General features: G+C 63.7%; 49 protein-coding genes and 1 pseudogene (2 of these 50 running past the window's edge). 30 read left to right on the top strand and 20 right to left on the bottom strand.

Annotated features, from left to right (window positions below):
• The 10 genes from EGJ27_RS03270 to EGJ27_RS03225 all read left to right on the top strand — a co-directional run.
• A protein-coding gene (locus tag EGJ27_RS03270) for an NADP(H)-dependent aldo-keto reductase (protein WP_125829268.1) crosses the window boundary here: on the top strand, nucleotides 1-545 show its 3' portion. It extends 508 nt beyond the left edge of the window; the window shows 545 of its 1,053 coding nt (coding positions 509-1,053); the start codon falls outside the window, past its left edge; the stop codon is at nucleotides 543-545.
• 27 nt (nucleotides 546-572) lie between these two features.
• Entirely contained in the window at nucleotides 573-1,472 is a 900-nt protein-coding gene (locus tag EGJ27_RS03265) for an ABC transporter permease (RefSeq protein WP_125829267.1), read from the top strand.
• Nucleotides 1,469-3,133 carry an ABC transporter ATP-binding protein gene (locus EGJ27_RS03260; protein WP_125829266.1) on the top strand — a complete coding sequence of 555 codons (1,665 nt, stop codon included), beginning with the start codon at nucleotides 1,469-1,471 and terminating at the stop codon, nucleotides 3,131-3,133. Before EGJ27_RS03265 ends, EGJ27_RS03260 begins: the two co-directional genes overlap by 4 nt.
• Before the next feature lie 74 nt (nucleotides 3,134-3,207).
• A complete protein-coding gene (locus EGJ27_RS03255; protein ID WP_125829265.1) occupies nucleotides 3,208-5,040 on the top strand; it encodes an ABC transporter ATP-binding protein in 1,833 nt (610 codons plus the stop codon).
• 174 nt (nucleotides 5,041-5,214) lie between these two features.
• Entirely contained in the window at nucleotides 5,215-6,891 is a 1,677-nt protein-coding gene (locus EGJ27_RS03250; RefSeq protein WP_125829264.1) for an ABC transporter substrate-binding protein, read from the top strand.
• Nucleotides 6,888-7,880: an ABC transporter permease gene (locus EGJ27_RS03245; RefSeq protein WP_125829263.1), complete on the top strand. Its 993-nt coding sequence runs from the start codon at nucleotides 6,888-6,890 to the stop codon at nucleotides 7,878-7,880. Before EGJ27_RS03250 ends, EGJ27_RS03245 begins: the two co-directional genes overlap by 4 nt.
• Nucleotides 7,877-8,740 (top strand): ABC transporter permease, encoded by an 864-nt coding sequence (locus EGJ27_RS03240; protein WP_125829262.1) that lies wholly within the window; start codon nucleotides 7,877-7,879, stop codon nucleotides 8,738-8,740. Before EGJ27_RS03245 ends, EGJ27_RS03240 begins: the two co-directional genes overlap by 4 nt.
• Complete coding sequence (locus tag EGJ27_RS03235; protein ID WP_125829261.1) at nucleotides 8,737-10,449, top strand: ABC transporter ATP-binding protein; 1,713 nt, start codon at nucleotides 8,737-8,739, stop codon at nucleotides 10,447-10,449. Before EGJ27_RS03240 ends, EGJ27_RS03235 begins: the two co-directional genes overlap by 4 nt.
• A 22-nt stretch (nucleotides 10,450-10,471) precedes the next feature.
• Nucleotides 10,472-11,692 carry an acyl-CoA dehydrogenase family protein gene (locus tag EGJ27_RS03230; protein ID WP_125829260.1) on the top strand — a complete coding sequence of 407 codons (1,221 nt, stop codon included), beginning with the start codon at nucleotides 10,472-10,474 and terminating at the stop codon, nucleotides 11,690-11,692.
• Nucleotides 11,693-11,697: 5 nt separating this feature from the next.
• Nucleotides 11,698-12,057 (top strand): hypothetical protein, encoded by a 360-nt coding sequence (locus EGJ27_RS03225; protein WP_125829259.1) that lies wholly within the window; start codon nucleotides 11,698-11,700, stop codon nucleotides 12,055-12,057.
• Here the strand turns inward: EGJ27_RS03225 and EGJ27_RS03220 are convergent.
• The 3 genes from EGJ27_RS03220 to ftrA form a co-directional block, all read right to left on the bottom strand.
• Nucleotides 12,054-13,154 carry a sigma-54-dependent Fis family transcriptional regulator gene (locus EGJ27_RS03220; RefSeq protein WP_177522915.1) on the bottom strand — a complete coding sequence of 367 codons (1,101 nt, stop codon included), beginning with the start codon at nucleotides 13,152-13,154 and terminating at the stop codon, nucleotides 12,054-12,056. The genes EGJ27_RS03225 and EGJ27_RS03220 overlap by 4 nt on opposite strands.
• Nucleotides 13,155-13,164: 10 nt before the next feature.
• A complete protein-coding gene (locus EGJ27_RS03215) occupies nucleotides 13,165-14,352 on the bottom strand; it encodes an acyl-CoA dehydrogenase family protein (RefSeq protein ID WP_125829257.1) in 1,188 nt (395 codons plus the stop codon).
• A gap of 333 nt (nucleotides 14,353-14,685) precedes the next feature.
• The gene (gene ftrA / locus EGJ27_RS03210) at nucleotides 14,686-15,639 is read right to left on the bottom strand and encodes a transcriptional regulator FtrA (protein ID WP_125829256.1); all 954 of its coding nucleotides are present in this window, start codon (nucleotides 15,637-15,639) and stop codon (nucleotides 14,686-14,688) included.
• 131 nt (nucleotides 15,640-15,770) lie between these two features.
• On the opposite strand from ftrA, the gene EGJ27_RS03205 reads away from it, so the two are divergent.
• From EGJ27_RS03205 to treS, 4 genes are all read left to right on the top strand, one after another.
• A complete protein-coding gene (locus EGJ27_RS03205; RefSeq protein WP_125829255.1) occupies nucleotides 15,771-16,376 on the top strand; it encodes a DJ-1/PfpI family protein in 606 nt (201 codons plus the stop codon).
• Between the two features lie 260 nt (nucleotides 16,377-16,636).
• Nucleotides 16,637-16,936 carry a LysR family transcriptional regulator gene (locus EGJ27_RS03200; protein ID WP_125829254.1) on the top strand — a complete coding sequence of 100 codons (300 nt, stop codon included), beginning with the start codon at nucleotides 16,637-16,639 and terminating at the stop codon, nucleotides 16,934-16,936.
• Nucleotides 16,933-17,502 (top strand): LysR substrate-binding domain-containing protein, encoded by a 570-nt coding sequence (locus EGJ27_RS03195; RefSeq protein WP_256672649.1) that lies wholly within the window; start codon nucleotides 16,933-16,935, stop codon nucleotides 17,500-17,502. The genes EGJ27_RS03200 and EGJ27_RS03195 overlap by 4 nt, the downstream gene beginning before the upstream one ends.
• 143 nt (nucleotides 17,503-17,645) lie before the next feature.
• Nucleotides 17,646-19,706 (top strand): maltose alpha-D-glucosyltransferase, encoded by a 2,061-nt coding sequence (treS, locus tag EGJ27_RS03190; RefSeq protein WP_125829252.1) that lies wholly within the window; start codon nucleotides 17,646-17,648, stop codon nucleotides 19,704-19,706.
• A gap of 51 nt (nucleotides 19,707-19,757) precedes the next feature.
• On the opposite strand, the gene EGJ27_RS03185 is transcribed toward treS, so the two are convergent.
• A complete protein-coding gene (locus tag EGJ27_RS03185; protein ID WP_125829251.1) occupies nucleotides 19,758-20,591 on the bottom strand; it encodes a DUF1206 domain-containing protein in 834 nt (277 codons plus the stop codon).
• A gap of 209 nt (nucleotides 20,592-20,800) precedes the next feature.
• Between EGJ27_RS03185 and EGJ27_RS03180 the strand changes: the two genes are divergently transcribed.
• Complete coding sequence (locus tag EGJ27_RS03180) at nucleotides 20,801-22,747, top strand: bifunctional diguanylate cyclase/phosphodiesterase (protein ID WP_125829250.1); 1,947 nt, start codon at nucleotides 20,801-20,803, stop codon at nucleotides 22,745-22,747.
• A 101-nt stretch (nucleotides 22,748-22,848) separates the two neighbouring features.
• Here the strand turns inward: EGJ27_RS03180 and EGJ27_RS03175 are convergent, their stop codons facing one another.
• The 4 genes from EGJ27_RS03175 to EGJ27_RS03160 form a co-directional block, all read right to left on the bottom strand.
• Nucleotides 22,849-23,868, bottom strand: a complete 1,020-nt coding sequence (locus tag EGJ27_RS03175; RefSeq protein WP_125829249.1) for a transketolase family protein — start codon at nucleotides 23,866-23,868, stop codon at nucleotides 22,849-22,851.
• Nucleotides 23,865-24,713 (bottom strand): transketolase, encoded by an 849-nt coding sequence (locus EGJ27_RS03170; RefSeq protein WP_125829248.1) that lies wholly within the window; start codon nucleotides 24,711-24,713, stop codon nucleotides 23,865-23,867. The genes EGJ27_RS03175 and EGJ27_RS03170 overlap by 4 nt, the downstream gene beginning before the upstream one ends.
• A 17-nt stretch (nucleotides 24,714-24,730) precedes the next feature.
• A complete protein-coding gene (locus tag EGJ27_RS03165; protein WP_125829247.1) occupies nucleotides 24,731-26,029 on the bottom strand; it encodes an MFS transporter in 1,299 nt (432 codons plus the stop codon).
• A gap of 99 nt (nucleotides 26,030-26,128) precedes the next feature.
• A complete protein-coding gene (locus EGJ27_RS03160; protein ID WP_125829447.1) occupies nucleotides 26,129-26,878 on the bottom strand; it encodes an SDR family NAD(P)-dependent oxidoreductase in 750 nt (249 codons plus the stop codon).
• Nucleotides 26,879-27,101: 223 nt separating this feature from the next.
• Here EGJ27_RS03160 and EGJ27_RS03155 point away from each other — a divergent pair, with 223 nt between their 5' ends.
• Complete coding sequence (locus EGJ27_RS03155; protein ID WP_125829246.1) at nucleotides 27,102-28,016, top strand: LysR substrate-binding domain-containing protein; 915 nt, start codon at nucleotides 27,102-27,104, stop codon at nucleotides 28,014-28,016.
• On the opposite strand, the gene EGJ27_RS03150 is transcribed toward EGJ27_RS03155, so the two are convergent.
• Entirely contained in the window at nucleotides 28,006-28,605 is a 600-nt protein-coding gene (locus tag EGJ27_RS03150) for a LysE family translocator (RefSeq protein ID WP_125829245.1), read from the bottom strand. The two genes, EGJ27_RS03155 and EGJ27_RS03150, sit on opposite strands and share 11 nt — an antisense overlap.
• A 48-nt stretch (nucleotides 28,606-28,653) precedes the next feature.
• Entirely contained in the window at nucleotides 28,654-29,490 is an 837-nt protein-coding gene (locus EGJ27_RS03145; protein ID WP_125829244.1) for an AraC family transcriptional regulator, read from the bottom strand.
• A gap of 172 nt (nucleotides 29,491-29,662) precedes the next feature.
• Here EGJ27_RS03145 and EGJ27_RS03140 point away from each other — a divergent pair, with 172 nt between their 5' ends.
• The gene (locus EGJ27_RS03140) at nucleotides 29,663-30,127 is read left to right on the top strand and encodes a hypothetical protein (RefSeq protein ID WP_125829243.1); all 465 of its coding nucleotides are present in this window, start codon (nucleotides 29,663-29,665) and stop codon (nucleotides 30,125-30,127) included.
• A gap of 6 nt (nucleotides 30,128-30,133) precedes the next feature.
• On the opposite strand, the gene EGJ27_RS03135 is transcribed toward EGJ27_RS03140, so the two are convergent.
• Nucleotides 30,134-31,039: a polyprenyl synthetase family protein gene (locus EGJ27_RS03135; protein ID WP_125829242.1), complete on the bottom strand. Its 906-nt coding sequence runs from the start codon at nucleotides 31,037-31,039 to the stop codon at nucleotides 30,134-30,136.
• A 219-nt stretch (nucleotides 31,040-31,258) separates the two neighbouring features.
• Here EGJ27_RS03135 and fni point away from each other — a divergent pair, with 219 nt between their 5' ends.
• From fni to EGJ27_RS03110, 5 genes and pseudogenes are all read left to right on the top strand, one after another.
• On the top strand, nucleotides 31,259-32,308 hold the full coding sequence (gene fni / locus EGJ27_RS03130) for a type 2 isopentenyl-diphosphate Delta-isomerase (RefSeq protein ID WP_125829241.1): 1,050 nt from the start codon (nucleotides 31,259-31,261) through the stop codon (nucleotides 32,306-32,308).
• Nucleotides 32,305-33,594 carry a glycosyltransferase gene (locus tag EGJ27_RS03125; RefSeq protein ID WP_125829240.1) on the top strand — a complete coding sequence of 430 codons (1,290 nt, stop codon included), beginning with the start codon at nucleotides 32,305-32,307 and terminating at the stop codon, nucleotides 33,592-33,594. Before fni ends, EGJ27_RS03125 begins: the two co-directional genes overlap by 4 nt.
• Nucleotides 33,591-34,763, top strand: coding sequence for a lycopene beta-cyclase CrtY (crtY, locus tag EGJ27_RS03120; protein WP_125829239.1), 1,173 nt, complete (start codon nucleotides 33,591-33,593; stop codon nucleotides 34,761-34,763). The genes EGJ27_RS03125 and crtY overlap by 4 nt, the downstream gene beginning before the upstream one ends.
• The gene (locus EGJ27_RS03115) at nucleotides 34,760-36,250 is read left to right on the top strand and encodes a phytoene desaturase (RefSeq protein WP_125829238.1); all 1,491 of its coding nucleotides are present in this window, start codon (nucleotides 34,760-34,762) and stop codon (nucleotides 36,248-36,250) included. Before crtY ends, EGJ27_RS03115 begins: the two co-directional genes overlap by 4 nt.
• 26 nt (nucleotides 36,251-36,276) lie before the next feature.
• Nucleotides 36,277-37,182: pseudogene (locus EGJ27_RS03110) on the top strand (phytoene/squalene synthase family protein); the annotation flags it as partial.
• On the opposite strand, the gene EGJ27_RS03105 reads toward EGJ27_RS03110, so the two are convergent.
• A complete protein-coding gene (locus tag EGJ27_RS03105) occupies nucleotides 37,106-37,663 on the bottom strand; it encodes a sterol desaturase family protein (RefSeq protein ID WP_125829237.1) in 558 nt (185 codons plus the stop codon). The pseudogene EGJ27_RS03110 and the gene EGJ27_RS03105 sit on opposite strands and share 77 nt — an antisense overlap.
• Before the next feature lie 1,858 nt (nucleotides 37,664-39,521).
• Here EGJ27_RS03105 and EGJ27_RS03100 point away from each other — a divergent pair.
• Nucleotides 39,522-40,070: a cupin domain-containing protein gene (locus EGJ27_RS03100; protein ID WP_125829236.1), complete on the top strand. Its 549-nt coding sequence runs from the start codon at nucleotides 39,522-39,524 to the stop codon at nucleotides 40,068-40,070.
• Between the two features lie 115 nt (nucleotides 40,071-40,185).
• On the opposite strand, the gene EGJ27_RS03095 is transcribed toward EGJ27_RS03100, so the two are convergent.
• Complete coding sequence (locus tag EGJ27_RS03095) at nucleotides 40,186-42,303, bottom strand: TonB-dependent receptor domain-containing protein (RefSeq protein ID WP_125829446.1); 2,118 nt, start codon at nucleotides 42,301-42,303, stop codon at nucleotides 40,186-40,188.
• Between the two features lie 315 nt (nucleotides 42,304-42,618).
• Here EGJ27_RS03095 and EGJ27_RS03090 point away from each other — a divergent pair, with 315 nt between their 5' ends.
• From EGJ27_RS03090 to EGJ27_RS03080, 3 genes are all read left to right on the top strand, one after another.
• Nucleotides 42,619-42,867 (top strand): metallothionein, encoded by a 249-nt coding sequence (locus tag EGJ27_RS03090; RefSeq protein WP_125829235.1) that lies wholly within the window; start codon nucleotides 42,619-42,621, stop codon nucleotides 42,865-42,867.
• 88 nt (nucleotides 42,868-42,955) lie between these two features.
• Nucleotides 42,956-43,774: an OBAP family protein gene (locus EGJ27_RS03085; RefSeq protein WP_125829234.1), complete on the top strand. Its 819-nt coding sequence runs from the start codon at nucleotides 42,956-42,958 to the stop codon at nucleotides 43,772-43,774.
• A gap of 35 nt (nucleotides 43,775-43,809) precedes the next feature.
• Complete coding sequence (locus EGJ27_RS03080) at nucleotides 43,810-44,361, top strand: cupin domain-containing protein (RefSeq protein WP_125829233.1); 552 nt, start codon at nucleotides 43,810-43,812, stop codon at nucleotides 44,359-44,361.
• 15 nt (nucleotides 44,362-44,376) lie between these two features.
• On the opposite strand, the gene EGJ27_RS03075 is transcribed toward EGJ27_RS03080, so the two are convergent.
• The 4 genes from EGJ27_RS03075 to galE all read right to left on the bottom strand — a co-directional run bounded on the left by EGJ27_RS03075 (nucleotide 44,377) and on the right by galE (nucleotide 48,151).
• Nucleotides 44,377-45,546 (bottom strand): zinc-dependent alcohol dehydrogenase, encoded by a 1,170-nt coding sequence (locus tag EGJ27_RS03075; RefSeq protein ID WP_125829232.1) that lies wholly within the window; start codon nucleotides 45,544-45,546, stop codon nucleotides 44,377-44,379.
• Nucleotides 45,546-46,409 carry an SRPBCC family protein gene (locus tag EGJ27_RS03070; RefSeq protein WP_125829231.1) on the bottom strand — a complete coding sequence of 288 codons (864 nt, stop codon included), beginning with the start codon at nucleotides 46,407-46,409 and terminating at the stop codon, nucleotides 45,546-45,548. The genes EGJ27_RS03075 and EGJ27_RS03070 overlap by 1 nt, the downstream gene beginning before the upstream one ends.
• A gap of 102 nt (nucleotides 46,410-46,511) precedes the next feature.
• Nucleotides 46,512-47,021, bottom strand: a complete 510-nt coding sequence (locus EGJ27_RS03065) for a ferritin-like domain-containing protein (RefSeq protein WP_125829230.1) — start codon at nucleotides 47,019-47,021, stop codon at nucleotides 46,512-46,514.
• A gap of 101 nt (nucleotides 47,022-47,122) precedes the next feature.
• Nucleotides 47,123-48,151, bottom strand: a complete 1,029-nt coding sequence (gene galE, locus EGJ27_RS03060; protein WP_125829229.1) for a UDP-glucose 4-epimerase GalE — start codon at nucleotides 48,149-48,151, stop codon at nucleotides 47,123-47,125.
• 454 nt (nucleotides 48,152-48,605) lie between these two features.
• On the opposite strand from galE, the gene EGJ27_RS03055 reads away from it, so the two are divergent.
• Genes EGJ27_RS03055 through EGJ27_RS03040 form a run of 4 tightly spaced genes read left to right on the top strand, consistent with a single transcriptional unit; the run spans nucleotide 48,606 to nucleotide 53,838 of the window.
• Nucleotides 48,606-49,763: a glycosyltransferase family 1 protein gene (locus tag EGJ27_RS03055; RefSeq protein ID WP_125829228.1), complete on the top strand. Its 1,158-nt coding sequence runs from the start codon at nucleotides 48,606-48,608 to the stop codon at nucleotides 49,761-49,763.
• Nucleotides 49,751-50,932, top strand: coding sequence for a UDP-galactopyranose mutase (gene glf, locus EGJ27_RS03050; RefSeq protein ID WP_125829227.1), 1,182 nt, complete (start codon nucleotides 49,751-49,753; stop codon nucleotides 50,930-50,932). The genes EGJ27_RS03055 and glf overlap by 13 nt, the downstream gene beginning before the upstream one ends.
• Nucleotides 50,933-50,934: 2 nt before the next feature.
• On the top strand, nucleotides 50,935-52,080 hold the full coding sequence (locus EGJ27_RS03045) for a family 1 glycosylhydrolase (protein ID WP_125829226.1): 1,146 nt from the start codon (nucleotides 50,935-50,937) through the stop codon (nucleotides 52,078-52,080).
• Between the two features lie 3 nt (nucleotides 52,081-52,083).
• Nucleotides 52,084-53,838, top strand: coding sequence for an ABC transporter ATP-binding protein (locus EGJ27_RS03040; RefSeq protein ID WP_125829225.1), 1,755 nt, complete (start codon nucleotides 52,084-52,086; stop codon nucleotides 53,836-53,838).
• Between the two features lie 26 nt (nucleotides 53,839-53,864).
• Here EGJ27_RS03040 and aldA read toward each other — a convergent pair whose 3' ends face one another.
• The 3 genes in view from aldA to EGJ27_RS03025 are tightly spaced (at most 21 nt apart) and all read right to left on the bottom strand, a layout consistent with a single transcriptional unit that may run on beyond the window.
• Nucleotides 53,865-55,298, bottom strand: coding sequence for an aldehyde dehydrogenase (aldA, locus tag EGJ27_RS03035; RefSeq protein ID WP_125829224.1), 1,434 nt, complete (start codon nucleotides 55,296-55,298; stop codon nucleotides 53,865-53,867).
• 21 nt (nucleotides 55,299-55,319) lie between these two features.
• A complete protein-coding gene (locus EGJ27_RS03030) occupies nucleotides 55,320-56,120 on the bottom strand; it encodes an aldolase/citrate lyase family protein (RefSeq protein ID WP_125829223.1) in 801 nt (266 codons plus the stop codon).
• Nucleotides 56,117-56,938, bottom strand: partial view of an MFS transporter gene (locus EGJ27_RS03025; RefSeq protein WP_125829222.1) — the 3' portion only. The gene runs 570 nt beyond the window's last position; the window shows 822 of its 1,392 coding nt (coding positions 571-1,392); its start codon lies beyond the right edge, outside the window — the gene reads right to left on this strand; the stop codon is at nucleotides 56,117-56,119. Before EGJ27_RS03025 ends, EGJ27_RS03030 begins: the two co-directional genes overlap by 4 nt.

Below are 56,938 nucleotides of genomic sequence, written 5' to 3'. Positions count from 1 at the left end.
TGCAACGGGCCGGCAAGATTCGCCATATCGGCGTGTCCAACGAAACCCCGTGGGGCGTGGCGCAGTTTCTGCAAAAAGCCGAGCAACACGGGTTGCCGCGCATCGCCACGATCCAGAACCCCTACAGCCTGCTCAATCGCCTGTATGAAGGTGGGCTTTCCGAATTCAGCCACCGCGAAGGCGTGGGTCTGCTGGCCTATTCGCCGCTGGCGTTCGGTGCCCTGACCGGCAAATACCTCAACGGTGCGCGGCCCGAAGGTTCGCGGCTGTCGTCGGTGTACCGCACCTTCAATCGCTACGACAGCGAACCGGCCAGCCGCGCCATTGCCGCTTACGTGCAACTGGCCCTGGACTACGGCTACACCCCGGCGCAACTGGCCCTGGGTTTCGTCGCCCGCCAGCCGTTCGTCAGCAGCGTGCTCACCGGGCAAACCAGCGAGGCGCAGTTGCTGGAAAACCTGGGCGCGCTGGACATCGAGTTCACCCCGACCCTGCTGGAACAGATCGCTCATATCCACGCCCTGATTCCCAACCCGGCGCCTTGACCGGACCGGTCTGGCGGAGGACTGCCCATGACAACCGTATCCCAACCCAACGTGCTCGGCCCGGTTCCGGGGCTGACGGTCAGCGATGGCACAGCCGCTGCGCGCCGTACCCGCCGTCGCGTGCCGCTTCGGCCCGGCCTGGTGCTGGCCGGGCTGTTCGTGGTGTGGCTGGTGATCGCCGCGCTGGTGCCGGGTCTGTTGACCTCGGTCGACCCGCTGGAAGCCACGGCACGCCACGCTTATCGCGCGCCGGATGCCCTGCACTGGCTGGGCACCGACGAAAACGGTCGCGACGTGCTGGCCCGGCTGATCCACGGCGTGCGGCCGTCGCTGCTGATGGGCCTGGCGGCCACCGCCATGGGCCTGGTGCTCGGTACCGTGCTTGGCTTGCTGGCCGGGCTCGGCCCGCGCTGGCTCGATAGCGCAGTCATGCGTCTGGTGGATGTGTTGCTGGCGTTTCCGGATCTGCTGCTGGCGCTGGTCATCATCACTTTCTTCGGCCAGGGCACGCTGAACCTGGTCATTGCCGTGGGCATCGCCAGCGTGCCGCGCTACGCCCGGTTGGTGCGGGCGCAAACCCAGGTGGTGCGCGGCGCCGCTTATGTAGAGGCCGCGACCACGCTGGGCCTGGGCCGAGCGGCAGTGATCTGGCGGCACGTGCTGCCCAACGCCATCAAGCCGATCCTGATCCTGGCCACCATCGGCATCGGCGGCAATATCACTGCCGGCGCGGCCCTGAGTTTCCTGGGGTTCGGCGCGCCGCCACCGGCGCCGGAGTGGGGCACCATGCTGGCTGTGGGCCGCAACTTCCTGGCCAACGCCTGGTGGCTGGTGGCCTGGCCGGCGCTGGCGATCACTTTCACGGTCATTTCGATCACCGCCATCGGCCGCGAACTGCTGCGCCGCAGCGAAGGAAAACGTTTATGAACGCACAGGTATCGCCGCGGGTTGCCGCGCAACCGTTGCTCGATGTTCAGGATCTGCACGTCCATTTCCACGGCCAGCCCGTCATTCGCGGCATCAGTTTTCAGTTGCACGCGGGGGAGTGTCTGGCGCTGGTGGGCGAGTCCGGTTCGGGCAAGAGCGTCACCTCTCGCACCCTGGCCGGGCTGACCGGTGCGCACGCGCAGATCCAGGCTCGGCGCCTGGCGTTCGAAGGCCGTGACTTGCAGCACTTCAGCAAACGCGACTGGCTGCAGATGCGCGGCGCGCAACTGGGTTTCGTCATGCAGGACGCCCTGGGTTCCCTGGATCCGCTGCGCAGGGTCGGTCAGGAAATCGACGAACCGCTGCGCCTGCACACCGAGCTGGACCGGGCCGAGCGCCAGACCAAAGTCATCGACTTGCTGCGTTCGGTAGGCGTTCCTGAACCCGAATTGCGCGCCCGCCAGCACCCGTTTCAGTTATCCGGCGGCTTGCGCCAACGGGCGCTGATCGCCTCGGCCATCGCTTGCAACCCGCGTTTGCTGATTGCCGACGAACCCACCACCGCGCTGGATGCCACGGTGCAGGCCCAGGTGATGGCGCTGCTCGAATCCCTGCGCAACGAAGACACCGCGATGCTGATCGTCAGCCATGACCTGGCCGTCGTCGCGCGTCTCGCGACGCGGATTGCGGTGATGCACAAGGGCGTGATCGTCGAGCACGGCAGCGTCGACCGGATTCTGCGTGACCCACAACATCCGTATACCCAAAGCCTGTTGACTGCTGGTGTGGCGGTGCATTTTCGCCGGCCGACCAGCGCGCCGTTGGCTGACCAGGCGTGCTTTGCCGTCGGTGGCGAAGTCCTGCTGGAAGTGGACCGGCTCAACAAATCCTTTACCGGCCCCGACGGTCGGGCGCGCAAAGTGGTGTCCGATGTGTCGTTGCATCTGGAGCGCGGCCGGACCCTGGGCATCGTCGGTGAATCCGGCTCGGGCAAGACCACATTAACGCGGATGATTCTGGGGCTGGAGCAGCCGGACAGCGGCCAGGTGCGGCTCAAGGGGCGGCTGTGGTCGGCGCTGGACAAGGCGGAAATCCGTCAGGCCCGGCGCAGCATTCAGGTGGTGTTTCAGGACCCGCTCAGCTCTTTCGACCCACGCTACACCGTGCAACGGGTGTTGTTCGAAGCGCTGAAGGTGGCCGGGCATGCTTCTGCGACCTTGACCGAAAGAGCCGCTGCATTGCTGGAACTGGTCAAACTTGACGTCAGCCTGCTGGAGCGGCGCCCCATCGAACTGTCCGGCGGCCAGCGCCAGCGGGTGGCGATTGCCCGGGCGCTGGCGGCCGATCCGGAAATCCTGGTCTGCGATGAACCGGTGTCGGCGCTGGACGTGTCGGTGCAGGCGCAGATCCTCGAACTGCTGGACGACCTGAAACGTCGCCTGGGGCTGGCCTGCCTGTTTATCTCCCATGATCTGGGGGTGATCAACCATGTCAGCGATCAGGTGCTGGTCATGAAAGACGGCGTGGTCGTCGAGGCCGGGCCTGTGCGGCGGGTCTTCGATCAACCACGCCACCCGTACACCCTGGCGCTGCTGGACGCAGTGCCCAAATTACAGACCGGCCGCCAGCGTTCCCTGGCTTTTCTGCGATTGGCGATTTGATCGTCGGTGCGCTCCCCACAAGGTCCGCACCCAACATCTGCGTTGTATCAAATTCAATGGAGTAACCCAGGCCCATGAGCCGTTCGAAAACCTCGTACAAGGATCGTCAGCAGGCCCTGCGCAGCTGGAACATTCAGTCGCTTCCCGACACGCCGTTTGCCTTTGCACGCTTTTTTGTCGGCCACTTCCGCGGCTGGTACCTGTCGATTCTGTGCCTGCAAATCGTTGCCGTGATCTGCACGGTGCTGGTGCCCTGGGTGCTTGGGCAGATCACCCGGCTGGTGAGCAACTCAACCCAGCAGGAGCTGAACTGGCCACTGCTGCAACAACCGCTGGCCTTGTTTGTCGGCCTGCTGGCCCTGGAAGTGATTTGCACCCGTGGCGCCACCAGCGTGCATATCCGGGTGCTGCCGATGCAGCGCCGCACCGTCACTCACGCGGTCTATGCCTACCTGCAAAAGCATTCTCACCGCTTTGTCAGCAGCGAATTCGCCGGTGCCCTGGCGCACAAGATTTCCGAAGTCTCCATGGGCGTCGGCCAGGCCCTGGCGCTGCTGTTGTTCGACCTGATTCCGCTGTTGGTGACCCTGACCCTGGCGGTGGTGGTGCTGGCTACCGCCTCCATGTGGCTGGCACTGTTCATGCTCGGCTGGGCGCTGGCGTTCATTGCCGTGTGCTATGTGTTCGCCAGGCGCAGTCATCCGCTGTCCCAGCAATACTCGGCGGCGCGCAGCACCAGTAACGGCAAGGTGGTGGACGCGGTGTCGAACCTGACCAACATTCGTCTGTTCGCCCGGCATTCCTTCGAACACAGCTACCTGGGCGATTATCTGGACCGGGAGTTGAACGCCGCCGGCCGTTCGTTCGGCTACATGGAGAAAATCCGCCGTTTCCAGTCGGTCTGCGGAATGACGCTGAAAATCGGCATGCTGCTGATCGCGCTGTACCTGTGGCGTGTCGGGCAGATCGACATCGCCACTTTCGTAATGGCCACCAGCCTGTCGTTGCTGATCATCACCGACGTCGCCAACCTGTCCCGGCGCTTCCTGGATTTCTTCGAGGCCACCGGCAATATCGCCAATGGCGTGCGCACCCTGATCAAACCCCACGAAGTGGTGGACCGGCCGGATGCCAAGCCTTTGAAGGCGGTGCGCGGCGCCATCGAGTTTCGCAACGTGAGCTTCGGCTATTCCCCGGACAAACGAGTCTTCGACAATCTGCAGCTGGTGATTCCGGCCGGGCAGCGGGTCGGCCTGGTCGGCACCTCCGGTTCCGGCAAGTCCTCGTTGCTCAACCTGCTGCTGCGGCTGTACGACGTCAACCAGGGCCAAGTGTTGATCGATGGTCAGGACGTGCGCGACGTGACCCAGCATTCGCTGCACGGCCAGATCGGCGTGATTCCTCAGGAACCGGGGCTGTTCCATCGCAGCATCGCCGAAAACATTCATTACGGTCGGCTGGACGCCACGCCTGAAGATCTTGCCCAGGCGATTCACCGCGCCGGAGCCAGCGGCTTCATCGACAGCATGGATCAGGGCGCCGATTCGCTGGTGGGCGAGCGGGGCGTCAAACTGTCCGGCGGCCAGCGGCAGCGCATCGCCATTGCCCGGGTACTGCTCAAGAATGCGCCGATCCTGGTGATGGACGAAGCGACGTCGGCACTGGACTCCATCACCGAACGCTTCATACAGGAGAAGCTCGACGAGATCATGCAGGACAAGACCGTGATCGTGGTCGCGCACCGGCTGTCCACCGTGGCCCACCTGGATCGCATCGTGGTGTTCGAAGACGGCCGGATCATCGAGGACGGCCCCCACGACGAACTGCTCGCACGCCGCGGTCAGTACTATCGTCTGTGGAGTCGTCAGTCGCACGGGATGTTCGACGAGCAAGCTGCTTCAGCCTGAACAGGCTCTTTTGCCTGCGCAACTGTTGCTCTACCGACAGTCACTCAACAATCTGCCTTTTCGCTCCACTGCTCGTCGCGCTCAACCCCTTGTTTTACGGGGATTTGAGCCCGGCACGGGTTGTGCAATCACCCTTGTGAGATCCCGCAACGGACACAAGGTGCACCCGTACCCATGCCAGACATCGATCAGCGTTTCCTCACCCATTCACCCTGGCCGCGTTGCTTGCCGGGCCTCGTTGGCCTGGCGCTCGTGGGGCTGTTGAGCAGCGGTTGCGACAGCCGCACGCAAACCACGACGCGCAGCGATGTGCCGGTCAGCGGCGGCACTCTGGTGTATGCCACTGACCGCGAGCCTACCTGCCTGGACCCACACGTGGCCGGCGACATGCCTCAGGTGTTTCTCGCCCAGCAGGTGCTCGACTCGCTGGTGTCCATGGACGCCGAAGGCAAGATCGGCCCCTGGCTGGCCGAGCGCTGGGAGGTGTCCGCTGACGGTCTGTTCTACACCTTTCATTTGCGCAAGGACGTGCGCTTCACCGACGGCACGCCCTTCAACGCCGCCGCAGTGAAAGCCAACCTCGACCACATGGCCAACCCCAAGACCCAGTCCAGCACCGCAGGCGGCTACATTCGCCAGTACCGCGGCACGGAAATCGTCGATCCGTACACAGCGCGGGTCGAATTGAGTACGCCCTATGCGGCGTTTCTTGAAGTGCTGGCCCAGGGCTTTCTGGGTATCGAATCGCCGGACGCGCTCAAGCGCCCGCGTGACGTCAACTGCGAAAGCCCGGTCGGCACCGGCCCGTTCAAGGTTGCCCGCTGGGATCGCCAGAGCCATGTGGAGCTGGTGCGTAATCCCGATTACAACTCGGCGCCGCCGACCGCCAGGCATCAAGGCCCGGCGTATCTGGACCGCATCATCTGGAAGTTCATCCAGGAACCGTCGGTACGCTTTGCCTCGCTGCAGGCCGGCGAAGTGGACGTGATCGAAGCGCTGCCGCCCGAGTCCCACGAAGCTGCGCGGCGCAACCCGGATCTGCAACTGATCATCGCCCAGCGTCCCGGCAACCCCACCAACGGCACGCTGAACATCCGCCGTGCGCCGTTCAGCGACATCAAGGTGCGCGAGGCCTTCGTGCGCAGCGCCGATATCGAAGGCGCACTCAAGAGCGTTTACTTCAGCGAATTCCCTCGGGCCGGCGGGCCGTTGAGCAAGGCCACGCGCTTCTACAGCCCGGACTTCGAACACGCTCAGGACTACGACCCCAAACGCGCCGCGCAGCTGCTGGATGAAGCAGGCTGGAGCGCGCGTGACGCCGAAGGCTATCGCCTCAAGGACGGCAAGCGCCTTCAGGTCACGGTGGTGCTGGGCAATCGCACACCGCCGTCGGAATTCACCCTGTGGGAACAGGTGCAGGCCACCACGCGCCAGGCCGGGTTCGAACTGATCATGGATCAGATGAGCGACGTGCAGGCTACCAAGCGTCAGGCGGACTGGGACTACGACATCCGCGTCGGCTACTGGAACACCAACACCGCCGACGTGCTGCGGATCATCTTCAGCAGCGCATTCATCCAGCCGGCAGGCGTGGGCGGTTACCACCAGAACACCGCAGGCTTCAGTGACCCGCAATTCGACGCGCTGTTGCAGGACGCCCTGGCCACCCAGGACCCGGCCGAGCGCCAGCGCATCTACCGCGAGGTCCAGGCCATCGCGTCCGGCCAGTACCTGCAATTGACCACCTACCCGCAAAGCACGCGGCTGGGCATCTACAAGACCACCCAGGGCGTGCGGCTGGAAACTTCCCTGGCAGTGACTTATCTCTACGACGCATGGGTGAACAAATGAGCACGACGACCCTGGCTTCCACAGCGCCCGACCCACGACGCCAACGCCTTGCCCGACTGGGTCGCCGCGCGGCGATACGCCTGGCCGGCGGCATCCTGGTGTTGTGGGCGGTGGCGACCCTGACGTTTTTCGCGTTGCGCCTGATGCCGGGCGACCCGGTGCAGGCGATTCTCGGCGGCCCCAGCGGCAATCCGACCCCGGAAACCGTGGCCGAGGTCACCCGGGAATACGGCCTCGACAAACCGCTGGTGGTTCAGTACGGGCTGTACCTGGGCCGGCTGGTGCAAGGCGATCTGGGGGTTTCCTACTCTCAGCACATGGCGGTCACCCGAGTGCTGGCCGAGCAGACCTGGCCGACCCTGGAACTGACCTTTTCCTCGCTGGTGCTGGCCTGGCTGCTGGTGCTGGCCCTGACGGTGTTCACCGCAGGCCGCCGCAGCTGGGTCGGGCGGCTGGCTTCGACCCTGGAAACCCTGGCGGCGGCGCTGCCGCATTTCTGGCTGGGGATTGTGTTGCTGGCGGTATTCGCTTTCGGCCTGCGGCTGTTTCCCCCGGCAGGCAGTGACGGCTGGCGCACCCTGGTGTTGCCGACCATTGCCCTGGCAGTGCCCTTGGCCGGATTCATCGGCCAGGTGACCCGGGAATCTCTGGAGCTGACCCTGGATCAGCCGTTCGTGCTCACTGCCCGCACTCGCGGCCTGAGCGACGTGGCCGTGCGTTTCAAGCACGCCTTGCGCCATGCAGTGCTGCCCGGCGTGTCGTTGTCCGGCTGGGCCATCGGCGCGCTGATCAGCGGCGCCGTGGTGATAGAAGTGATCTTCTCCCGCAAGGGCTTGGGCCGGCAGCTGTTCCAGGCGGTGCAGGTGCAGGACTTGCCGCTGACCATCGGCATCAGCCTGGTGGTGGCGGCCGGTTACGTGCTGGCCAACATTCTGGTCGATCTGGTTTACCAGTGGATCGACCCTCGTCAGCAGGAGCCTCTGGCATGAGCGATCTGATTCTTGAAGCCCCGGCGCTGCCGGTGAAGACCCAACGCCAGCCACGCAGGATTCGGCTGGGGGCGAGCCTGGCGATCGGCTTTCTGGCCTTGATCGTGATTGCCGCCATCGCGCCGCAGTTGTTCGCCCATAGCGATCCGCTGGCCATCGTGCCGCGCAATGCCTTTCATCCGCCCAGTTGGGAGCACTGGTTCGGCACCGACCAGTCCGGACGCGATATCTATTCCCGGGTGATTCACGGTGCCCGGCTGTCGCTGTTCGTGGGGTTGGCGGCAACAGCGCTGGCGATGAGCATCGCCGTCGTCCTGGGCCTGCTCGGCGGGCTGGGCGGAGCGCGTACCGACCGCAGCGTCGGCTGGGTGCTGGAAGTGCTGTTTGCTTTTCCGAGCCTGATCCTGGCGCTGTTGTTCGTGGCGATTTTCGGCAGCGGCATCGGCACCCTGATCGTCGCCACCGGCCTTGGCGGAGCGCCGGGTTATGCGCGCATGGTGCGCGGCCAGGTGCTGGCGGTGCGCAATGCCGGTTACATCGAAGCGGCCCGCGCCTTGGGCCACGGGCCGGGGCGCATCATCTGGCGCCAGCTTTTGCCCAATGCCATGCGGCCGCTGATCGTCACCCTGACCATGGGCGTCGGCCAGGCGATTGTCTGGGCGTCAGCCTTGAGTTTTCTCGGGCTGGGCGCGCGTCCGCCGGCGCCGGAGTGGGGAACCATGCTGTCCATGGGCCGCGACTTCATCGCCAATGCCTGGTGGCTGACTTTCTTTCCGGGCCTGTTCATCGTGCTCACCACCCTGTCGACCACCGTCGCCGGTCGCTATCTGCAACAACGCCTGGAGGGCCGCCTGACATGAGCCGCAAATCATTAGTGGTGGAAGGCCTGAACATCGAATTTGCCGGGCACAGCGTGGTGCGCAATCTGTCATTCACCCTGGAACCGGGCAAGAGCCTGGCGCTGGTGGGTGAATCGGGTTCCGGCAAAAGCGTCACGGCGCGCAGCTTGATTGGGTTGGCGGGCGAGGGCGCTGTGGTGCGCGCCCGGCGTCTGGAATACGGCGGCACCGATCTGCTGGCCCTCAGTGACCGGCAATGGCGCCGTTTGCGAGGCAAGGAAATCGGCTTTGTGCTGCAGGACGCGCTGGTGTCTCTGGACCCGCTGCGCCCGGTGGGCAAGGAAATCCTCGAAGTGCTGCAAACCCACGACTGGGGCGACCGGCAAACCCGGCCCGCACGGGTCGTGGAGTTGCTGGAAAAGGTCGGCGTCCCCGAGCCTGCGTTGCGCGCCCGGCAGCGTTCCGGCGAATTGTCCGGCGGCTTGCGTCAGCGGGCGCTGATTGCCAGTGCCCTGGCGCTGGATCCAGGGCTGGTGATCGCCGACGAACCGACCACCGCGCTGGATGCCACAGTGCAGGCGCAGATACTCGGTGTGCTGGGCGCGATCAAGGCCCGGGGCAGTTCGCTGCTGATCATCAGCCACGATCTGGCGGTGGTCGCGCAGCTGGCTGATGAGGTGCTGGTGCTGCGCCATGGCGAAGTGGTGGAGCAAGGGCCGATGGCCCAGGTGCTCAGCGCACCTCGCCATCCGTACACCCGCGCCTTGCTCGACGCGGTGCCTGCCGAACACGCTCGCGGCACGCGATTGTCGCCGGGCCGTGAAAGTGTGCCGTCGAAGACGGCCATTCACGCGTCCGGCGCGGTGGTGCTGCGGGCCGAGGGCCTGGGCAAACGTTATGTGGGGCCGGATCACACATCGAGGCAGGTGGTAAGCGGCGTCAGTTTCGAGCTGCGTGCCGGGCGCACGCTGGGCATCGTCGGCGAATCCGGTTCGGGCAAGACCACCGTGGCGCGCATCGCCCTGGGCCTGCTGGAAGCCGACGAAGGCCGAGTGGAGTTTCTTGGCCGGGCCTGGAACGGCGCGGCCGATGCGCGGGTTGCCGAGCGCGAGCGCCGTCCGTTGAGCGGCGATATCAGCGTGATCTACCAAGACCCGCTCAGCTCCTTCGACCCGCGCTGGCACGTCGGCCAGATCCTGGCCGACGCGCTGGACGTGGCGGGCGTGGCCGTCGCCGACCAGCCACAGCGCGTACAACGACTGCTTGAACAGGTGCGTTTGGCGGCGGATATCGCCACCCGCAGGCCGTTGCAACTGTCCGGTGGCCAGCGCCAGCGGGTGGCGATTGCCAGGGCCATCGCCAGCAACCCGAAAGTCATCGTTTGCGACGAGCCGGTTTCCGCGCTGGACGTATCGGTGCAGGCCCAGGTGCTGGATCTGCTGGCCGACCTGCAAAGCGAACTGGGCCTGGCGTACCTGTTCATCTCCCACGACCTGGGAGTGATTCGCCATGTCAGCGATGACGTGCTGGTCATGCGCCACGGCCAGGTGGTGGAGCACGCACCGGTCGAGCAACTGTTCGACGCCCCGCAGCACGCCTACACCCAGCGCCTGCTGGGCGCGGTGCCACGTCTGCCGGGCGCCGGCGTGGCCTTGCAGGTGCCACCGCTGGAACCGGAGAACGCCGCCTGGCTGTTCGACGAATCGCGGCTGTGGAAGATCGCCATCTAATCAATCGAATCAAGGAATTGCCATGACCCAATCTGCCGCTGCACCTTCGTCCTCCCAAGCGCCGTTTGCCTTGAGCGTGGAGCAACTGCTGGCCCGTGCTGATGAACTGCTGCCCGCCATCGGCGCCGGTTCGGCGACCCGCGAGCGGGATCGTCAGCTACCGTTCGACGCCGTGCGCCAGATCGCCGAGGCGCTGTTGTACACCGTGCGCATTCCCACCCGGTACGGCGGCCCGGGCGGTTCGGTGCGGGATGTGATCGGCTTGTTGATCCGCATTGCATCGGTGGATTCCAACGTGGCCCAGGCGCTGCGTCCAGGCTTCGCATTCGTCGAAGGCTTGCTGGTTTCCACCGCCGAAGGCGCCGAGCAGGAACGTCACCGCTGGTTCGAGCGCTATCTGCAAGGTGCCGTGCTGGGCAATGCGGGCTGGGAAGTGGGCGGCGCCAACGGCGCGATCAGCGCCCGCATCGAGCCCGACGGCGAGCACTGGCGCGCCAACGGCAGCAAGTATTACAGCACCGGTTCGCTGTACGCCGACTGGATCAGCGCCGTGGCGCTGGACAAGGACGACCAGCCGGTGTCGTTCATCGTGCCCCGTGGCCGCGAAGGCCTGGTGCTGCTGGATGACTTCGACGCCATGGGCCAGCGCCTGACCGCCAGCGGCACCACGCGGCTGGACAACGTCAAAGTCTATGCCAACGAAATCCGCACCCGGACCGTGGAGGAGGGCAAGCGCACCATCGTCACGCCGTTCCTGCAATTGTTCCTCGCCGCGGTGCAGGCCGGTATTGCCCACAATGCACTGCACGATGCGGTGCACTTCGCGCGCGAACATGCCCGGCCGATCAAGCACAGCACAGCGCAGAAGTCGGTCGACGACCCTTATGTGGAACTCAGCGTGGGGGAAATCTCTGCCCGGGCCTACACCGCCAAGGCAGTGGTGCTGAACGCGGCGGACGCCGTCGACCGGGCCTGGGCGTCCGGGCTGGACCCGGCCTTGGTGGATCAGGCAGCGATTGAAGTCGCGCAGGCGCAGTACATCGCCGCCGAGTCGGCGCTGAAAGCCTCCGAGCGCATATTCGATGTGGGCGGCGCCTCTACTACCGGCCGCAGCCACAACCTGGACCGCCACTGGCGCAATGCGCGCACCGTCGCCAACCATAATCCCCGCGACTGGAAGGCCGCTGCGGTGGGTGCCTGGCAACTCAAAGGCACGCCGCCGCCGACGTCGGGCCTGTTTTGAAGCCTATGGCCGGCTACGCTGCGAACGCAACGCCGGTTGACGGCGTGGCAGCGCTCAGCCAGCGGCGGGTACCGATGATCATTGGCTGCGCGTTATTCATGGAACTGGTGGACGCCACGGCGGTGCTGACCGCCTTGCCGCAGATGGCCAGTGATTTCGGCGAGTCCAGCTTGACCACGAGCGTGTCGGTGGCACTGTCTGCCGCCGCGCGGGGCTTGTTGATGGCCTGGCGCGGTCACCCGGCAGCCACGGCGGGTGACATCGGCCTGGTCATTCTCATGGGGGCGGTGTTGTGCGCCGCCTCCGGCCTGGTGTTCATGCGGCTGTCAGCGACAGCTGGCAGTTCGGTCTATCAATCGCGTTAGATCGACAGCTTGAGCACGCGCTCATCCTGCACGCTGTCGTTGCCGCGGCGCTTGTTCACCGCCAGCTCGCCCATCTTGATCAGGCGTGCGCGGGTTACGTTGCGGCTCAGGCCCAGCAGGTTGGCAGTGTGCACCTGGTTGTAGTGGCTGAAACGATAGGCCGATCGCAGCAACAAGTCCTGAACGGTGTCGTGCAGCGCACCGGCCTGTTCCTCGAACAGCTTTTGGAACAGTCGGTCCAAGGTCGCTTCCGCCGATTCGTCAGCCTGGCTGGAATCGTCCGGGCGTTCGATACGCATGTTCGACAGGCGCAGGTCGTCGCGCTGGATCACCCCGTCGCGGCAGATCAGCAGGGTGTGATGGATCACGTTCTCCAGTTCGCGGATATTGCCCGGCCAGCTGTAGTGCCGCAGTTTGTGCTCGGCCTCGGCCGACAGCGCGATGCTGCCGTAGCCCAGGCGCCTGGAGTAGACGTCGATGAAGTGCCGGGTCAGCGGCAGGATGTCGCCGGGTCGGTCGCGCAGCGGCGACAGTTCCAGGCTGACCACGTCGAGGCGGTAATACAGGTCTTCACGGAAGTGGCCGGCATTGATGGCTTTTTCCATTTGCACGTTGGTCGCCGCCAGCACCCGCACGTCGATGGGAACGCTCTTGCGCGAACCCAGGCGTACCACTTCGCGCTCCTGAAGCACCCGCAGCAGCTTGACCTGAATCGGCATCGGCAAGTCACCGATCTCGTCGAGGAACAGCGTGCCGCCGTTGGCTTCCTCGAACCAGCCGGCCTTGGCGCTCAGGGCGCCGGTGAACGCGCCTTTCTCGTGGCCGAACAGTTCGGCTTCCACCAGTGACTCGGAAAACGCACCGCAGTTGACCGCCACGAACGGCTTGTTGCGTCGCGCGCTGAGGTTGTGGATGTGACGGGCCACCAGCTCCTTGCCGGTACCGGTTTCACCGATGATCAACACGCTGGCCTCGCTGGGCGCGACCTGTTGCAAATGGGCCAGCAAGGCTTTGGATTTGGGGTCTTCGAACACCTGCGCGGTGGCGCGAATGGACGTGGCGAGCGCTGGAGACGGGGGTAAGGTCAGCAACTGCATGGCGATGCCCTCAAGAATAGAAAGTGGGAACAGGATGGGAATGGTTCAGCGCCCACTCGCCCAACTCATGGAGCTTGTAGTCCAGTGGGTCGTGCAGGCTTTGGGTGCGCAGATTGCGCCAGTGCCGGTCCAGGCCCACCGAACTCTGGGTGGCGCGGGCACCGGTCACTTCGAATACCTTGCTGCACAGCGCCAGACCGTTGCGACTGGCCGCGACCTTGGCGGTGGCAATGGCTACGGCGGTTTCGCCCCGTTCGTCTTTGGTGAGTCGGGTGCCTTTGTTCCAGGCTTCGTCCAGCTTGTGTGCGGCGTGTTCCAGCAACAGGCGACTGCTTTGCAGATCGACCCAGAATTCGCCGTAGTGGTGCAGGATGTACGGGTCTTGATGACTGTTCTGGGCGTCGGACAGAAACCACGGGCGACGTTCGTTCAGCGTGTACTGCCGCGCTTCGTCGAACGCGCCTTCGGCAATACCCAGGAACATATTGGCGAAATGCAACTGGGCGATCAGCGGACGCAGACAGGCGAACGGCGTACTGAGCGGGCCAGGGTCGAGCAGCAGGTCGCTTTCCTCGACCCGGACGCGTTCGAAGGTCGCGCTGCCGCTGTCGGTCTGGCGCTGGCCCATGTTGTCCCAGTCGTTGTGCAGGGTAATGCCGGTGCGGGCGCTGGGAATGGCAGCAATCAGCAGCTTGCCGCCGGCCTCTTCATCGACCGCCGAGGCGATCAGCATTTCCGAGTCGGTAGCACCGGAGCAGAAGCTTTTCTTGCCGGAGAACTCGCGCCAGCCGTCGTGGTTCTTGACCACGGTCCGAGTGTCCAGCGGGTTCAGGGCGTTGCCCCAGAACCAGTTCTTGCGGGCGGTCAGTTCGAACCAGGGCTGCCACTGCTCGGCACTGGCGAACAGGCGCACGGTGGCGAGCATCAAGTGGTGAAAACCAAACACATGGGCAATCGAACTGTCGACCCTGGCCAATTCCCGCACCACGGCGAAGGTGTCTGTCCAACTGGCACCCTGGCCGCCGAACTGTTCAGGAATGGTCAGTGACAACAAACCACTGGCGCGCAAGGCATCGCGCTCGGCTTTCGGCGTACCACCCCGTCGGTCACGTTCGACCGCAGTCAGGGCGAACGTGGCAGCCAGGTCCTTGGCAATGTGTAACGGCGACGGCGCAAAAGGCGACGAATGTTCAGGCACGCGGTTTCCCTCGATCAAAGCGAAAAGTGAACGGCGCTGGATCAGGTACGCGTGGGCCTGAAATTCCTGGGTGCCAGTCGGACAGTTACGGGGCAGTGGAGAGTTGTTGGACAGCGAACAGTTGTTGCAGCAACAGTGGTGGTGGGACTGATACTAAATGAACTAAAAAACGATAGTTAAATACCGAAAAGGTATTAGCTTATGTCCGGCCCTGGGCATTTGAAGCGCACTGTTCCAAAGGCAGGTCGGGAAGCGCCGTTTCGCCAGCGAGCGGGCGCCCAGGATCTGCCGGCCGAAACCGTTACAGGCTCTCGGGACGCCGTGGGAAGAAGTTCAGGTTCTGGCGAACTGCTTGCGGTAGCTGCTGGGGCTGATGCCGACGGTGTTGCGAAAATGCCGGCGGAAGGATTCTTCGGAGCCGAACCCTGCGCGGTCGACCACTTCGTTGAGGCGCAGCCGGGAGGACTCCAGCAATTCCTTGGCGTAGGCCACTCGCTCGCCGAGCAGCCATTCGTAAGGCGTAAGGCCAGTGGTGTCCATGAAGCTGCGGTGCAGGGTGCGGGTGCTGACGGCCGCGCGGGACGCCATTTCCTTGATGGTGTGCGGGCGTTGCAGGTCGCTGCGAATCCAGTCCATCAGGTTGGAGATCGGACCATCGAGCGCCGACACCAGCTGACGGGATGCATACTGCGACTGGCCACCTTCACGATGCGGCGGGATGACCATGCGCTGGGCGACCATGTTGGCCACTTTCGACCCGTGATCGCTGCGCACCAGGTGCAGCATCATGTCCAGCCCGGCGGCCGAACCCGCAGCGGTGATGATAGTGCCCTGGTCCACGTACAGCTCGTTGGGCTGGATGGTCAGGCCCGGATACATGGTCGCCAGCAGGTCGGTATAGCGCCAGTGGGTCGTGACCTTGTGTCCGTCCAGCAACCCGGCGGCCGCCAGCACGAAGGCGCCGGTGCAGATCGAACAGATCCGCGCGCCCCGGGCATGGGCCGCCTGCAGCTGTTCGATCAGGCGCGGCGGCACGGCCGACTCCACCCCGCGCCAGCCCGGCACGATGATGGTATCGGCGTTCTCCAGCAGCACTTCGCCGGGCGTCGGCACGATGGTGATGCCGCCGGCGGCGGTGATCGGACCTTCGTCCACCGGGTAGGTGGCGAACTCGTACCAGGTCACCCCCAGCTCCGGCCTCTTGAGCGCGAACACCTCGACCGTGCAGCCGAATTCGAAGGTGCATAACTGGTTGTAGATCAGGGCGACGACGAGATGATTCTTCATGGCGCGATGTTACCGAATATTGGCATTTCGGACAGTGGTCCGGCCTGATGCTACTGGGTAATCTGCTGCCTGTCATCCAGGTGAAACCTTTATCTGCAAAGGGGTCTGGCAACGGGCCCAGGAGCCATTTCGTGTCACTCAATATCGGTATCTATGTCTATGACGAGGTCGAAGTGCTCGACTTCGCCGGCCCCTACGAGGTGTTCACCACCGCGACCCGCATGCATGCTCGCACCAGCCGGGATGAGCGACCGTTGTTCAGGGTCTTCACCATCGGTTCGAGCAGTGCGCCGGTACGGGCACGCGCCGGTCTCAAGGTGGACCCGGACCATACCATTCTCGACCATCCGCCCATGGACTGCCTGATCGTGCCCGGTGGCGTGGTTACCGCCGAAATGGAGAAACCGCAAGTCATCCGCTGGATCAACGAGCAGTCGGTTCCCGGCCGGGTGATCGCTGCGGTCTGTACCGGCGCGTTCATGCTCGCCAAGACCGGCAAGCTGTCCGGCAAACAGGTGACGACTCACTGGGAAGACATCGACGACCTCAAAGAGATGTTTCCCAAGGTCGATGTACTGAGCACGTTGCGCTGGGTCGATGAAGGGGCGTTCGTGACCTCGGCGGGCATCTCGGCCGGTATCGACATGTGCCTGCATCTGGTAGAGCGCCTGCACAGCCGCGAACTGGCAGAGCGTACCGCGTTGCAGCTGGACTTCGACTGGACGGAGAACGACTGACTCAGCCCTGTCCAGACCAGTCGTACGTCCGGCCGGCGGCAGACTCCAGGCCCGAGGAAGAGGTCATGCCGTTTCCTGCCGGGCGCTGACGCCCGGGTAGTCTGGCAGGGCATTCGGCAGCCCGATTGCCTCTGCCTGCATCCCGATTGCCCAATGCCGCGACCGACCGGTGTGCTCACGGGGCGTCGGCCCGGCTACCCATCACCGGACCTGCCGACGCCGGTCGCGCAGGCCATCGCCCAGTTCAGAGTGCAGGAAACATGAAAACCCACTTCTTCAAAGTCGTTCAAACCGTCGCGCTGCACGGTTCGTTCTCCGAAGCCGCGGCTATCCTGGGCTGTAGCCAGTCGAACATCAGCTACGCCATCAAGGAAGTCGAAGACTTCTTCGAAAAACGCCTGTTCGTGCGCAGCCGCACCGGCTGTACCCTGACCCCGGAGGGCACTGTCATCGCGCAGAACCTGGGAAACATGCTCGCAACCCTGGAACAGCTAAAAAAAATGGGGTCAGCGGCAGCGTCAGCCTGCACTATTTCACCCATATTCGCGAAACCAGCCTGAGCAGCTCGCTGGAGTTCATTGCCCGGGTCTATCCCGACATCTACCTGAGCGTGGTGCATAGCAGCGATCCGCATCCTTCGCTGGAGATGCTGCGCCGGGAGTCCGCCGACATCCTGATCGTCCCTGCCATGCCGCTGGGTGAACATTTTGTCGAGCACCATCGCTGGTCCGATCATTACGTGTTGGCGGTCGCCAAGAGCAAGCGTGGCGCCGGCCGCACGCTGCCCGAGTTGTTGCAGAACACGCGCTACGTGGCCTGGCGCCACACCGGTCTGGATCGGTTGCACGCGCAGCTGGCCGCGGCGCAGGTACGGCTCAGTCATCGCGGTGAATTGAGCTGCATCGACACGCTGCTGGACCTGGTCGCCAAAGGGCACTGCGTGACGATGGTGCCCGCCACTTTGCTGGCCGGGCATCATAAAGACCTCGAATCCGTGCCGCTGCCGCTGGGCCTGCTGCGCCAGATCAGTGTGGTGGCGCGTCCCGCGTCGTTGCTCTCCAGCGCGGCCAACGTGGTGGTGCAGGCGCTACGAAAGCCTGCGCTGAAGGCCGTGCAGGGTTACTGAACCCGGCGCGGGCCTGCGCAGGCCGATGCAACGATTTGCCGCCGTCAGGCTCATACCCATAAGCACTCACTGCATCGGCTCGCGTTGCGAGCCGTCCGTGCAGACGACCCAATGCCACCCGATCGAAAGGATGACTGGACGCTATGACGATCCCGGACAAGCAGTACGTTGAATGGCTGGTGGAGCAATCGATGCTCAACGCGGCACGGCAGCGCTCCAAGACCTACTCGGGGCAAGGCCGGCTGTGGCAAAGGCCCTACGCCCAGGCCCGTCCGCGGGATGCTTCGGCCATTGCCTCGGTGTGGTTCACCGCTTATCCGGCCTCCATCGTCACCCGCGAAGGTGGCACTGTGCTCGAAGCACTGGGCGATGAAACCTTGTGGCACGCGCTGTCGGAGATTGGCATCCAGGGCATTCACAACGGTCCGCTGAAATTGTCCGGTGGCCTGCAGGGGCGCAACCTTACGCCGAGCATCGACGGCAACTTCGACCGCATCAGCTTCGGCATTGATCCGGATCTGGGCACCGAAGCGCAATTGCTCAACTTGTCGCGGATCGCCGCCGCGCACAACGCGGTGATCATCGATGACGTGATTCCCTCGCACACTGGCAAGGGCGCCGACTTCCGCCTGGCGGAACTGGCTTACGAGGATTACCCGGGCCTGTACCACATGGTCGAGATTCGCGAGGAAGACTGGCCCTTGCTGCCTGACGTGCCGGTCGGCCGCGACGCGGTGAACCTGATGCCCGAGGTGGTCGACCAGCTCAAGGACAAGCATTACATCGTCGGCCAGCTGCAGCGGGTGATTTTCTTCGAACCCGGCGTCAAGGAAACCGACTGGAGCGCCACTACGGTCGTACAGGGCGTGGACGGCAAGGCCCGGCGCTGGGTATACCTGCATTATTTCAAGGAAGGCCAGCCGTCACTGAACTGGCTGGACCCCAGCTTTGCCGCCCAGCAGATGATCATCGGCGACGCCTTGCACGCCATCGATGTCATGGGCGCCCGGGTGTTGCGCCTGGACGCCAACGGCTTCCTCGGCGTGGAGCGCAAGGCCGAGGGCACGGCGTGGTCGGAAAGCCACCCGCTGTCGATCACCGGTAACCAGCTGCTCGGCGGTGCGATCCGCAAAGCGGGTGGTTTCAGCTTCCAGGAACTGAACCTGACCATCGACGACATCGCGGCCATGAGCCATGGCGGTGCGGACCTGTCCTATGACTTCATCACCCGTCCGGCGTATCAACACGCAGTGGTGACCGGCACCACCGAGTTCCTGCGCCTGATGCTGCGCCAGGTACATGTGTTCGGTATCGATCCGGCGTCGTTGATCCACGCCATGCAGAATCACGACGAACTGACCCTGGAACTGGTGCATTTCTGGACGCTGCATGCCCACGACACCTATCACTATCAGGGCCAGACCTTCCCGGGCAACATCCTGCGCGAGCACATCCGCGAGGAAATGTACGAGCGCCTGGCCGGCGAGCACGCGCCTTATAACCTTAAGTTCGTCACCAACGGCGTGTCCTGCACCACCGCCAGCATCATTACCGCGGCGCTGGGCATCCGCGATCTGGACACGATCACCGAGGCCGACATCAAGCAGATCCAGCATGTCCATCTGCTGCTGGTGATGTTCAATGCCATGCAGCCGGGGGTATTTGCCTTGTCGGGCTGGGACCTGGTGGGCGCGCTGACCTTGCCCGCCGAACAGGTCGAGCATCTGATGCAGGACGGCGATACCCGCTGGATTCATCGCGGTGCCTACGACCTGGTGGACCTGGACCCGGAAGCCGAATTTTCCGCCGGCAACATGCCGCGGCCCAAGACACTGTACGGCAGCCTGGTCAGCCAGCTACAGCGTCCCGATTCGTTCGCTTCGCAGCTCAAGAAGATTCTTTCGGTACGCCGCGCGTATGACATCGCCGCCAGCCGCCAGATCCTGATCCCGGATGTCGAGCATCCCGGCCTGCTGGTGATGGTTCACGAGTTGCCGGCGGGCAAGGGCACTCAGATCACCGCGCTCAACTTCAGCAGCGAAACCATCGTCGAGACCCTGCATCTGCCGGGCATCGCGCCCGGTCCGGTGGTGGACATCATCAATGAGCGGGTAGAAGGCGATCTGACCGAGCAGGGTGAATTCACCATTACCCTGGATGCCTATGAAGGCCTGGCACTGCGGGTCGTCAGTTCGATGATGTGAGTGATGCGGTAGCAACGACCACGCGGGCATGACCCGCGTGGTTTTTTTTGCCTAACGAAAGTGTCGCGCCACGGCCTCAGGGGCGTCCGGCACGTCCATGTTGATCCGCCGCCAGGTCGCTTCGGCAAAACTGTAGGCGGCGAAGGCGATCAGTCCCAGCGCGACGATCATCAGGATCAGGCTGCCACCGGGCAGGTCTTCGAGGCCATTCAAGGCCTCCTTCATGCCGGGAGGGTGCATGGCCTGATAGCTGGAGCCGCTGATGGCCAGCAGCGCGGCAATCTCGATGAACGCGACGCCCCGTGCGATCAGGCCGAAGCGCGAGACCGGGCGTACGTAGCGCATCACGTCCTCGTCGGCTTCGAAGTATTTCTCGAACGACGCTTTCCAGCCCTTGATGATATGCACGATGCCCAGCGCCAACGGCACCAGCGCCACCAGGTACACCAGCAGGTTGGAGTGTTCCCAGGACAGCATGTGTGCCAGCAGGTCGTTGGTCTGCTCGCCACCGGAACCGCCGGAACGCTTCAGGCCGCTGATCAGCAGGCCCAGTGCGAAAAATGCCAGCAGGCCGTAGGTCGCGCCACCCACCAGCAAGCCACCGCGAATGACCAGGCCCTTGAACTCGGTACCGTGGTGATCGACGTCGCGGGTGGCCTGCAGCACGCGCCAGGCGGCAAAGGCCAGCAGACCGACGATCACCAGACCGACCAGCACATTGCCGAACGGTTGGGCGAGCAGGGCTTGCAAGCTGCTGTGGCTGTCTGCCGGCTGGCCCGCGCCTTGCGCAGCGAGCAGGGCGAAAATACCAATGATCAGATAAACGACGCCGCGCGCGGCGTAACCGCTGCGGGCGAGCAGGATGAGACCCTGTTGGGCGGACATAAGCACAGATTCCCGGAAAAGTTGTACAGCAACAGACCGGGCACGGCCAGTTGGGTTCGATTAACCGTCGGTCGCTTGACGCCATTGTTTGTCTCGACGTGTTCAAGAAAACACACAGCGCGCCGAGAAACTGCTAGCGACCCGCACGACCTGCGGGCACCTTTCATTCGCCGCGACGTTCCGACGACGGCGACAGAGATGCGTTTGCAATGCTGAAAAACCTGATCGAGACACTGCGGATTCTGATGTCCGTGCCTCGCGATAATCCTCGATTGCTCCAGGCACAATACAAAGCATTGTCGCGGCAATTGCCGCTGATGTATTTCGTACTGCTGGTGAACACCTGGATCCTGGCGTTCACCCATCGACAGGACGCCCCGTTCTGGCTGACCTTTGTCGTGCCGTGCCTGATGACCGTGGTGTGCAGCCTGCGCGTGCGGATGTGGCTGCAGGCGGCCAGGGCGCTGCCATCGGCGGCGGTGATTCTGGCGACCCTGCGCCGCACCAATGCTTTGTCCGGGCTGATCGCCAGCGGTTTCACCGCCTGGTCGCTGGCGTTGTTTCCCTATGGCGATTCCTATGCCCAGGCGCATGTGGCGTTCTTCATGGGCATCACGGTTATCGTGTGCATCTTTTGCATGATGCACCTGCGGCCTGCGGCGCTGACCACCACGGTGGTGGTCAACGTGGCATTCGTGATTTTCTTCGCCTCGACCCGCAATCCGATCTTCATCGCCACCGCGGTCAATATCGTGCTGGTGTCGGCGGGCATGCTGGTGATTCTCCAGCACCAGTATCAGGACTTCACCCGGCTGGTGAACGCCCAGGCCCAGACCGAGCAATTGAGCGACGAGAACCTGCGGCTTGCCAACCAGGACAGTCTGACGAGGCTGCCCAACCGACGGCAGTTCTTCCACACCCTGGAAGCGGCCATGGGCGACGCCATGCAGTACGGCACCGGCCTGGCGGTCGGAGTGCTGGACCTGGACGGTTTCAAACCGGTCAACGATCTGTATGGGCACAGCATGGGCGATCGGGTGCTGATGCTGGTGGGCGAGCGACTCCAGTCGGTGGTCAGCGACAGCGTCATGGTGGCGCGCCTGGGGGGCGACGAATTCGCCCTGATCATCAAGGGCAATTTGAGCGACGCGGCGCTGCTGGCGTTCGGCACCCAGTTGTGCGACCAGTTGCGGGTCAGCTTCGAGCTGTCCGAGATGCCGATTCAGATCGGCGCAACGTTGGGCATCGCCACGTTTCCGAACACCGCACAGAACGCGCCGCAGCTGTTCGAATACGCCGATTACGCGCTGTATCAGGGCAAGGCCCACAGCCCCGGTACGGCATGCCTGTTTTCCATCGACCATCGTAAGCAGCTGTTCAACGACGGCCTGACCGAGCAGGCGTTGCGCCGCGCGGACCTGCATGCCGAATTCTACGTGCTGTTCCAGCCGATCATCGACACCTGCCGCCAGCGGACCGTGGCGTTCGAGGCTCTGGCGCGCTGGACGAGTCCGGAGCTGGGCGCGGTTTCACCGGCGCGCTTCGTGCCCATTGCCGAACGCATCGGCATGATCAACAAGCTGACCCTGCCGTTGCTGGCCCAGGCGCTGGACCAGGCCCGTGCATGGCCGGCTCCCGTGCGGCTGTCGTTCAACCTGTCAGCCCACGACTGTGCGACGCCGGAGCACGTTCGGCTGATCGCCGACGTGATCCAGCGCAGCGGCTTCGATCCCGCACGCCTGGACCTGGAAATCACCGAAACGGCCATCATGCAGGACCTGGCGCAGGTGCAGCGCGCCATCGGCCGGTTTCGCGAGCTGGGTTGCGGCATATCGCTGGACGACTTTGGCACCGGGTATTCCAGCCTCAGCCAGCTTCACGCCCTGGCGCTGACCAAGCTCAAGATCGACCGCAGCTTTGTGACCGGCGTGCATGAAAACCCCGCCAGCTACAAGATCGTCAAATCGCTGGTGGCCTTGAGTCAGGACATGGCGCTGGGGTGTGTGATCGAAGGCGTGGAAACCGAGCAGGAACTCAATGCGCTCAAGAGCCTGGGCTGCACGATGGTGCAGGGCTACTTCTACAGTCCGCCGATGAGTTTCGACGCTACGCTGGTGTGGCTGGAGTCTGCCAAAGTGGCGGCCGGCGGTTGCTGAACGCAGCGACCGATGACGCGGCTCAGGTCGCTTTCGCCGGGGAGCCGGCTGCTACGGATTAGCCGCGCAGCAGTCGGTTCGCCGGCGAAAGGTCCGCTACGCTACAGCCAGGCCTTGATCTGCGCCGCGACTGCCGATGTCGAAATACCGTAACGGTCATGCAGCGTCGGCAGGGCTCCGGCATCGAGAAACGCATCGGGCAAGGCGATCTGCCGGAACGTCGGGGTGACGCCGTTGCGCAGCAGCAGGCTGGCCACCGCTTCACCCAGGCCGCCGATGATCGAATGGTTTTCCGCCGTGACCACCAGCCGCCCCGGTCGCCGGGCCTCGGCGAGAATGGTCGCCTCGTCCAGCGGCTTGATGGTCGGCACGTGCAGCACCGCGACATCCACCCCGTCAGCCTGTAGCTTCTCGGCTGCTTCCAGGGCGCGCATGGTCATCAGGCCGGTGGCGATGATCAAGACTTCATTGCCGGTGCGCAGGGTCTTGGCCTTGCCGATTTCAAACTGATAACCGTATTCGTCCAGCACCAACGGCACGTTGCCACGCAACAGGCGCATATAGACCGGGCCGTTATGGGCGGCGATGGCCGGCACCGCCTGTTCGATCTCATGGGCGTCGCACGGGTCGATGATCATCAAGTTGGGCATGGCGCGGAAAATCGCCAGGTCGTCGGTGGCCTGGTGGCTGGGGCCGTAGCCGGTGGTCAGTCCCGGCAGGCCGCAGACGATCTTGACGTTAAGGTTCTCCTCGGCAATCGCCATGCAAATGAAGTCATAGGCGCGCCGAGAGGCAAATACCGCATAGGTGGTGGCGAACGGCACGCAGCCCTCGCGCGCCATGCCGGCCGCCGCGCTCATCAGCAATTGTTCGGCCATGCCCATCTGATAGAAGCGGTCCGGATGGGCCTTGGCGAAGATGTGCAGGTCGGTGTACTTCGACAGATCGGCCGACAACCCGACGATGTCGCTGCGCTGGTCGGCCAGTGCCGCCAGGGCGTGGCCGAACGGCGCCGCGCGGGTCGCCTGACCTTCAGCGGCAATCGAGGCAATCATCGCCGAGGTGGTGAGTTTCTTCTTCGCCGCGCCTGCCGGGGCGATGGGGTGCTTGGCGGTCGTCATGCGGTTTTCCCTTCTTCGAGGTTGTTCAGGGCCAGCTCCCACTCGTGTTCTTCCACACGAATGAAATGGGTTTTTTCGCGGCTTTCCAGAAACGGCACGCCCTTGCCCATCCGGGTGTCGCAGATGATCACCCGCGGCTGCGCGCCGGGGTGTCGGCGGGCGGCATCGAAGGCGGCGACCAGGGCGTCCAGATCGTTGCCATCGACCCGCTGGGTGAACCAGCCGAATGCCTGCCAGCGATCGACGATCGGCTCGAACGCCAGCACTTCGCTGGAGTAGCCGTCGGCCTGTTGATTATTCACGTCGACGATGGCGATCAGGTTGTCCAGTTTCCAGTGCGAGGCGGACATCACCGCTTCCCAGGTAGAGCCTTCGTTGAGTTCGCCGTCGGACAGCAGGTTGTAGACGAACGACTCGGATGCCTTGCGCTTGAGCCCCAGGCAGGCGCCGACGGCGATGCCCAGGCCGTGACCCAGGGAGCCACCGGTTATCTCCATGCCAGGCGTGTAGGCGGCCATGCCCGACATCGGCAGGCGGCTGTCATCCGACCCGTAGGTTTCCAGTTCGTAGAGCGGCACGATCTGCGCTTCGATCAGGGCGGCATACAGCGCAATCGCGTAATGCCCGATGGACAGATAAAACCGGTCGCGCGACTCCCATTCAGGGTCTTGCGGGCGATAGTTCAGCGCGTGGAAATAGGACACGGCCAGCAGGTCGGCAGCGCCCAGCGCCTGGCCGACGTAACCCTGGCCTTGAACCTGGCCCATGCGCAGGGCGTGGCGGCGGATGTTGTGGGCGCGCTGCGCCAGGCTTGGTACGGCAGCGGATGAAGGTGTGGCAGTCATGACGGAACTCCTTGGACTCAGCGGTTGACCAGAGCGGCAGGGACGCGCAGCACCAGAAGCGCTCCGCCCGCCAGCACGCCGGTGATGAGGTACATGCCGATCGCACTGGAGCCGGTGACTGTGGTGATCCAGCCGATCAGGTACGGCGAGCAGAAACCCGCCAGGTTGGCGAAGCTGTTGACCGCCGCAATGCCGGCGGCGGCGGAAACGCCACCCAGCAGGGTGGTGGGCAACATCCAGAACATCGACGAGGCGGAGAGGATTCCGGAAGCGGCCAGGCACAGACTGAGGATCGACAGCACCACGTTGCCGCCCAGCGCTGCGGCCAGGGTCAGGCCCAGGGCGCCGAGCAGCATCGGTACGATCAAGTGCCAACGGCGTTCGCGGTGCTTGTCGCCGCTGCGCCCGACCAGCAGCATGGCAACGATGGCGCACATGTACGGCAGGCTGGTGAGCAGGCCGATGTTGAGCGGGTCGGACACCCCGGCGTTGCGGACCAGCGTAGGCAGCCAGAAGGTAATTGCGTACTGGCCCATCACTACGCAGAAGTAGATCCCGGCCAGCAGCCACAGGCGCTTGTCTCGGATGAATGCGGCGGGCGAGGCGTGGGTGATTTTCTGCTGGTTGTCTTCTTCCAGCTCCCGGGCCACCAGGGCTTTCTCTTCATCGTCGAGCCAGGACGCCTGATGCACGCCGTCCTTCAGATAGCCGAGCACCATCAGACCGACCACCACGGTGGGTATCGCCTCGATGACGAACATCCACTGCCAGCCGGCCCAGCCCTGATACCCGGCGAAGTGGTTCATGATCCAGCCCGACAACGGTCCGCCGATCATGCCCGACAGGGGAATGGCGATGAACCACAGGACGGTCATCTTTGCCCGCCGATAGGACGGAAACCAGTAGGTGAGGTACAGCAGCAGGCCCGGAGCCAGGCCCGCTTCGGCCACGCCCAGCAGGAAACGCAGCACATAGAACTGCCAGGCGGTTTCGACGAAGGCGAACAGCGCCGAGATGATGCCCCAAGTGATCATGATGCGGGCGATCCAGATCCGCGCACCGACCCGGTGGAGAATGATGTTGCTGGGCACCTCGCACAGGAAGTAACCAATGAAGAACATACCCGCGCCCAGGCCATACACGGTTTCGCTGAGGGCCAGGTCGTTCATCATCTGCAGCTTGGCGAAACCGACGTTGACCCGGTCCAGATAGGCGCACAGGTAACACAGCATCAGGAACGGCATCAGCCGCCAGGCAGTCTTGCGGTAGGCGTTGGAACGCACGGTCGAAACCGCGTCGAGGGACAGGGTTGTCATGATGGTCTGATCTCTTGTTTTTATTGACCGCCGGGCTTTGCAACCCGGCCGTATCGTCGATCCAGAACAGCAAGGGCCGCAAGGCCCGTCGAGACGAAGTCAGTGAATCAGCATGCCGCCGTTCACATCCAGAGTGATGCCGGTCAGGTAGGACGACAGGTCGCTGGCCAGGAATAACGCGGCGTTGGCCACGTCCTGAGCGGCACCGAGCCGACCCAGCGGAATGCCGTCGATGATCGCGTGGCGGCGCTCGTCCTGCATCAGGCCGCCGGTGATATCGGTGTGGATCAGGCCAGGCGCGATGGAATTGACCCGCACCTGATCCGGCCCCAGTTCGCGGGCCATGGCCTTGGCCAGACCCAGTACGCCAGCCTTGGCCGCGCTGTAGTGCGGGCCGCCGAAGATGCCGCCGCCGCGCTGGGCCGACACCGAGGACATGCAGACGATGCTGCCGCCACCCTGTTGGCGCATGGTGGGGATCACCGCCTGGGACATCAGCAGGGTGCCGCGCAGGCTGACGTCCAGCACCTTGTCGTAGTCCGGGCCGCGAATGTCCAGGGTCTTGAGCGGTTGGGTGATGCCGGCGTTATTGACCAACACGTCGATTCTGCCGAAGTGCTGGATGACGGCAGCGACGGCGGCCTGGACCTGATCCTGGTCGGCGACGTTGGCGGCCAGGCCCAGATGGCCTTCACCCAGCGAAGCGGCGGCGTCGCGGGCGGCGGCTTCATCCAGGTCGAGAATCACTACCCGTGCGCCGTGTCGGGCGAAGGTGGCGGCGGTGGCGCGTCCAATGCCGCGGGCCGAGGCGGCACCGGTGATGATCGCGACTTTATCGTTGAGCAGCAGAGCAGCGGGCTGAGACATGAGGGCGTACCTGTGAGCTGATTGTTTTTATGGGGCGATCCGCTGACGAATCGATGGCTTGAGCTTGTTCTCGCACCCGGCCCCGAGCAATGCCGCAACGCTCACTTGATGCTGAAAAAAATTCAGCACTCGTCAGCGTCCCGTGCCGATGCTTGAATAGGGACATCGCGCGCCCTATCGATCAATCAGCGGAATAACAACAATCATGCGAATGCCTGCCGATCCGCCTGCGGTACTTCCACCCCTGAAAGCCATTCAGGCCTTCGAGCAGACCGCGCGCTTCGGCAACGTGGCGCGAGCAGCCGAGGTGCTCGACCTGACGCCCTCGGCTGTCAGCCACCAGCTGGCTAAGCTCGAAGCCATGATCGGCAGGCAGTTGTTCCTGAGGACGGCAAGGGGCGTCAGCCTGACGCCGGTGGGCGAGCAGTACCTGACCGAGGTGTCGGGCATCCTGCACAGCCTGGCGATCGCCACCGAACGGGCCAGCAGCGACGTTGGCCTCGACTGCCTGCGCCTGCACTCGTCGCCCAGTTTCGGGCTGTTGTGGCTGATGCCGCGCCTGGAGCAGTTTCGTCTCAACCACCCGGACATCCAGCTCAACCTGTCGTGCTCTTACGAGTCCCTGCATTTCAGCCGGGACAAGATCGATGTGGATATCCGCCACGGTTTGCCCAACTGGCCAAGTTTCGAGGTGCGCACCATCCGCGACGAGCGGGTGGCGGTCATGGCATCGCCCCGATTACTGGCCAGGCGGCCCATTGCCGGCGCGGCGGATCTGCTGGACCAGAACCTGATCCTTTCGGAAGCGACGCTGATCAAATGGCCGCAACTGTTCGCCCAGCACGGCCTTTCGCGCCCGGACAAGCCGTACTCGCTGAGCTTCGACCGTTCCTACATGACTCTGGAGGCTGCCAGCCATGGCTTGGGATTCGCCCTGGAAAGCACGCTGCTGGCCCGGGATTACCTGGCCCGCGGGGATCTGGTGGAGATCACCCCGGCGCTGAGCGCACCGATCACCGCCCACCATCTGGTGTTTCCCCGTGCCCACTCCAACTTCCCGCGGGTCCGGCGCTTTCTGGAATGGATGCAGGCCGAACTGGGCCACGAATTCAGCTACTGATCGGTACAGACTGACTGGTCAGAAACCCGGCCCAGGCGGAGATCAGCAATAACAGCGCCATCGCCCGGTTGAACCCCTGCATCCGCGCCGGCGACCCCAGCCAGCGCGACGAGCCGGCGCCCAACAGCGCCCAGCAGCCCATGCACGGCAGCGATACCAGCATAAAGACCAAGGCCAGGTGCGCGATGGCCGCCTGACTGAACACGCTGACCACTGCCAGCGCCATCATCCAGGTCTTGGGATTGACCACCTGCAGCCCGGCGGCGGCCGCGAAGCCCAGACGCCCGCGTGCGTGCTGAGCGTCGGGCAGCTCCGGCGCGGTCGAACTGTGCCAGATTTTCCAGGCCAGCCAACTCAGCCAGCTCACTCCGGCCACCGCCATGACGATCTGCGCACCGGGAATCTGCAACAGAGAGCGGCCGATCCCGGTGCCTACCAGCCACACCAGCCCGGCAGCGCCCAGGCAACCGCCGAACATGGCCGGAAGGGTGGCGACCAGCCCATAGCGGGCGCTGTTGCTCAGCACCAGTATGTTGGTGGGGCCAGGGGTGATGGAAGCGACGAAGGCGAACAACAGGAAGGAAAGCATGACAAGGCTCCAGAAAGTGAAGCCGTCATGGTGCCGCGCCGGGACGGGTCAGTCTGGAAGGCCCGTGCAGCGTTTGCGGTAGGCCGCTGGCGTCAGGCCGTAGACCCGCAGGAACCAGCGTCCCAGATGGCTCTGATCGGCAAAACCCACTTCAATGGCCGCATCCGCCGGCCATACGCCCTGGGCCAGCAGACGCCGGGCGCGGGACAGACGCAACTGGACCAGATAGGCATGGGGCGGCAGGCCGAACGCGGCCCTGAACGCGCGGGTCAGGCGAAAACGGTCCACGCCTGTGGCGAGCGCAAGCTCGTCCATGCCCACATCCCGCCGGAAGTTTGCATGCAGGTAATCCCGCGCCCGTAGGGCGACCTGGGGCAGGCGCGGGTCGGGATTCTGCCGTGCTCGCCAGTCCAGGTGGCCGGTCAGGCGTTCGAGCAGGCCGTCGAGCGCGCCCTGGCGGACCATCAGCGGTTCCCGACCGTGCAGGGCGCCGAAGGCGAACCAGATGGCATTTACCATGCGTGGGTCAGTGATCAGATTTGCTGCGAACCCTGGCTGATGGTCAGCAGGCGCGTCTTCAAACACCGCACCCAGCTCTTTGGCGATCCATTCCGGGTGCATGTACAGCATGCGATAGGTGAAGCCATCTTCGGTGGGGGCTTCGCCGTCATGAATTTCGCCCGGTTCCAGCAGAAAGACGTGGCCCGCCGTGCTGGCGTGGCGCCGGCGGCGGCAGTTGAACTGCTGCACGCCCTGTTCGGTGACGCCCACCAGATAGCTGTCATGCCAGTGGGGGTCATAGGCATGGCCTTTGAAGTGGGCGCGCAGGGTCTCGATACCGGTGTCCCGGTCCTGGGCGATATCGATCCAGTTGTCTTGCGTCATGGCGGCCTGAGTAGTTCGAGGAACGAGAGCGCTTTATCTTGCCATCCGCGTGCAGATGCTAGAACGTTTGTGCAGCTGATACAGACGCGCTCCTACAATCGAATGCTGCAGGGAACTTGTCAAATTGCCCCATGGCCCAAGCAACACTTCGTTCACTGGAAAAGGCCCCTACATGAAGCTGCCCGCCACATTGCTTGTCTGCTTGTTGTCGTCCCACGCCTGGGCCGCGGATGCCGTGCGCACCGTTGCGCCCTGGACGCTGCTCGATCAGTTCGAGCAGGCCTATACCTTCGACGGCAAGACGCGGGTGCTACTGATCGCCCGAAGCATGTCCAGTGCCAGAATGGTCAACGCAGCGCTGGAGGATCAGCCGCAGGGCTATCTCGAAGCGAGGAAGGTGGTCTACATCGCCGACATCGAAAAAATGCCCGGTCTCGCCAAGATGGTCATGGTCCCGGCCATGCGTTCGGCCAAGTACCGGATCATGCTCGATCAGTCAGGCAGTGTGGCGCCTCGCTACGGCGACGACCGGGACAGCGTTCAGTGGCTGGACCTGGAGAACGGCACCATTACCCGCGAACACCGTTACACCGATGCGCCGACCTTGCAGAAGGCGCTGCAGACCCTGGCGCGCTAGCCGGAATCAGCCAAGCGTCGCGGCCTTGGCGAAGATCGAGGCCACGAAGCCGTTGATGCACTGTTCGCCGTCGAACGCCTCGCGCAGGTATCGGTCGGCCGAATTGAGGTGCGCGTACAGCCGCTCGCGAACCTTGTCCTTGCCATACAGGGCGACCAGCGTGGATTTGCCGTCGTCCTTGCCCTGATCCTTGGCGGTGTCGACGCAATGGTCCTGCAGATCGTCATACAGCTGGAACGCCTGGCCCAGCTCGATGGCAAAGCTTTGCAGGGCAGGGCGCACCGCTGGCGAGGCGTCGCTGACCAGCCAGGCCATGTCCATCACCGCGCCGAACAACACGCCGGTCTTGAGTTCGTTGGTCAGGGCGATTTCCTCGGCCGAGCGCGAGTGGGTGCCGTCACGCAGATCCTGCAATTGCCCGCGCACCAGGCCTTTCATGCCCACGGTGTTGGCGAGGATCTCCACCAATTGGGTGCGGATCTCGGGGCGCAGATCCTGAATCGACGCCACCAGACCGAACGCCCGGCTGAGCAGGGCCACGGCGGTCAGGATCGCGACGTCTTCGCCAAAGCGCACGTGCACGGTCTCGCGCCCACGCCGCAACCGGGCGTTGTCCATGCACGGCATGTCGTCCAGGACCAGCGACGCGGCATGCACCATTTCCACCGCACACCCTAGCTCCAGCGCCTGTTCTCCGGTGTGGCCCAGACCCTCGGCAGCCAGCACCAGCAGTATCGGTCGTACCCGCTTGCCGGGCGCCAGCGTACTGTCACGCATGGCCAGCGCCACCAGGTCACGTTCGTTGCCGGCTTCGGGCAGCAAGGTGGCCAGGCGCAGATCTATCGCTTCACGCACGCTCGCCAGCCGGCCCGCGAAATCCATCTCTATTGTTGCGGCCGAAATCGATGTCATCGTTCACACTACCTCTGTACTGACGCTGTTGGACGCGTCCTTTTATTTCCCGACCCCGTGCTCGAAGCGTCGGGCAAAACGGAACGACTGTTGTTCTTTACTGCCTGATGAAACGGCTTGGCATGTACATAACTTATGCAGCTTGGCGCATGATGTACAACGTTAAACTGATAAAAAGACCCTCTACAGCCTGAAATGATTCCTGACAACGGAGCAGTCATGACCGAAAGCGACCTCAGTCGGCGCAAGGACGATCATCTGGACATCGTGCTCGATCCCACGCGTGCCGCGACCTGCGTGGCGTCCGGCTTCGGCGACGTACGCTTCGAGCATTGTGCGCTGCCGGAACTGCATCTGGATGATATCGATCTGGGCAGTTCGTTGTTGGGCGTCCCTCTGCAAGCGCCGTTCCTGATCAGTTCGATGACCGGCGGCGCCAAACGTGCTGTCGCCATCAACCGGCACCTGGCTGAAGCGGCGCAAGCGCTGGGCATCGCCATGGGCGTCGGTTCGCAGCGGGTCAGTCTGCAGGCAGACAACCACCAGGGCCTGACCCGCGAGTTGCGCCGGCTCGCTCCGGATATCGCGCTGCTCGGCAATATCGGGGCCGCGCAGCTGCTGGGCACCGACGGTCTGGATCTGGCGCGCCGTGCTGTGGATAGCCTAGAGGCAAATGCACTGATTGTGCATATCAATCCGTTGCAGGAAGCGGTGCAGGGCGGCGGTGATCGCGACTGGCGCGGGATTATCGATGCCATCGAACGGGTCACGGCGGGCCTTGGCGTGCCGGTGATCGCCAAGGAAGTGGGCGCCGGACTGTCGGCGCCGGTTGCCCGGGCGTTGGTCGAGGCGGGGGTGCAGGTCATTGATGTGGCAGGCGCCGGCGGCACCAGTTGGGCGGCGGTGGAGGGCGAGCGTTCGCGTCTTCCCGCAGATCGTTCGGTGGCCATGGCTTTTGCCGACTGGGGCATTCCTACGGCGAACAGCCTGATCGAGGTGCGCGCTGCGCTGCCGGAGGTGAAGCTGATCGCTTCCGGCGGCATCCGCACGGGTGTGGATGCCGCCAAGGCCATCCGCCTGGGCGCCGATCTGGTAGGGCAGGCGGCCGGCGTGCTGGACAGCGCGACCCTGTCCACGGAGGCGGTGGTGGAGCATTTTTCGATCATGATTCGGCAGCTGCGCATCGCCTGTTTCTGTACCGGTTCCGCAGACTTGGCGGCACTGCGACGGGCGCGGTTATTGACCTGGCCAGACGGGTATCGGCCATGAGCCATTTCGGTGTGATCGCGCCGCCGTTCTACAGCCACTTTCAGGCCATGCAGGCGTTGGCGCAGGTGTTGATCGAGCGCGGCCACCGCGTGACTTTCTTTCATCAGAGCGATGCCCGGCACTGGCTGACCGATACGCGGATCGGGTTCCATGCCCTGGGCCTGGACAGCCATCCGCCGGGTAGCCTGCAACGGGCCTTGCATCAGGCCGCCAATCCGTCCGGGCCGCTGGGGCTGGTGGCGATCATCCGGCAACTGAGCGCCACCACTGCCATGCTCTGCGCGCAGCTTCCGGCGGCGCTGGCCGAGCAGCGGGTGGATGCGCTGCTCTGTGACCAGATGGAAGCCGCCGGCGGGCTGGTGGCCGAAGGTGTCGGCCTGCCGTTCGTATCGGTGGCCTGTGCCTTGCCGGTCAACCGCGAAGCAGGCGTACCGCTGGCGGTCATGCCCTTTGCCTTCGGCACTGACGAATACAGCCAACGCATGTATCAGGGCAGCACCCAGGTGTACGACTGGCTGATGAAACCGTTGCGACGGGTGCTGCATCAGGCGGCCCGGCAACTGGGCGTGCCGCCGCGCGACGGTTTGCAGGATTGCCTGTCGCCGCTGGCGCAAATCAGCCAGACCTTGAGTGAGTTCGACTTTCCACGGCAACGGCTGCCGGAGCATTTTCACGCGGTCGGCCCATTGCGAATGCCGGGCAAGGTCGAGCAGGGCCTGTGGCCCATCGACCCGCAGCGCCCGTTCGTCTTTGCCAGCCTGGGCACCTTGCAAGGCTCGCGATTCAGCATGTTCAAACAGATAGCCGGCGCCTGTCGGCAGATCGATGCCCAGTTGCTGGTGGCGCATTGCGGCGGGCTGGGCAGTATTCAGGAACGCATGCTGGTGCAGAACGGTGCCACCTGGGTCACCGATTTCGCGCCGCAGCAGTGGGCATTACAACAGGCCGACGCGGTGGTCAGCCACGGCGGACTGAATACGGTCATGGATGCGATTGCCGCGCGCACGCCCATGCTGATCATGCCCATCGCCTTCGACCAGCCTGGCGTGGCAGCCCGGGTCAGCCACAGTGGCATCGGGCTGCAACTGAGCCGCCGAGCCCGTGCGCCACGGATCGCCGCACATGTGCAGCGGCTGCTCGCTCATCCCACGGCACCGCTCGACGCGCTGGCGCAGAGCCTGGCCCGGGCGGGCGGCGCACCGAGGGCCGCCGATATCGTCGAGGCGGCGATTGCCGACCGCCGTCCGGTGCTTCGCAGTGGCGTGCATGCCGGGGTTTATCCATGAATTACGATCTGATCCTCGCCGGCGGTGGCCTGGCCAACGGCCTGATTGCCTGGCGTCTGCAGCAATCGCGCCCCGATCTGCGTGTGCTGTGCATCGACGAACAGGACAGTCTGGGCGGCAACCATACCTGGTCATTCCATGACGGCGACCTCAGCGCTGCCCAGCGGCAGTGGCTCGCCCCTTTGATCGCTCAGCAGTGGAGCGGCTACGACGTGCATTTCCCCGGCCTGTCACGGCACCTGTCCAGCGGTTACGCCACGGTGACGTCGGAGCGCTTCGCGGAGGTGATCGGCCCGGCACTGGGCGAGAACCTGTGGCTGGGGCAGCGCATCGCCCAGATCGAGCCGACTCAGGTGGTGTTGGAGAACGGCCGGACCCTGCGCGCCGGCGCGGTCATCGATGGGCGCGGCGTGCAGCCCAGCGCCCACCTGGTGCTCGGTCAACAGGCGTTTCTCGGCCAACTGGTGCGACTGGAACGGCCCCATGGCCTGGTGGACCCGATCATCATGGACGCGCGGGTGGCTCAAGGGCAGGGCTATCGCTTTGTCTACGTGCTGCCGTTTTCGGCCGATACCCTGCTGATCGAAGACACCCATTACGTCGAGCAACAGACCGCCAGCGCCGAGCAGTTGCGCGGGCATATCGCCGAATACGCCGCCGCGAAAGGCTGGGTGATCGGTGAGTGTCTGCGTGAAGAACAAGGGATCTTGCCCATCACGCTGGCCGGTGATTTTGCCGCGTTCTGGGACCAGAGCGCCGAGCAACCCAAATCCGGCCTGCGCGCCGGACTGTTCCACTGCACCACCGGGTACTCGTTGCCCCACGCGGTGCGCCTGGCCGACTGGCTGGCCGAGCGCCTGGCCCTCGACCTGGAAGCCGCGCGTCTGGCACCTGCGCTGCGCGAGTACGCCCGGCTGGAATGGCAACGGCAGGGTTTTTACCGTCTGCTCAATCGCATGCTGTTCCTGGCTGGGCGGCCGCAAGACCGCTGGCAGGTCATGCAGCGGTTCTACCACCTGCCGGCAGGTCTGATCGAGCGCTTCTACGCCGGTCGCAGCCATTGGCGTGACCGCCTCCGCATATTGGCGGGCAAACCTCCGGTTCCGGTCGGCGAGGCCATGTGCGCCGCCGTCCGTTCTTCCCCCCGGCATTTCGAGAATCTTGTATGACTTCACCGAAAACAGCAGTTGTGATTGGCGCAGGCTTTGGTGGCCTGGCGCTGGCGATCCGGCTGCAGGCCAGCGGCATCCAGACCACCTTGCTGGAAAAGCGCGACAAGCCGGGCGGCCGCGCCTATGTGTATCAGGATCAGGGCTTCACCTTCGACGCCGGCCCGACCGTGATCACCGACCCCAGCGCCATCGAAGAACTGTTCGCGCTGGCCGGCAAGCCCATGGCCGACTATGTCGAACTGCTGCCGGTGGCACCGTTCTACCGCCTGGCGTGGGAGGACGGCACCCGGTTCGATTACGCCAACGATCAGGCCGAACTGGACCGCCAGATTCATGCGCTGAACCCCAAGGATGTGCTGGGCTATCAGAAATTTCTCGCCTATTCCCAGGCAGTGTTTCGCGAAGGCTACCTGAAACTGGGTGCAGTGCCGTTCCTGTCGTTTCGCGACATGGTTCGTGCAGGCCCGCAACTGGCGCGTTTGCAGGCATGGCGCAACGTGTATTCGATGGTGTCGAGCTTTATCGAGCACGACAAACTGCGCCAGGCGTTCTCTTTCCATTCGCTGCTGGTGGGCGGCAATCCATTCGCCACGTCGTCCATCTACACCTTGATCCACGCGCTGGAGCGGCAATGGGGGGTATGGTTTCCCAAAGGCGGCACCGGCGCGCTGGTGCAGGGCATGGTCAGGCTGTTCCAGGACCTGGGCGGCCGGCTGGAGCTGAACGCCGAAGTCGCCAATATCGAAGTGGTCGCCGACCGGGCCACGGCGGTAATGCTGCGCGACGGCCGGCGCTGGACAGTGGACAGCGTGGCGTCCAACGCCGACGTGGTGCACACCTACGGCGACCTGCTGGGCGGCCATGCTCGCGGCCAGCATGAAAGCACGCGCCTCAAGGGCAAGCGCTTCAGCAACTCGCTGTTCGTCATTCACTTCGGCCTCAAGCGTCCGCAACCGCAGCTGCAACACCACACGGTGTGCTTCGGTAACCGTTATCGCGAGCTGATCCAGGAAATCTTCAAGGGCCAGACCCTGGCTGAGGATTTTTCCCTGTACCTGCACGCGCCCTGCGTCACCGACCCCAGCCTGGCGCCGCCTGGCTGCTCCAGCCACTACGTGCTGTCGCCGGTGCCGCACCTGGGTAACGCGGATATCGACTGGGCGGTCGAAGGCCCGCGTTACCGGGACAAGATCTTCGATTATCTGGAAGAACACTATATGCCGGGGCTGCGTGAAGATCTGGTCACCTGCCGGATCTTCACGCCCCATGATTTCCGTGACGAACTGAACGCATACCTGGGTTCGGCGTTTTCCCTGGAACCGGTCTTGCAACAGAGCGCCTGGTTCCGCCCGCACAACCGGGATGCGCAGTTGAACAATGTCTATCTGGTGGGCGCGGGCACCCATCCGGGCGCAGGCGTTCCGGGAGTGATTGGTTCGGCCAAGGCCACCGCAGGCTTGATGCTGGAGGACATGCAGTCGTGACGGTTGAGAATCAAGACCAAGCGTTGATGGATCATGCAGTGAACAGCATCACTGTGGGTTCGAAAAGCTTCGCCGCCGCCTCACGGCTGTTCGACCCCGAGACACGTCGTAGTGCGGTGATGCTCTATGCATGGTGTCGCCATTGCGATGACGTGATCGACGGCCAGGAAGGCGGACGCGATGCGGCGCCGGTCAGCCCTGCAGAAGTGCGCGTTCGCCTGGCCGGGCTGATTGACCAGACCCACGCCGTATACGCCGGTCAACCGGCCACCACGCCCGCGTTCGCCGCCTTTCAGGATGTGGTGCGCCGCCATGACCTGCGCCAGGTCTACGCGCTGGATCACCTGGCCGGATTCGCCATGGATGTGGAGGATCGCCAGTACCTGCGACTCGAGGACCTGTTCGAATACTGCTATCACGTGGCAGGCGTGGTCGGCCTGATGATGGCTCAAGTCATGGGCGTGCAGGACGAGCAGACGCTGGATCGCGCCTGTGACCTGGGCATGGCGTTCCAGTTGACGAATATTGCCAGGGACATCGTCGAAGACGCCGCGATCGGGCGCTGTTATCTGCCGCAGGAGTGGCTTACTGAACTGGACATCGCTCGTGAACGCATGACCGAACCTGCGTTCCGGCCGGCGCTGGCAGTGCTGGCCAGCCGTCTGGTGCAGCTGGCCGAACCGTTCTACCAAAGCGCCGAGGCGGGGATCGGCGCCTTGCCGTGGCGTTCAGGCTGGGCGGTCGCGACCGCCAGCGGTGTCTATCGGGAAATCGGAGTGAAAGTGCAAGCGGCGGGTGCTGCGGCCTGGGATGAACGAGTGTCGACGTCCAAGGCCGATAAACTGCGCCTGGTGGTCAAGGGTGCATGGCGCTCTCTGGCTTCTCGCGGTCGGCGCTGGCCGGCGAGGGACCCGGCTCTGTGGCAGCGGCCTGATCGGACTTGCGCAGCGGCCCTTCATGCATCGCCCGCAACTGCGCCTTGAGCCGGGCGGTGGACGGCGCATAGAGAAAGCCGAACGACACGCAGCGTTCCTTGCCTTCCACGGCATGATGCATCAGGTGCGCCTGATAGAGCCGCTTGAGGTAGCCGCTGCGGGGTACGTAGCGCAGCGGCCAACGGCGGTGCACCAGGCCGTCGTGGGCCAGGAAGTACAGAAAACCGTAGGCGGTCATGCCCGCGCCGATCCATTCCAGCGGGTTCATGCCTTGATTGCCCAGGGCGATCAATACGATCGCAACCCCGGCGAAGACCACGGCGTACAAGTCGTTCTTCTCGAACCAACCGGTGCGCGGCTCATGGTGGGAACGATGCCATCCCCAGCCCCAGCCGTGCATGATGTATTTGTGGGCGAACCAGGCGAAACCTTCCATCCCTGCCAGGGTGGCCAGGAACACCAGTGTATTGAGAACCATCGTATTGCCTCGAAGCCGGACCTGGCATAGGACTGTACATTGAGCCCGAACGTTCGGGGTGTGTCGAGTCCGGTTCGTGGTGGGCGGCTGGTCGGTCGTGGCATCGGGAGGTTTCGTTGTTTTTAGGAGCCACTGGGCTGCGGTCTGTTGTTCGGGGATATTCAATACCAGAGTGTTAGGTCGGAACCGCAGGACCAAACGCCCTGACAATGGATAGGTCCCCATACCGCAAGGCCGCCTTCCCCCAGCAAGTTGGCTCCTGCTTCAAGTGCGTCGGCCGCAGATTCGAGCGTGTCGGCGCCGTTGGGTTTGGGGCATATCCGTTACCGCGTTGTTGGGTCACTGGGTTCCGGCCCTTACGGCCGGCCCCCTTTTGTTTCGGCAAAAGGGGGGGAAACCATTGCTCCTGGTTCCGGCCCCGCCTGTCGGCGGGGTTCCCTCGCTCCGGCATTGCTCCGGGGGCCGTGCTGCAAAGGGCCGTCCCGGCCCGCAGCACTCACTCGGCCTCCATGCCTCGTTTCCCCCTGCGCAACGCCTCCACTCAGCCTCCACACGTCGCGTTCGGCGGTGACTGGACCATCGTGGTTTAAAAGCAAAAAGCAAAAAGCTTTTGCTTTGCTCTTCTCCACAAATCTTCCAGGCGCCGCCCATCGCGACTTGGGTGCAGGCCGAACGAAGGTGTCGCGGAACCGGGGAGCGAGGCAGGGATGCCGAGCCAGCGCTGTGGGCCGGGACGGCCCTTTCAGCGCGGCCCGGTGGAGCGGCACCGCAGTGAGGGAACCCCGCCGACAGGCGGGGCCAAACCAGGAGCAGTGGCTTTGGTTACTTTCCCCGAAAGGAAAGTAACCCGGCCGTAAGGGCCGGAACCAAACGATCAGGCACCCTGACAATGGATATGCCCCTAAACCGTAAGGTCGCCTTCGCCAGCAAGTGTGCCGGCCGCAGATCCGAGCTTGTCGGCGCCGATGGGTTTGGGGGCATATCCGTTACCGCGTTGTTGGGTCATTGGGTTCCGGCCCTGACGGCCGGCTTACTTTGGTTTCGCCCAAAGTAAGCAAAGGCATTGCTCCTGGTTCCGGCCCCGCCTGTCGGCGGGGTTCCCTCGCTCCGGCATTGCTCCGGGGGCCGTGCTGCAAAGGGCCGTCCCGGCCCGCAGCACTCACTCGGCCTCCCTGCCTCGTTTCCCCCTGCGCAACGCCTCCACTCGGCCTCCACACGTCGCGTACGGCGGTGACTGGACCATCGTGGTTTAAAAGCAAAAAGCAAAAAGCAAAAAGCTTTTGCTTTGCTCTTCTCCACAAATCTCCCAGGCGCCGCCCATCGCGACTTGGTTGCAGGCCGAACGGAGGTGTCGCGGAACCGGGGAGCGAGGCAAGGATGCCGAGCCAGCGCTGCGGGCCGGGACGGCCCTTTCAGCGCGGCCCGGTAGAGCGGCACCGCAGTGAGGGAACCCCGCCGGCAGGCGGGGCCAAACCAGGAGCAGTGGCTTTGGTTACTTTCCCCGAAAGGAAAGTGACCCGGCCGTAAGGGCCGGAACCAAACGATCAGGCAACCTGATAATGGATATGTCCCTAAACCGTAAGGCCGCCTTCGCCAGCAAGCCGGCTCCTACAAGTGTGTCGGCCGCAGGTCTGAGCGTGTCGGCGCCGCTGGGTTTGGAGGCATATCCGTTACCGCGTTGTTGGGTCATTGGGTTCCGGCCGTAAGGGCCGGACCCAAACGATCAGCCCCCCTGATAATGAATATCCGCATCAGACGATCTGCTGAGCCGACAGACCAAACGTGATTTAATACCCGGCCTTCACGCCCCCAGGCACGGTCTTGCGGGTATTTCGGACACTCTTAGCAAAGGGTCACTATGGACACCGGAGCACGACTCAAGCTGGTGCGCGAAAGCTACAAGCTGTCCCAGCGAGAACTCGCCAGACGCAGTGGTGTGACCAATGCGACCATTTCCCTGATCGAACAGAACCGCGTCAGCCCTTCGGTCAGCTCGCTCAAGAAACTGCTGGAAGGCATCCCCATGACCCTGGCGGATTTCTTTACTTTCGACCAGCCACCGGGCCGCGATCAGTATGTGTTTCGTGCCGGCGACCAGCCTGACCTTGGCCGCAACGGCGTACGCCTGCTGCTGGTGGGCGCGACCTTGCCGACACGGCAGATGCGCTTTCTGCGCGAGCAATACGCGCCCGGTGCGGATTCCGGGGAAGAGCTGATCGTGCATGGGGAAGGCGAGGAGTGCGGTCTGGTGACCCGCGGAACCATCGAGCTGACCATCGACGGTCAGGTCAATATCCTCGGGCCGGGGGACGGCTATTACTTCCCGACCACCTTGCCGCATCGTTTTCGCAATGTCGGCCAGGACGAAGCGGAAATCATCAGCGCCAATACCCCGGCCAACTTCTGACGCCGATTGGGCAACGTTTGAATCATGCTCCCGGCGACTGCTCCGGGTGCATGTCAGGCTGCCTTCGCCAGCGTGCTGGCGAAGGGGCCGTACCTGTCACCGCAATCAATCAACTTCAGAGCACACTCCACGAGACCCCGGCATATACCCCGCGACCATCGCCGGGCGTCGAGCGCGCGACATCCTGGCCGCGGTCGTCATAGCCTGGCGTGACGGTGCTGGCGTAGCGCTGGTTGGTCAGGTTGCGCAGGTCCAGCCAGGTTTGCCATTGCCGGTCTGGTGAGGCATAGCCCAAGGTAGCGCCGAACAGCGTATAGGCGTCTGCATGAAACGAGTTGGCGTAGTCCACCGCCATTTTCGACGCATGTTCCGTATTCACGCCCAGATACAGGCCGGTCGGATGGCTGTAGCGCACTTCGGCCTGGTAGTAATGCTTGGCAATCCCCGGCAGGCGGTTGCTGCCGAAGCGATCATCATCCCGGTAATGAAAATCGCTGTAGGTGTAGGCCTGGCGCAAGTCCAGCTTGCCCGCAGCGCCACCGTCCCACAGCGGGCTGTCCAGTCCCAGTTCGATCCCTTGGTGCACGGTCGGGCTGGCGTTGGACTCGGCGATGATTGCCGAGGTGGTCGCCGTCTGTGCCTGGGTTTCCACGTTGAGCAGTTCATGGCGAACCTGTGAGTAATACCAGGCCAGATCCCATTGACCGAACCATGCCTCGCCGCGCCCGCCCAGCTCCAGGGTGGTGGCGGTCTGGTTGTCGAGTTTCACGCCGCCGCGCTGCAGGCCGGTCGCCGCGCCGCTGCCTGTCGGGAAGTAGCGGTTCGAACCCCAGATCATCGACCACGCATGCGGCGGTTCAACCGAACGGCTCAGGTTGCCATAGACCTGCAACTGCGGATTGAAGTCATAACGCAGGCCCAGCCGCGAAGCGTAGTCCCAGGCGTGGGTGCTGGTCAGGTCATTGGTTTGCGGATAGCTGACTTCGGTTTCGCGACGGGTGTAGATGGCCGCGATGCCTGTGGTCAGCCACAGGTCCGGCACCAGTTCCAGATCGTTGGACAGTTGCAGCACCGAGTCCGAGCCCAGGTAGCTGTAGTCACGGGTCTTGGTGCCCACGGCATAACCTGCGGTGTTGCCGGTCGGGATTCGCACCGACTCGGACCCACCATTGTTCGGCAAGCCCTTGGTAGTGCGCAGGCCCAGCGTGGTGTTGCTCTGCAGGCCGAACAGCGTGTCGTTGCGGATGTATTTCACCGAGCCGCTGATGTCGGTGTAGGCCACCTTCAGGCGATTGGTGCCTTCGCGCAGGTCCATCGGATAGTCGTGATACACCAGCCCGGTTTCGATCCGCGAGCTGTCGTCCAGATACAACGTGGTGGTGTTGCCCAACCAGGTGCTGCCCGGTTGCAGACGTTTGGAGTCGCGGGCCACATTCAGCGCGTTGGCGCTGCGCGAGTCATGGCGGATCTGCTCGCGTGTCAGGCGGCCGGGGGTGTCGTTATCGGTTTCCCGGTAGCGGAAGTAGAAACGAGTCTCCAGATTCGGGCTGAAGCGGTAACCGACATTGGCCGCCATGCCCTTGCCGCCGCCGGCGCTCTGGTCCTGGAAACCATCGTAGTTGGAATCGGTCAGGCTCAGGTAGTAATCCAGGTCACCCAGCACCTGGCCGGAGCTGATTTCGCGTTTGGCGTAGCCATGGCTGCCGACTTCGTAGCGCAGTCGCAGGCGCGGCGCGTCATAGCCGGTGTGGGTGACGTAGTTCACCGCGCCGCCCAGGGCCAGCGAGCCGCGCTCGAAGCCGTTGGCACCGCGCAGCACTTCCACATGGTCCAGCCACAGCGCTTCCTTGAGTTCATAAGGCGTACCGCCGGGACCGGTCAGCGGCAGTCCGTCGAGGGTTTCGAACAGGCCCGAGGCGTGGGAACCCGGCGCACGGTTGAGGCCCGAGCCGCGAATGGAAATCTTCGCTCCTTCGTTGTTGGCCGCTTTCGCATAGATTCCCGGCTGATAGCGGAACACGTCTTCGTTGGTCGCCACGCGGCCCTGAGTGACGCGGCCCATGTCCACGAGGTTGCCGGCTCCCGCTACCTGATGCAGCGCGTCATGGGCCAGCTCGGTCGGCGTGGCCGAGGTGCTTTGCACATCGATAGTGGCAAGGTTAAGCGTGCCGTCGGCGGTTTGTGTCTGCGCCTGCGCAACACCTGCCGCAGTGCAGGCGAGGGCCGCGCTCAGGCCGAAGATGCACAATGGTGAGCGCTGGAAAGAAACGTTCTGCTGCAAAGGGTGATGCCTCGTGCCTTGGGCTGTCGCAGCACCGTGCGGGCTGCAGCAGCGGTCGCAAAGCCTCAAGCCATGCGGTTGCAGTGTAGGGACACGCCGGCAGCGTGCCCGAATGGACAGCTCTTCGATGCCGGACAGGCGCACCGCGTCACGTCGCCCAGAGTTGATGGTCTCAAACCGCCCGTCGCCCTCCGCGAGTTTTGGTTCAACTAACGCGCCTGCGCCGCTTCCATATGGCATTGACCGCCGAACATCAGGAGACCACTCATGAGCGATCAAACCTGCGCCTGCCCGGATTGCACCTGTGGCACCAGCGGCGATCTGGCCCTGGAACGGGACCACCAGCGTTTTTGCAGCCCCGCCTGTGCTGACCAGCACCCGCACGGCGAGCCATGCCCTGGTGACGACTGCCATTGCGAGCACGCCGGTGATGTTCAGGGGCGCCCGATTGCCAATTCGACTCTGGACGATGCACTGGAAGAGACGTTCCCGGCCAGCGACCCTATTTCGCCTTGATGCCTTCGCGTCACCCAGCCATTTCGCATTCAGCGCTGCCGGCCTGGCCAGTCGTTCAGGCGGCAGCGCCTTTTTCAGAGTTTATTTCATGATCTCGTCCCCGTTCTTCTCGTTCGCCCGCACGACCTTGCCGCTGATGATGCTCGCCCTGGCCGGATGCGGCGGCGACGACACGCGACCCAACGTCGATTCACCCGGCGCCGAGAAACAGACCTCCACCCAGGTGCTGGAAGCCGGCGCCGACCTGTTGCAGGACAAGCCACCGCTCGAGCAGCTCAACACGTATCTGGATGGCTTTCATTTCTACAACGGCACGCCCGATTCGCAGATGGAGGCGCATCACTATTGCTCGATGCTCAATGAGGAGGTCACCCAATGCGTGATCTTCGACGGCAACGTGAAGGCATCGCACCTGATGGGGGTGGAGTACATCATCAGCGCCCGGCTGTTCGCCCAACTGCCCGAAGCGGAAAAAGCCTACTGGCACAGCCATGCCCATGAAGTGACCTCCGGCCAGTTGATCGCGCCGGCGGTCCCGGAACCGGCCGAACACGCTCTGATGAACAAGCTGGCCAACACCTACGGCAAGACCTGGCATACCTGGCACACCGACAAGGACAAAAGCCTGCCGCTGGGCGTTCCGCAATTGATGATGGGCTTCACCGCCGATGGCCAGGCCGATCCGGCGATGGTCAAGGCTCGCGACGAGCGCATGGGCCTGGACAGCGCTGCCGAGCGTGAATCACGCAAGGACATAAAACCCCAGCCGGTGTTGCCCGGCGCCGACGCGTGGACCACCGGCAAGGTGATTCAGCTGTCCGATCCCACCGGCACCGCCGGCCACCGTCCACATCACCGGCACGGTGGGGATGCCAAAGACACCAATAGCCGCTCACCGGCGCCTTGAGTCCATTCCATCCTTCCTTGTTCACGGAGTATTTCATGACCCGGCTCGACCCTCATTTCAACGACCAGGACCTTGAGTTACTGGTGCCACAGCCGATGTTCTTCGAGGACGACGGCGCCATCCCCAATAATCGTTTTCCGGTTTTGATCTATACCTTGCAGATCAGCGAGCGGGCCGATGCGGCGGCAGCGTTCGAGGGGTTGTTTGCCCGGCACCAATGGACGCCGCTCTGGCGCGACGGGGTGTTCGACTATCACCATTATCATTCCACGGCGCACGAAGCCCTGGGGGTTGCCAGTGGCGAAGCTCTGCTGCGCCTGGGCGGCGAACAGGGCCAGGACGTTTCGGTCAAGGCCGGTGACGTGCTGATTCTTCCCGCCGGTACCGGTCATTGCCGACTGCGCCAGAGCGCGGATTTCCTGGTGGTGGGCGCGTATCCCAAAGGCCAGGAAGATTACGATATCCAGCGCCCGGAACGTGCGGATCACGACGCAGCGGTACAGCGCATCGCCGCGGTTGCGCTACCGACCCAGGACCCCGTCACGGGCGCGGCGGGGTTTCTGGTCAATGCCTGGGTCAAGGCCTGATCGGCACGGAGCCGGTCAGGGCTTGAACACGGCACGCATGCAGTTGTCGGTTTTTTCCTTGAACAGCGCGTAACCCTTGGGCGAGTCCTCCAGGCTCATGGGATGAGTCAGCAGGTAGGAGGGGTCCAGTTCGCCTTTCTGGATGTGTTCGAACAACCGGGTGGCATAGCGCTGCCCCGGTTGCTGCCCGGAACGCAAGGTCAGCGCCTTGTTGACGATGGCGCCCATGGGAAACTTGTCCAGCAACCCGCCATAGACGCCCACCACCGAAACCGTGCCGCCCTTGCGGCAGGCGCGAATGGCTTGGCGCAACACGGTGCCGCGTTCGGTGTGCAGACGCAGCATCTGTTTGGCCTTGTCGTAGGCGTAGTCGATTTCCGTGCCGTGGGCCTCCATACCGACGCAGTCGATGCAGCGGTCCGGGCCGCGGCCTCCGGTCAGTTCCAGCAAGGCTTCATGGACGTCGGTGGTCTCGTAATTGATGACGGTGGCCCCGGCTTTCTGCTGGGCCAGACGCAGGCGGTCGGGGAAACGGTCGATGGCAATGACCTGTTCGGCACCCATCAGGTAGGCGCTGCGAATCGCCATCTGGCCCACGCCGCCGCAGCCCCAGACCGCCACGATGTCGCCGGGCTGAATGTCAGCGTTGTCAGCGGCGAAGTAGCCGGTGGGCGCGGCATCGGACACGAACAGTGCCTGCTCGTCGGTGACGCCATCCGGTACGGCGAACAGGTTCACATCCGCAAAGGGGACTCGCACGTAGGTCGCATGGCTGCCGGCGTAGCCGCCGAATGCATGGCTGTAGCCGATGATGCCGCAGCATGGCTGGCCGTAGGCGATATCGGTGGCCGACGGATTGGGGTTGGAATTGTCGCAGCAGGAAAAATCCGTGCGCTTGCACGGTTCGCATTCTCCGCAACCGACGATGGAAATGGTGATGACCTTGTCGCCTTTGCGGATGGAAGTGACGGCGGAGCCGATCTCCACCACTTCACCCATGAATTCATGCCCGATGATGTCGCCGGGCTTCATCGCCGGCACGTAACCACCGAGCAGATGCAGGTCCGAGCCGCACACCGACGACAGCGTGACGCGAATGATCGCATCTCTGGGGTTGATGATGGCGGGGTCCGGTACGGTGTCGACTTGCAGATGATTGGGAGCTTGCCAGGTCAGTGCGCGCATTAGGAATGACTCCGTGGCAGAGGGGCGGATTCGGCGGACACCGGGTTTGCGGCGACAGTCGGCGGGTGATCGGTGGCCGGTTGCGCGGCCTGTTCGGCAGGGGCATGAAGAAACACGAAGTCGCGCATTTCGCTGGCCCGCATTTCGTTGGTGCTCACTTCGCCGGTTTCCAGCTGTTGCTTGAGACTGCCGAGCAGATTGAGCAATGCCTTGTCGCTGAAGACGCTGACGGCCGAGGCCAGGGCATAACCAAGCTTGCCGCCAGCCGGTTCGCACACCGCTACCACTTTGACTTCGGTGCCGCGCTCGCCAGGGGCGTTTTTCAACGATACGCGGATGTCGTGTTGCCAACGGCCCGCAGGCACGGTGTGCCAGCACAGAGTATCTGGCTCGTCGGGTTCGTCCATTTCCAGGGTCCAGCTCACGGTGCGGCCCAGCGGTCCTTGCAAGGTCCATTTGCTGGTGCGTTCGTCGATGGCTTCAACGGTGTCGACCCAGGGAATCAGCGGGCCGATGTTTTGCGGCTGGCGCAGAAAGGCCAGCACCTGCTCCAGCGGCTTGCCGATGGTGACGCTGCGGGTCAGCGCTTCACTGGCTTTCCAGCCATGGCTGCGCTGGAACTGTTGTTCGAAGGGCGTCGGTGCCAGTTTGCGCTGGAGCACACAGTTGCCCGACGCGCCGCGATAAACGCAATAAGCGCCGAAGGCAGCCTGCACCACACCGCCTACGCCACCACTGCGCAGTGCATTGAGCAACAGCAGGCTTCCGGCGAGCAATGAAAGTGACCGTTGCGTAGGCCCTATATCGGGATGATGGATGCGATAGGTGGTGGACTTCACAGCAACCAGCGGAAATTGGCTCATGGAGCACCTCATGAATTCTGCAGGATCAAGTGAGTGTCGAACGGCCTTTGCGGGCCGCTCGACCTTTACCGCTACTGTCTTGCGTACTGCCACATAAACCGATCAGCGTTTGGCAACCGCGTCGGGGTCCTCCGAGCGCTGCAGGAATGCGGTGGTGATTGCCGGCAGATGCTCCCGGAGCCAATCGGCCATGGCGACTTCCTGAGGCAGGATCTTCTCGCAGGCTTGCTGGGTTTCCTTGTCGCGCGCGTCCTTGGCGGCCTGGATCAGCACCGTATAAGTCGCAATTTCAATGTTTTCGAATACGTAGCCGCTCATTGCGCCCTTGACCACTTCATCGGACACCGTCATGCCGCCCAGCGCCTGGCCGAACGCCATGAGCTTGCCGGCCATGTCCTTGAGCGTCGACGTACTGCCGCCCAGGCGTTCGATGCATTCCTTGAGCAACTTCTGCTGGCCCAGGGTTTCGTCCAGATGCTGCTCGATACGGCGCTTGAGGTCAGGGTAGTGCTCCAGCCGGTCGGCCTGAGCCTTGAGCATGCTTTCAGCCTGTTGCTCCATGGCGTGGGCATCGCGCAGCCAGTCCAGCAGGTTGTCCTGTTTTGTAGCCATGATCAGTTCCTCGTCCAAGTGAATGGTATGGGGTAGAAAAATCCCCGGCGGGCGGGTTCAGATCTTTGCAGGGCGGCATGACCAGCGGTCTGATGGCAATTTCAGCCCACCCGAACTTCCAGTTCGTAGCCCTGGGGGTTCAGGTATTGCCAGCGCCAGGCGTCGGTCAGCATGGCGTCGAGGTTGTGCCGTGCCCGCCAATGCAGCTCGCGCCAGGCTTTGCCCGGGTCGGCCCAGCATTGCGCCACGTCGCCATGACGTCGCGGCTCGTAGACCAGCGGTATCGGGATGCCGGTGATGCGTTCGAAAGCGCGGACCACTTCGAGCACCGAATGCCCACGGCCGGTGCCCAGGTTCCAGACCGACACCCCGTGCTGGTGGCGGTTGCGCTCCAGGGCCTTGAGGTGGCCCTCGGCCAGGTCCACCACATGCAGATAGTCACGCACCCCGGTGCCGTCCGCCGTGGGGTAGTCGTTGCCGAAGACGTGCAACGCCGGGCGCGCGCGCGTGGCGACCTGAAGCAGAAAGGGCAGCAGGTTGTTAGGTGTGTTACGCGGCGATTCCCCGAGCAGGCCCGAAGGATGGGCGCCGATGGGATTGAAATAGCGCAGCAGTGCGATGGACCACCGGGGGTCGGAGCGGGCGACACTTTGCATCACGTGTTCGGCCATCAATTTGGAATGGCCGTAGGGGTTGGTCGGCTGGCCCAGCGCACAGTGCTCATCCAGCGGCATGCGCTCGCCCTGGCCGTAGACGGTCGCCGATGAGCTGAAGAGCAGTTGGAACACGCCCGCTTCGGCCATGGCCTGGCACAGATTGACGCTGCCGCTGACGTTGGTCTCGAAGTAGCGCAACGGCTCGCGAACACTTTCCCCCACTGCCTTTAGCCCGGCGCAGTGCACCACCGCTTCGATGGAATATTCGGCGAACAGGGCGTTGAGCATGGTCTTGCTGCGCACGTCACCCAGCACGAAATGAACGTGTCGCCCGCAGATCCGCGTGATGCGGTCCAGCGTTTCGCGCGAGCTGTTGCACAGGTTATCCATCACCACTACGTCTCTGCCGCTTTGCAGCAACGCCACCACAATATGGGCGCCAATAAAACCCGCACCACCGGTCACTAGGATCATGGTTGTTTTTCCTTCCGTAATTTTCGCGGCCTCTGGACGAGGCTGACGGCCCCAGCGCTGCCCGACCGGCAGCTGGATACGGAGCCTTTGCAAGCGAAAATCAGGACCAACCGAACCCTGGCGGGATAGGAAATGTAGCTACGCTCGGGTAGTGCCGCGTGGAAAACATCTCGTACCGGCTTGGGAATTCAACGTACATCAGGAACTGAAAACTCATTCGCCTAAGATTAAGGGGCGCCGAGGAGCCAGTAGGTTCCACGAATTTGTACCAGCGGTGCATGCACTTCATCGGGTGGCATTGAACGGCCGGCCGGTTATCGCCTCAATACGATCAGCGTGCGCAAAACCCTGGTATTGCGACGCTCCATTTCCTTATGAATGAAGTCGAAGTTCCGCCCCTTGCCAAGAGGCCTTCAGATTCGTCCGGGCACTTTTTTAACGAAAGGGGAACTCCATGAGCCTTGAGGCGACGACTCAATCCGAATCCACGCCCCCCGCATCCTCCGACCACGAGGGGCGTGCGCTATTGCTGTGTCTGTCACACCTGCGCTGGGGATTTGTCTATCAACGCCCGCAACACCTCATGTCCCGGCTGGCACAGGACTACGACGTCGCGTTCTTTGAGGAACCACTGCTGGACGACACGCCGCAGCCGTGGCTGGAACAGCTGCCGCAGCCCGAGGGGGTGATTCTGCTGGTTCCGCATTTGCCGCGTACCCTGAACCCCGAAGAGGTGATCAAGGAACAGCGCAACCTGATCGACACCTGGCTGCATGATCACGCGCCGCGGGAGCTGATCCTCTGGTACTTCACTCCCATGAGCCTGAGCTTTACCGACCATCTATGGGCCAGCGTGACGGTGTTCGATTGCATGGACGAGCTGTCCGCCTTCCACGGCGCACCGCCGCAGCTTCGGGAAATGGAACAGGAACTGCTGGAACGCGCCGACGTGGTGTTCACCGGCGGCTACAGCCTGTGGGAGGTCAAGCGCCGGCAGCACGGCAATGCGCACGCCATGCCCAGCAGCGTCGACATTGCGCATTTCGCCACGGCACGCAATGGCCTGGCTGACCCGCCCGATCAACAACCCATAGCCCATCCACGCCTGGGTTTCTTCGGGGTGATCGATGAGCGCTTCGATATCGAACTGGTACGCGCACTCGCCACGGCGCAGCCGGACTGGCAACTGGTGCTGATCGGGCCGGTGGTCAAGATCGATCCGGCCATCCTGCCGCGCCTCGACAACATTCATTACCTGGGCGCCAGGCGCTACAGCGAGCTGCCGGCCTATCTGGGAGGATGGGACGTTGCGCTGATGCCGTTCGCACTGAACGAGTCGACCCGTTTCATCAGCCCGACGAAAACGCCGGAATACCTGGCTGGCGGCTGCCCGGTAGTGTCAACGCCGATCGCCGACGTGGTCCGCGCGTATGGCGACAGCGGCGCGGTGTGGATCGCCGATACGGCGGACCAGTTCGTAGCCGCAGTGCAGGAAGCCTTGAACCGCAAGGGCAGTGCCGACTTCCTGAAGGCTGCCGACGCCGCGCTGGCCGGCATGTCGTGGGACAAGACCTGCGCGGACATGAAGGAGCAGATCGAATGCCTCAGATAACTCTCAAGACTGCGACTGCTCAGGCGCAGCAGGGCATCACCTACGATTACCTGATTGTCGGGGCCGGGTTCGCCGGCAGCGTGCTGGCCGAACGGCTGGCGGCCGGGCTGGGCAAGAAGGTGCTGCTGGCCGACCGCCGCGACCACATCGGCGGCAATGCCTACGACCACTATGACGAGGCCGGCGTGCTGGTGCATCGTTATGGCCCGCATATCTTCCATACCAATGCCGAGCGCATCTTCGATTACCTGTCGCGTTTCACCGAGTGGCGCGCCTACGAACATCGGGTGTTGGCGCAGGTGGACGGGCAACTGGTACCGATTCCAATCAACCTCGATACGCTCAATACGCTGTATGGCCTGCAGATGGATGAAGCCCAGGCCGAAGCGTTCCTCGCCAGCCGCGCCGAGCCGGTGGCGAGCATTCGCACCTCCGAAGACGTGGTGGTCAATCAGGTGGGTCGCGAGCTGTACGAGAAGTTCTTCCGCGGTTATACCCGCAAGCAATGGGGGCTGGACCCGTCACAGCTCGACAAGTCGGTCACCTCGCGGGTGCCGACCCGCACCAGTCAGGATGACCGGTATTTCGGGGATCGCTTTCAGGTTATGCCGCTGCACGGCTATACCCGGATGTTCCAGCGCATGCTGGATCATGAGGGCATCGACATCCTGTTGGGCGTGGACTTCGCCGACTTGCGCGATCAGGTGCAATACCGTCACCTGGTGTACTGCGGACCCATCGATGAATATTTCGACTGTTGCTACGGCCGCCTGCCGTACCGCTCGCTGGAATTCCACCATGAAACCTTCGATCAGGCCCGGTTCCAGCCGGTGGCCGTGGTCAATTACCCGGACGAAAAGGTGCCTTATACCCGGATCACCGAATACAAGCACCTGACCGGGCAGCAGCACGATAAGACCAGTGTCACCTACGAGTTCCCCTGCGCCGACGGCGATCCTTATTATCCGATTCCGCGCCCGGAAAACGCCGAACTGTACAAGCGATACCAGGCGCTGGCCGATCAATCCGAGACGGTAACTTTCCTGGGTCGGCTGGGAACCTACAAGTACTACAACATGGATCAGGTGGTCGGCCAGGCGCTGGCGCTGTACCAGCGGATAGCCGAAGCAGCTGCGACCGTGACCGCCCGACAGCCTGCGGGGGGTTGAGCATGCCGGACGTCTTCAAGAGTTTTTTCATCGGCGGCTTCGAGTGTTCGTCCCATCGGCGGCGCGACGGAGTGCGCCTGGACCTGGTGCAGTCCACCGGCCACGGCCGTTGGCCCGAGGAGGATTTCGCCGCCCTGGCCGGCTGCGGGATGCGCACGGTGCGCGACGGCCTGCGCTGGCATCTGATTGAAACCCGGCCCGGTCACTACGACTGGAGCAGCTTCCTGCCCGTGCTGCGCGCCGCTCAGCGGCAGGGCACGCAGGTGATCTGGGACCTGTGTCACTACGGCTACCCCGATGGCCTGGACATCTGGCGGCCTGAGTTCGTCGAGCGCTTCGCGCGATTTGCCAGCGCAGCTGCACAGCTCATCAATGAGGAGGGCGACGGCACGCCGTTCTATTCGCCGATCAACGAAATCTCGTTCTGGAGCTGGGCGGGCGGCGATGTGGGGTATTTCAACCCCGGCAGCGAGCGACGCGGCATGGAGCTCAAGCATCAGCTGGTGCGGGCCAGCATCGCCGCCATCGAAGCGATCCGCGCCGTGCAGCCGTCGGCAAGGTTCGTTCAGGCCGACCCGCTGATCCATGTGATTCCCGGTTCCCGCCGCAGTGACGAGGTAGAAGCGGCGGAAAATTACCGCCTGGCGCAGTTCGAAGCCTGGGACCTGCTGTGCGGTCGCCAGTGGCCCGGCCTTGGCGGCCGGCCGGAGTATCTGGACCTGCTGGGGGCAAACTTCTATCCCCATAATCAGTGGGTCTACAACGGGCCGCGGATCATGCGCGGTGAAAGCAATTACCGGCCGTTGTGCGGCATGTTGCGTGAGCTGTACGCACGCTACAAACGGCCGATCCTGATTTCCGAAACCGGCGCGGAGAACGAGCATCGGGTGCCGTGGCTGCGCTACGTCAATGAACAGGTCATGGCGGCGCTGGTCGGCGGGGTGCCCATGCAAGGGGTCTGCTGGTATCCGATCCTCGATTATCCGGGCTGGGACGACGGGCGTTATTGCCCGGCGGGGTTGTTCGGCTATGCCGACGGCGAGGGCCGGCGTGCACCCTTTCATCCGCTGCAGGCACAGCTGCGCCACGGTATCGATCAGTTCGACGCGGTGAGTCCGGCCATGGCCGACAGCAGCGGAGGTCTGTAGCCGATGGAATCCAGCCCGGCACCACCCTTGCCCGCAGGCCCGATCCGCTTTTTGCTGCGCTATGTCACGCTGCGCCCCTGGCATTTCGGGGTCATGTTGCTGTTGATCGTCGGTGCGGCCAGCTGTGCGGTGGCCGTGCAGTACGGCATGAAGATGCTGGTGGATGTGATGACGCTCGGCGACCGCAGCAGTCAGCACATCTGGTTTCCGTTCTTTCTGTTCATCGGGCTGATCGTCGTCGAAAACCTGTTCTGGCGATTGGGCGGCTGGCTGGGTTGTCGCACGGTGGTCGCCAGTTGTGCCGACTTGCGGGTGGACCTGTTCAATCACCTGACCGGCCACCCGATGCGCTATTTCTCCCAGCATTTCTCAGGAGCACTGGCCAACCGCATTTCTTCGGCAGGCGCCGCGGCCGGTTCGATCTACGGCGGGTTGGCGTGGAAGATCATTCCGCCGTGCGTGGACTTCCTGGGCGCGGTGGTGGTGCTGTGTACCGTTCGGGTCAGCATGGCACTGGCGCTGGTCGGCTGCGTGCTGGTCGTGGGCCTGCTGATCATGCTGGTAGGCGTTCTCGGCAACCGCAAACATGTGGATTTCGCCGCCCAGGCTGCACGGGTCGGCGGCGAGATGGTCGATCAGGTGTCGAATATCTGGACCATCAAGGCGTTCTCTGCCCGGGAACGGGAGCGCCAGCGGCTGGAGCAGTCCATCGGCGTGGAGGCCCAGGCCCAGCGCCGCAGCTGGATCTACCTGGAGAAAGCCCGCTTGCTGCATGACGTCTGTCTGTCGGTCATGGCCGGCGGCATGCTGTGCTGGGCGATCATGCTGTGGCGTGACGCAGGCATTACCGCCGGCGACGTGGTGATGATCAGTGCGCTGACGTTTCGCATTCTGCATGGCTCGCGGGACCTGGCGCTGGCGCTGGTCGACACCTCCCAGCAAATAGGCGTGATTGCCGAGACCCTGCGCATCATCGTGCAGCCCTACAGCCTGGTTGACAGCCCGGTCGAGTTCCAGCCCAGCCGCGGCACCATCCGCTTCGTAGATGTGATGTACAGCTATCCGGAAGGCAGGACCATTTTCGACCGCTTGAACCTGGAGATTCCCGCCGGGCAGCGGGTGGGTATCGTCGGCTCTTCGGGTGCAGGCAAGTCGACCCTGCTCAGCCTGTTGCAGCGGCTCGACGATGTGACGGGCGGGGCGATCCTGATCGGTGACCGGGATATCCGCTCGGTCAGCCAGGACAGCCTGCGGCGCCAGATTGCCGTGGTGCCGCAAGAGCCGACGCTGTTCAATCGCAGCATTTTCGACAACATCGCCTACGGCCACCCCGACGCCCGGCCCGAGGATGTGCTGCGCGCATCGAGAAATGCCTATTGCGATGAGTTCATTCGCGAGCTGCCGGCAGGGTACGACACGCTGGTGGGAGAGCGTGGGGTGATGTTGTCCGGTGGGCAGCGCCAGCGTCTGGGGCTGGCCAGGGCGTTCCTGAAAAATGCGCCGATTCTGATTCTGGACGAAGCGACCTCGGCACTGGACTCCCATTCCGAGGCGGTGATCCAGGCGGCGCTGGCCAAACTCATGCAGGGCCGCACCGTACTGGTGGTGGCGCATCGGCTGTCCACCGTCGCGCATTTCAACCGGGTGATCGTGCTGCACGACGGCAAGATCATCGAAGACGGCCCGCCCCGGCAACTGCGCAGCCAGGGCGGTGTGTATGAATCGTTATGGGTTGCCCAGACCATCGTCCCCGATTGAGCGGAACATCGAGTCCGTGACCGACGTCAGGCCTGCAGGTACACCACGTGGGTATGGGTGTACTCGTACAGCCCGTGCTTGCCGTCGGCACCGCCGACTCCCGACTTGCGAACCCCGGCATGGAAACCCTGCATGGCTTCGAAGTTCTCGCGGTTGATGTAGGTCTCGCCGAAGTCTATTTCACGCATGGCGTGCATCGCCTTGTTGAGGTCGCGGGTGTACAGCGAGGAGGTGAGGCCGTACTCACAGTCGTTGGCCAGGGCAATGGCCTGATCCAGATCATCGACGATCTGGATGGGCAGCACCGGGCCGAAAATCTCCTTGCGCATGATTTCCATCTCGTTGCTGCAACCGATCAGTACCGTGGGTTGGAAGTGAAAGCCCTGGCCCAGATCGGCAATCTCGCCGCCGGTGGTCAGTTGCGCCCCTTGGGACAACGCGGTGCGAACCTTGGCCTGCACGCTGTCCAGCCCTTGGCGATTGATGAGCGGACCCATTTCCACCGCCGCATCGGCCAACGGATCGCCGAAACGGGTGGCGGCCATGGCCGCGGTGATCTTGTCGATGAATTCCTCGGCGACCCGGCGTTCGACATACACCCGCTCGGCGCAGTTGCAGACCTGCCCGGTGTTGATGATCCGTGAGTCGCGAATTGCTCTGACCGCCAGTTCCAGATCGGCGTCGGCCAGCACAATGGCCGGCGCCTTGCCGCCCAGTTCCAGATTGAGCTTGGTGAGATTGCCTGCTGCGGCACTCATGATCCGCGCACCGGTTTCCACGCTGCCGGTAAAACTGATCATGTCCACCTGGGCGTGGCTGGACAATGCTGCGCCGACACCGCCGTCGCCGCACACCACATTGAATACGCCGGCGGGCAGATCGGTTTCAGCCACCAGCCGCGCAAACTCGAAGCAGTTATTGGGCGTTTCCTCACTGGGCTTGATCACGATGGTGTTGCCGGTCAACAGCGCCGGAGCCATTTTGCGGGCGATCAGGAACAACGGAAAATTCCACGGCAAGATGCCGGCCACTACGCCCAGCGGCTTGCGAAACAGAAAGATGTTTTCGCCGGGCCGGTCGCTGGTGATGATCTCGCCTTCAATGCGCCGCGCCCACTCGGCCATGTAGTCGAGGTAGTCGGCGGTGAAGTTGACTTCTACCTCCGCCAGCGCCGAGATCTTGCCCTGTTCCTGAGTAATGGTGCGCGCCAGATGCGCAACGTTTTCCCGCAGCCGGGCAGCGATTTTGCGCAGATAACCGGCGCGCTCGTTGGCGGTTTTACGCGCCCATTCCTTCTGCGCGACACGGGCTGCGGCGAGGGCGGTGTCGACCTGTTCGGCGTTTGAAGCCGGCACGCGGGACAACAGCGCGCCGGTGGCCGGGTTCAGCACATCCAGATGCTCGTTGGCCGGTATGAATCGGCCATTGATGTAATTGTCGTAAACGGGGATGGATGCCATCGGTTAGCTCCTTGGGTTTACTCAGTAAGTACGGGAAGTGCCGCGCTCATCGCCGGTCTCGCGATAGCGGGCCAGGTTGGCCAGCGCGGCCTGACGCATCAGGCTGATGTCGATGCCGACGGCGATGAACTGGCAGCCCCAGCCGGCGTAGCGCCTCGCGTCGTCCTCGGCCGGTGACAGGATTCCGCAGACTTTTCCGGCCGCCAGGGTGGCGTCGACGGCCTGGCGTATCTGCTGCTGAACCTCGGGATGCGAAGGATTGCCGGCGTGGCCCAGCCCGGTGGACAGATCGGCCGGGCCGATGAAGATCGCGTCCACACCTTCCACCGCCGCAATCTCAGCCACGTTGAGCACGCCGGTACGGGACTCGATCTGCACGATCAGGCACAGTTCCTGATGAGCGGTTTGCAAGTAATCGGGCACGCTGTCCCAGCGAGTGGCGCGGGTCAGGCCGCCGCCCACGCCACGAATGCCATGGGGCGGATAGCGCGTCGCGCTGACCAGTGCTCGGGCCTGCTCGGCGGTTTCCACCATGGGAATCATCAGCGTCTGGGTGCCAACGTCCAGCAGTTGCTTGATCAGCACCGGGTCGTGGCTGACCGCACGGACCACGGGCGCGGTTGAATACGGTGCGACCGCCTGCAACTGGGCAAGTATGGACGGCACGGTGTTGGGCGCGTGTTCGCCGTCGATCAGCATCCAGTCATAGCCGAAACCGGCGGTGATTTCCGCTGCATATCCGCTGGCGAAGCCGGCCCAGATGCCGTACTGCGGTTGACCTTTGGCCAGGTCGGCCTTGAAGGGATTGATGGGCAAATTCATGAGTGACTCCCGTCGGCGAGGGTGGATTCAGAGTAAGGGCTGTCGCCTCGCGGAGCCGGCGTCGCGGTCGGCAGCTTGGCAAGGAAGAAATAGCAGGCCGCGCCGATCAGGGCGATCACCGCGCTAATCACCAGGGCGATGGTGAAAGAACCGGTCTGCTGCACCACGATCCCGGTCACGACAGGCGCGAACGCTCCGCCGAAATAACCGCCGAAATTCTGGATGCTCGCCAGCGACGCGACCTTGCGGGACGGCACCGCCACGCTGATCAGCGACCAGGTGGCGGCCACCGCCACGTTGAGCGAGAACATCGCCGCGCAGAAAAACGCCACCGCCGGAACCACTCCGGTCGAGTAGGCTGCTGCCAGGGTAAATAGCGCGGAAAACACCATGCCGCCGCAGATCGGCCAACGGCGACTGGCACTGACGCTGGCGCCGCGACGAATTACCCGGTCTACCAGCAGGCCGCCACTGATGACACCGAAGGCGCCCGCCAGGAAGGGCAGGCTGGACACCCAGCCGGCGTGGCCCAGCGACAATTGGTGAGTGCGTTCCAGGTAGGCCGGCATCCAGGTCAGAAACAGCGACAGCATATAGATGATGCCGATGTAGCCGAACACCACGCCCCAGGTCACGCGCAAGCGAAACAGCCCACGCCACTCGGCGAAACTCAGCTTGCCTTCGCGGTCCTCGCGGGCAATGCCTTCGTTGAGGTAGTCCTGTTCCGCTTGGGTCAGCCGCACTTCGCTGCGATTGCGGTAAGTCAGGTACCAGATCAACGCGACACCCACGCCGAGCAACCCCATGGCGATGAACAT

The sequence above is a fragment of the Pseudomonas sp. v388 genome (genome assembly GCF_003935425.1).
Lineage (GTDB): Bacteria > Pseudomonadota > Gammaproteobacteria > Pseudomonadales > Pseudomonadaceae > Aquipseudomonas.
Note: the sequence above shows the minus strand (reverse complement) of the source record. Positions and strands in the feature narration are given on the sequence as shown.

Bases quoted from the DNA above. Each gene is read 5' to 3' on its own strand.
- EGJ27_RS03265 (WP_125829267.1), top strand. From the start codon at position 573: ATGACAACCGTATCCCAACCCAACGTGCTCGGCCCGGTTCCGGGGCTG.
- EGJ27_RS03260 (WP_125829266.1), top strand. From the start codon at position 1,469: ATGAACGCACAGGTATCGCCGCGGGTTGCCGCGCAACCGTTGCTCGAT.
- EGJ27_RS03255 (WP_125829265.1), top strand. From the start codon at position 3,208: ATGAGCCGTTCGAAAACCTCGTACAAGGATCGTCAGCAGGCCCTGCGC.
- EGJ27_RS03250 (WP_125829264.1), top strand. From the start codon at position 5,215: ATGCCAGACATCGATCAGCGTTTCCTCACCCATTCACCCTGGCCGCGT.
- EGJ27_RS03245 (WP_125829263.1), top strand. From the start codon at position 6,888: ATGAGCACGACGACCCTGGCTTCCACAGCGCCCGACCCACGACGCCAA.
- EGJ27_RS03240 (WP_125829262.1), top strand. From the start codon at position 7,877: ATGAGCGATCTGATTCTTGAAGCCCCGGCGCTGCCGGTGAAGACCCAA.
- EGJ27_RS03235 (WP_125829261.1), top strand. From the start codon at position 8,737: ATGAGCCGCAAATCATTAGTGGTGGAAGGCCTGAACATCGAATTTGCC.
- EGJ27_RS03230 (WP_125829260.1), top strand. From the start codon at position 10,472: ATGACCCAATCTGCCGCTGCACCTTCGTCCTCCCAAGCGCCGTTTGCC.
- EGJ27_RS03225 (WP_125829259.1), top strand. From the start codon at position 11,698: ATGGCCGGCTACGCTGCGAACGCAACGCCGGTTGACGGCGTGGCAGCG.
- EGJ27_RS03220 (WP_177522915.1), bottom strand. From the start codon at position 13,154: ATGCAGTTGCTGACCTTACCCCCGTCTCCAGCGCTCGCCACGTCCATT.
- ftrA (WP_125829256.1), bottom strand. From the start codon at position 15,639: ATGAAGAATCATCTCGTCGTCGCCCTGATCTACAACCAGTTATGCACC.
- EGJ27_RS03200 (WP_125829254.1), top strand. From the start codon at position 16,637: ATGAAAACCCACTTCTTCAAAGTCGTTCAAACCGTCGCGCTGCACGGT.
- treS (WP_125829252.1), top strand. From the start codon at position 17,646: ATGACGATCCCGGACAAGCAGTACGTTGAATGGCTGGTGGAGCAATCG.
- EGJ27_RS03185 (WP_125829251.1), bottom strand. From the start codon at position 20,591: ATGTCCGCCCAACAGGGTCTCATCCTGCTCGCCCGCAGCGGTTACGCC.
- EGJ27_RS03180 (WP_125829250.1), top strand. From the start codon at position 20,801: ATGCTGAAAAACCTGATCGAGACACTGCGGATTCTGATGTCCGTGCCT.
- EGJ27_RS03175 (WP_125829249.1), bottom strand. From the start codon at position 23,868: ATGACGACCGCCAAGCACCCCATCGCCCCGGCAGGCGCGGCGAAGAAG.
- EGJ27_RS03170 (WP_125829248.1), bottom strand. From the start codon at position 24,713: ATGACTGCCACACCTTCATCCGCTGCCGTACCAAGCCTGGCGCAGCGC.
- EGJ27_RS03165 (WP_125829247.1), bottom strand. From the start codon at position 26,029: ATGACAACCCTGTCCCTCGACGCGGTTTCGACCGTGCGTTCCAACGCC.
- EGJ27_RS03155 (WP_125829246.1), top strand. From the start codon at position 27,102: ATGCGAATGCCTGCCGATCCGCCTGCGGTACTTCCACCCCTGAAAGCC.
- EGJ27_RS03150 (WP_125829245.1), bottom strand. From the start codon at position 28,605: ATGCTTTCCTTCCTGTTGTTCGCCTTCGTCGCTTCCATCACCCCTGGC.
- EGJ27_RS03145 (WP_125829244.1), bottom strand. From the start codon at position 29,490: ATGACGCAAGACAACTGGATCGATATCGCCCAGGACCGGGACACCGGT.
- EGJ27_RS03140 (WP_125829243.1), top strand. From the start codon at position 29,663: ATGAAGCTGCCCGCCACATTGCTTGTCTGCTTGTTGTCGTCCCACGCC.
- EGJ27_RS03135 (WP_125829242.1), bottom strand. From the start codon at position 31,039: ATGACATCGATTTCGGCCGCAACAATAGAGATGGATTTCGCGGGCCGG.
- fni (WP_125829241.1), top strand. From the start codon at position 31,259: ATGACCGAAAGCGACCTCAGTCGGCGCAAGGACGATCATCTGGACATC.
- EGJ27_RS03125 (WP_125829240.1), top strand. From the start codon at position 32,305: ATGAGCCATTTCGGTGTGATCGCGCCGCCGTTCTACAGCCACTTTCAG.
- crtY (WP_125829239.1), top strand. From the start codon at position 33,591: ATGAATTACGATCTGATCCTCGCCGGCGGTGGCCTGGCCAACGGCCTG.
- EGJ27_RS03115 (WP_125829238.1), top strand. From the start codon at position 34,760: ATGACTTCACCGAAAACAGCAGTTGTGATTGGCGCAGGCTTTGGTGGC.
- EGJ27_RS03105 (WP_125829237.1), bottom strand. From the start codon at position 37,663: ATGGTTCTCAATACACTGGTGTTCCTGGCCACCCTGGCAGGGATGGAA.
- EGJ27_RS03100 (WP_125829236.1), top strand. From the start codon at position 39,522: ATGGACACCGGAGCACGACTCAAGCTGGTGCGCGAAAGCTACAAGCTG.
- EGJ27_RS03090 (WP_125829235.1), top strand. From the start codon at position 42,619: ATGAGCGATCAAACCTGCGCCTGCCCGGATTGCACCTGTGGCACCAGC.
- EGJ27_RS03085 (WP_125829234.1), top strand. From the start codon at position 42,956: ATGATCTCGTCCCCGTTCTTCTCGTTCGCCCGCACGACCTTGCCGCTG.
- EGJ27_RS03080 (WP_125829233.1), top strand. From the start codon at position 43,810: ATGACCCGGCTCGACCCTCATTTCAACGACCAGGACCTTGAGTTACTG.
- EGJ27_RS03075 (WP_125829232.1), bottom strand. From the start codon at position 45,546: ATGCGCGCACTGACCTGGCAAGCTCCCAATCATCTGCAAGTCGACACC.
- EGJ27_RS03070 (WP_125829231.1), bottom strand. From the start codon at position 46,409: ATGAGCCAATTTCCGCTGGTTGCTGTGAAGTCCACCACCTATCGCATC.
- EGJ27_RS03065 (WP_125829230.1), bottom strand. From the start codon at position 47,021: ATGGCTACAAAACAGGACAACCTGCTGGACTGGCTGCGCGATGCCCAC.
- galE (WP_125829229.1), bottom strand. From the start codon at position 48,151: ATGATCCTAGTGACCGGTGGTGCGGGTTTTATTGGCGCCCATATTGTG.
- EGJ27_RS03055 (WP_125829228.1), top strand. From the start codon at position 48,606: ATGAGCCTTGAGGCGACGACTCAATCCGAATCCACGCCCCCCGCATCC.
- glf (WP_125829227.1), top strand. From the start codon at position 49,751: ATGCCTCAGATAACTCTCAAGACTGCGACTGCTCAGGCGCAGCAGGGC.
- EGJ27_RS03045 (WP_125829226.1), top strand. From the start codon at position 50,935: ATGCCGGACGTCTTCAAGAGTTTTTTCATCGGCGGCTTCGAGTGTTCG.
- EGJ27_RS03040 (WP_125829225.1), top strand. From the start codon at position 52,084: ATGGAATCCAGCCCGGCACCACCCTTGCCCGCAGGCCCGATCCGCTTT.
- aldA (WP_125829224.1), bottom strand. From the start codon at position 55,298: ATGGCATCCATCCCCGTTTACGACAATTACATCAATGGCCGATTCATA.
- EGJ27_RS03030 (WP_125829223.1), bottom strand. From the start codon at position 56,120: ATGAATTTGCCCATCAATCCCTTCAAGGCCGACCTGGCCAAAGGTCAA.